The 53,088-nt window shown below is 64.7% G+C and carries 52 protein-coding genes, 2 tRNA genes and 1 pseudogene; 30 read left to right on the top strand and 25 right to left on the bottom strand.

The window, feature by feature from the left end:
• Positions 1-4: 4 nt before the first annotated feature.
• Positions 5-81: transfer RNA gene (locus tag NZ849_RS10960), tRNA-Val, on the bottom strand.
• 7 nt (positions 82-88) lie between these two features.
• A tRNA-Cys gene (locus NZ849_RS10955) sits at positions 89-163 on the bottom strand.
• A gap of 69 nt (positions 164-232) precedes the next feature.
• Between NZ849_RS10955 and NZ849_RS10950 the strand changes: the two genes are divergently transcribed.
• The 4 genes from NZ849_RS10950 (at position 233) to NZ849_RS10935 (ending at position 3,493) form a co-directional block, all read left to right on the top strand.
• On the top strand, positions 233-1,702 hold the full coding sequence (locus tag NZ849_RS10950; protein WP_295407271.1) for an ATP cone domain-containing protein: 1,470 nt from the start codon (positions 233-235) through the stop codon (positions 1,700-1,702).
• Between the two features lie 9 nt (positions 1,703-1,711).
• Positions 1,712-2,641 carry an aldo/keto reductase gene (locus tag NZ849_RS10945; protein WP_295407268.1) on the top strand — a complete coding sequence of 310 codons (930 nt, stop codon included), beginning with the start codon at positions 1,712-1,714 and terminating at the stop codon, positions 2,639-2,641.
• Between the two features lie 7 nt (positions 2,642-2,648).
• Positions 2,649-3,080: a Fe-S cluster assembly sulfur transfer protein SufU gene (gene sufU / locus NZ849_RS10940; RefSeq protein ID WP_295407265.1), complete on the top strand. Its 432-nt coding sequence runs from the start codon at positions 2,649-2,651 to the stop codon at positions 3,078-3,080.
• A gap of 215 nt (positions 3,081-3,295) precedes the next feature.
• Positions 3,296-3,493: a hypothetical protein gene (locus NZ849_RS10935; RefSeq protein WP_295407262.1), complete on the top strand. Its 198-nt coding sequence runs from the start codon at positions 3,296-3,298 to the stop codon at positions 3,491-3,493.
• Positions 3,494-3,505: 12 nt separating this feature from the next.
• Here the strand turns inward: NZ849_RS10935 and NZ849_RS10930 are convergent, their stop codons facing one another.
• Positions 3,506-4,333 (bottom strand): C40 family peptidase, encoded by an 828-nt coding sequence (locus NZ849_RS10930; protein ID WP_295407259.1) that lies wholly within the window; start codon positions 4,331-4,333, stop codon positions 3,506-3,508.
• Between the two features lie 209 nt (positions 4,334-4,542).
• Here NZ849_RS10930 and NZ849_RS10925 point away from each other — a divergent pair, with 209 nt between their 5' ends.
• Positions 4,543-5,805: an S-layer homology domain-containing protein gene (locus tag NZ849_RS10925; RefSeq protein ID WP_295407256.1), complete on the top strand. Its 1,263-nt coding sequence runs from the start codon at positions 4,543-4,545 to the stop codon at positions 5,803-5,805.
• Between the two features lie 73 nt (positions 5,806-5,878).
• Positions 5,879-6,940, top strand: a complete 1,062-nt coding sequence (locus tag NZ849_RS10920) for an MFS transporter (protein WP_295407253.1) — start codon at positions 5,879-5,881, stop codon at positions 6,938-6,940.
• Here the strand turns inward: NZ849_RS10920 and NZ849_RS10915 are convergent.
• On the bottom strand, positions 6,937-7,212 hold the full coding sequence (locus tag NZ849_RS10915; protein ID WP_295407250.1) for a hypothetical protein: 276 nt from the start codon (positions 7,210-7,212) through the stop codon (positions 6,937-6,939). The genes NZ849_RS10920 and NZ849_RS10915 overlap by 4 nt on opposite strands.
• Before the next feature lie 9 nt (positions 7,213-7,221).
• Positions 7,222-8,553: a glucose-6-phosphate isomerase gene (locus NZ849_RS10910; RefSeq protein ID WP_295407247.1), complete on the bottom strand. Its 1,332-nt coding sequence runs from the start codon at positions 8,551-8,553 to the stop codon at positions 7,222-7,224.
• A gap of 152 nt (positions 8,554-8,705) precedes the next feature.
• Between NZ849_RS10910 and topA the strand changes: the two genes are divergently transcribed.
• From topA to NZ849_RS10895, 3 genes are all read left to right on the top strand, one after another.
• Positions 8,706-11,189 (top strand): type I DNA topoisomerase, encoded by a 2,484-nt coding sequence (gene topA, locus NZ849_RS10905; RefSeq protein ID WP_295407244.1) that lies wholly within the window; start codon positions 8,706-8,708, stop codon positions 11,187-11,189.
• On the top strand, positions 11,190-11,453 hold the full coding sequence (locus NZ849_RS10900; RefSeq protein WP_295407241.1) for a hypothetical protein: 264 nt from the start codon (positions 11,190-11,192) through the stop codon (positions 11,451-11,453).
• A gap of 96 nt (positions 11,454-11,549) precedes the next feature.
• A complete protein-coding gene (locus NZ849_RS10895; RefSeq protein WP_295407238.1) occupies positions 11,550-12,095 on the top strand; it encodes an NYN domain-containing protein in 546 nt (181 codons plus the stop codon).
• On the opposite strand, the gene NZ849_RS10890 is transcribed toward NZ849_RS10895, so the two are convergent.
• Positions 12,092-13,195, bottom strand: a complete 1,104-nt coding sequence (locus NZ849_RS10890) for an FAD-binding oxidoreductase (protein WP_295407235.1) — start codon at positions 13,193-13,195, stop codon at positions 12,092-12,094. The genes NZ849_RS10895 and NZ849_RS10890 overlap by 4 nt on opposite strands.
• A 159-nt stretch (positions 13,196-13,354) precedes the next feature.
• Here NZ849_RS10890 and lipB point away from each other — a divergent pair, with 159 nt between their 5' ends.
• The 4 genes from lipB to NZ849_RS10870 all read left to right on the top strand — a co-directional run bounded on the left by lipB (position 13,355) and on the right by NZ849_RS10870 (position 15,875).
• Positions 13,355-14,032, top strand: a complete 678-nt coding sequence (gene lipB, locus NZ849_RS10885; RefSeq protein WP_295407233.1) for a lipoyl(octanoyl) transferase LipB — start codon at positions 13,355-13,357, stop codon at positions 14,030-14,032.
• The gene (gene lipA / locus NZ849_RS10880; protein ID WP_295407230.1) at positions 14,029-15,003 is read left to right on the top strand and encodes a lipoyl synthase; all 975 of its coding nucleotides are present in this window, start codon (positions 14,029-14,031) and stop codon (positions 15,001-15,003) included. The genes lipB and lipA overlap by 4 nt, the downstream gene beginning before the upstream one ends.
• A complete protein-coding gene (locus NZ849_RS10875; RefSeq protein ID WP_295407227.1) occupies positions 15,000-15,407 on the top strand; it encodes a DUF3054 domain-containing protein in 408 nt (135 codons plus the stop codon). The genes lipA and NZ849_RS10875 overlap by 4 nt, the downstream gene beginning before the upstream one ends.
• A 72-nt stretch (positions 15,408-15,479) precedes the next feature.
• Positions 15,480-15,875, top strand: a complete 396-nt coding sequence (locus tag NZ849_RS10870) for a Fur family transcriptional regulator (RefSeq protein WP_295407223.1) — start codon at positions 15,480-15,482, stop codon at positions 15,873-15,875.
• Here NZ849_RS10870 and NZ849_RS10865 read toward each other — a convergent pair.
• Genes NZ849_RS10865 through NZ849_RS10855 form a run of 3 tightly spaced genes read right to left on the bottom strand, consistent with a single transcriptional unit; the run spans position 15,872 to position 18,933 of the window.
• Positions 15,872-16,738, bottom strand: coding sequence for an alpha/beta hydrolase (locus tag NZ849_RS10865; RefSeq protein ID WP_295407220.1), 867 nt, complete (start codon positions 16,736-16,738; stop codon positions 15,872-15,874). The two genes, NZ849_RS10870 and NZ849_RS10865, sit on opposite strands and share 4 nt — an antisense overlap.
• The gene (locus NZ849_RS10860; protein WP_295407218.1) at positions 16,735-17,385 is read right to left on the bottom strand and encodes an FAD-binding oxidoreductase; all 651 of its coding nucleotides are present in this window, start codon (positions 17,383-17,385) and stop codon (positions 16,735-16,737) included. Before NZ849_RS10860 ends, NZ849_RS10865 begins: the two co-directional genes overlap by 4 nt.
• 18 nt (positions 17,386-17,403) lie before the next feature.
• Positions 17,404-18,933 (bottom strand): carboxylesterase family protein, encoded by a 1,530-nt coding sequence (locus NZ849_RS10855; protein ID WP_295407216.1) that lies wholly within the window; start codon positions 18,931-18,933, stop codon positions 17,404-17,406.
• A gap of 119 nt (positions 18,934-19,052) precedes the next feature.
• Between NZ849_RS10855 and NZ849_RS10850 the strand changes: the two genes are divergently transcribed.
• Positions 19,053-20,018: a type I phosphomannose isomerase catalytic subunit gene (locus tag NZ849_RS10850; RefSeq protein WP_295407213.1), complete on the top strand. Its 966-nt coding sequence runs from the start codon at positions 19,053-19,055 to the stop codon at positions 20,016-20,018.
• On the opposite strand, the gene lgt is transcribed toward NZ849_RS10850, so the two are convergent.
• From lgt to NZ849_RS10830, 4 genes are all read right to left on the bottom strand, one after another.
• Positions 20,008-20,874, bottom strand: a complete 867-nt coding sequence (gene lgt, locus NZ849_RS10845; RefSeq protein WP_295407280.1) for a prolipoprotein diacylglyceryl transferase — start codon at positions 20,872-20,874, stop codon at positions 20,008-20,010. The two genes, NZ849_RS10850 and lgt, sit on opposite strands and share 11 nt — an antisense overlap.
• Positions 20,867-21,109 (bottom strand): glutaredoxin family protein, encoded by a 243-nt coding sequence (locus tag NZ849_RS10840; protein WP_295407210.1) that lies wholly within the window; start codon positions 21,107-21,109, stop codon positions 20,867-20,869. The genes lgt and NZ849_RS10840 overlap by 8 nt, the downstream gene beginning before the upstream one ends.
• A gap of 48 nt (positions 21,110-21,157) precedes the next feature.
• On the bottom strand, positions 21,158-21,637 hold the full coding sequence (locus NZ849_RS10835) for a DUF456 domain-containing protein (RefSeq protein ID WP_295407208.1): 480 nt from the start codon (positions 21,635-21,637) through the stop codon (positions 21,158-21,160).
• A 122-nt stretch (positions 21,638-21,759) separates the two neighbouring features.
• Positions 21,760-23,919, bottom strand: coding sequence for an AAA family ATPase (locus tag NZ849_RS10830; protein ID WP_295407205.1), 2,160 nt, complete (start codon positions 23,917-23,919; stop codon positions 21,760-21,762).
• Between the two features lie 86 nt (positions 23,920-24,005).
• Between NZ849_RS10830 and glgC the strand changes: the two genes are divergently transcribed.
• Genes glgC through NZ849_RS10815 form a run of 3 tightly spaced genes read left to right on the top strand, consistent with a single transcriptional unit; the run spans position 24,006 to position 26,380 of the window.
• Positions 24,006-25,250, top strand: a complete 1,245-nt coding sequence (glgC, locus tag NZ849_RS10825) for a glucose-1-phosphate adenylyltransferase (RefSeq protein WP_295407276.1) — start codon at positions 24,006-24,008, stop codon at positions 25,248-25,250.
• Positions 25,251-25,280: 30 nt separating this feature from the next.
• Complete coding sequence (locus tag NZ849_RS10820) at positions 25,281-25,970, top strand: SagB/ThcOx family dehydrogenase (protein WP_295407202.1); 690 nt, start codon at positions 25,281-25,283, stop codon at positions 25,968-25,970.
• Positions 25,967-26,380, top strand: a complete 414-nt coding sequence (locus NZ849_RS10815; protein WP_295407199.1) for a gamma-glutamylcyclotransferase family protein — start codon at positions 25,967-25,969, stop codon at positions 26,378-26,380. The genes NZ849_RS10820 and NZ849_RS10815 overlap by 4 nt, the downstream gene beginning before the upstream one ends.
• 61 nt (positions 26,381-26,441) lie before the next feature.
• Here NZ849_RS10815 and NZ849_RS10810 read toward each other — a convergent pair whose 3' ends face one another.
• The 4 genes from NZ849_RS10810 to NZ849_RS10795 form a co-directional block, all read right to left on the bottom strand.
• Positions 26,442-26,762 (bottom strand): DUF3208 domain-containing protein, encoded by a 321-nt coding sequence (locus NZ849_RS10810; protein ID WP_295407196.1) that lies wholly within the window; start codon positions 26,760-26,762, stop codon positions 26,442-26,444.
• 77 nt (positions 26,763-26,839) lie between these two features.
• Positions 26,840-27,943 carry an alanine racemase gene (alr, locus tag NZ849_RS10805; RefSeq protein ID WP_295407195.1) on the bottom strand — a complete coding sequence of 368 codons (1,104 nt, stop codon included), beginning with the start codon at positions 27,941-27,943 and terminating at the stop codon, positions 26,840-26,842.
• Between the two features lie 46 nt (positions 27,944-27,989).
• Complete coding sequence (locus tag NZ849_RS10800; RefSeq protein WP_295407192.1) at positions 27,990-28,514, bottom strand: GNAT family protein; 525 nt, start codon at positions 28,512-28,514, stop codon at positions 27,990-27,992.
• Between the two features lie 57 nt (positions 28,515-28,571).
• The gene (locus NZ849_RS10795; protein ID WP_295407188.1) at positions 28,572-31,148 is read right to left on the bottom strand and encodes a S8 family serine peptidase; all 2,577 of its coding nucleotides are present in this window, start codon (positions 31,146-31,148) and stop codon (positions 28,572-28,574) included.
• A 229-nt stretch (positions 31,149-31,377) separates the two neighbouring features.
• Between NZ849_RS10795 and proS the strand changes: the two genes are divergently transcribed.
• Positions 31,378-32,811, top strand: a complete 1,434-nt coding sequence (gene proS / locus NZ849_RS10790) for a proline--tRNA ligase (protein ID WP_295407185.1) — start codon at positions 31,378-31,380, stop codon at positions 32,809-32,811.
• An 80-nt stretch (positions 32,812-32,891) separates the two neighbouring features.
• Complete coding sequence (gene nth / locus NZ849_RS10785) at positions 32,892-33,503, top strand: endonuclease III (protein ID WP_295407182.1); 612 nt, start codon at positions 32,892-32,894, stop codon at positions 33,501-33,503.
• 14 nt (positions 33,504-33,517) lie between these two features.
• On the opposite strand, the gene NZ849_RS10780 is transcribed toward nth, so the two are convergent.
• Positions 33,518-33,742 carry a hypothetical protein gene (locus NZ849_RS10780; protein ID WP_295407179.1) on the bottom strand — a complete coding sequence of 75 codons (225 nt, stop codon included), beginning with the start codon at positions 33,740-33,742 and terminating at the stop codon, positions 33,518-33,520.
• 40 nt (positions 33,743-33,782) lie between these two features.
• Positions 33,783-34,196, bottom strand: a complete 414-nt coding sequence (locus NZ849_RS10775; protein ID WP_295407177.1) for a bacteriohemerythrin — start codon at positions 34,194-34,196, stop codon at positions 33,783-33,785.
• 140 nt (positions 34,197-34,336) lie between these two features.
• Between NZ849_RS10775 and NZ849_RS10770 the strand changes: the two genes are divergently transcribed.
• The 11 genes from NZ849_RS10770 (at position 34,337) to NZ849_RS10720 (ending at position 47,843) form a co-directional block, all read left to right on the top strand.
• Complete coding sequence (locus NZ849_RS10770; RefSeq protein WP_295407174.1) at positions 34,337-35,359, top strand: LacI family DNA-binding transcriptional regulator; 1,023 nt, start codon at positions 34,337-34,339, stop codon at positions 35,357-35,359.
• Positions 35,360-35,634: 275 nt separating this feature from the next.
• Positions 35,635-37,206 (top strand): ABC transporter substrate-binding protein, encoded by a 1,572-nt coding sequence (locus tag NZ849_RS10765; protein ID WP_295407171.1) that lies wholly within the window; start codon positions 35,635-35,637, stop codon positions 37,204-37,206.
• A 103-nt stretch (positions 37,207-37,309) separates the two neighbouring features.
• Complete coding sequence (locus NZ849_RS10760; RefSeq protein ID WP_295407168.1) at positions 37,310-38,311, top strand: ABC transporter permease; 1,002 nt, start codon at positions 37,310-37,312, stop codon at positions 38,309-38,311.
• 41 nt (positions 38,312-38,352) lie between these two features.
• Positions 38,353-39,147, top strand: coding sequence for an ABC transporter permease (locus tag NZ849_RS10755; protein ID WP_295407165.1), 795 nt, complete (start codon positions 38,353-38,355; stop codon positions 39,145-39,147).
• Complete coding sequence (locus NZ849_RS10750; RefSeq protein ID WP_295407161.1) at positions 39,147-40,127, top strand: ABC transporter ATP-binding protein; 981 nt, start codon at positions 39,147-39,149, stop codon at positions 40,125-40,127. The genes NZ849_RS10755 and NZ849_RS10750 overlap by 1 nt, the downstream gene beginning before the upstream one ends.
• A complete protein-coding gene (locus NZ849_RS10745; RefSeq protein ID WP_295407158.1) occupies positions 40,124-40,888 on the top strand; it encodes an ABC transporter ATP-binding protein in 765 nt (254 codons plus the stop codon). Before NZ849_RS10750 ends, NZ849_RS10745 begins: the two co-directional genes overlap by 4 nt.
• Positions 40,889-40,956: 68 nt before the next feature.
• A complete protein-coding gene (locus NZ849_RS10740) occupies positions 40,957-42,168 on the top strand; it encodes a Bcr/CflA family multidrug efflux MFS transporter (protein WP_295407155.1) in 1,212 nt (403 codons plus the stop codon).
• A 2-nt stretch (positions 42,169-42,170) separates the two neighbouring features.
• Entirely contained in the window at positions 42,171-44,486 is a 2,316-nt protein-coding gene (locus tag NZ849_RS10735) for a glycoside hydrolase family 3 C-terminal domain-containing protein (RefSeq protein WP_295407152.1), read from the top strand.
• Positions 44,487-44,580: 94 nt separating this feature from the next.
• The gene (locus tag NZ849_RS10730; RefSeq protein ID WP_295407149.1) at positions 44,581-45,201 is read left to right on the top strand and encodes a lactate utilization protein; all 621 of its coding nucleotides are present in this window, start codon (positions 44,581-44,583) and stop codon (positions 45,199-45,201) included.
• Positions 45,198-46,616 (top strand): sigma 54-interacting transcriptional regulator, encoded by a 1,419-nt coding sequence (locus NZ849_RS10725; RefSeq protein WP_295407146.1) that lies wholly within the window; start codon positions 45,198-45,200, stop codon positions 46,614-46,616. The genes NZ849_RS10730 and NZ849_RS10725 overlap by 4 nt, the downstream gene beginning before the upstream one ends.
• Positions 46,617-46,685: 69 nt before the next feature.
• Positions 46,686-47,843 carry a hypothetical protein gene (locus NZ849_RS10720; protein WP_295407273.1) on the top strand — a complete coding sequence of 386 codons (1,158 nt, stop codon included), beginning with the start codon at positions 46,686-46,688 and terminating at the stop codon, positions 47,841-47,843.
• Here the strand turns inward: NZ849_RS10720 and NZ849_RS10715 are convergent.
• The 6 genes and pseudogenes from NZ849_RS10715 to NZ849_RS10690 form a co-directional block, all read right to left on the bottom strand.
• Positions 47,840-48,619, bottom strand: a complete 780-nt coding sequence (locus NZ849_RS10715; protein WP_295407143.1) for a fructosamine kinase family protein — start codon at positions 48,617-48,619, stop codon at positions 47,840-47,842. The genes NZ849_RS10720 and NZ849_RS10715 overlap by 4 nt on opposite strands.
• Positions 48,606-49,058: a low molecular weight protein-tyrosine-phosphatase gene (locus tag NZ849_RS10710; protein WP_295407140.1), complete on the bottom strand. Its 453-nt coding sequence runs from the start codon at positions 49,056-49,058 to the stop codon at positions 48,606-48,608. The genes NZ849_RS10715 and NZ849_RS10710 overlap by 14 nt, the downstream gene beginning before the upstream one ends.
• Entirely contained in the window at positions 49,055-50,641 is a 1,587-nt protein-coding gene (locus NZ849_RS10705; protein WP_295407137.1) for an alpha-amylase family glycosyl hydrolase, read from the bottom strand. The genes NZ849_RS10710 and NZ849_RS10705 overlap by 4 nt, the downstream gene beginning before the upstream one ends.
• A gap of 9 nt (positions 50,642-50,650) precedes the next feature.
• A complete protein-coding gene (locus tag NZ849_RS10700) occupies positions 50,651-52,558 on the bottom strand; it encodes an alpha-amylase family protein (RefSeq protein WP_295407135.1) in 1,908 nt (635 codons plus the stop codon).
• Positions 52,559-52,638: 80 nt separating this feature from the next.
• A complete protein-coding gene (locus NZ849_RS10695) occupies positions 52,639-52,851 on the bottom strand; it encodes a hypothetical protein (protein ID WP_295407131.1) in 213 nt (70 codons plus the stop codon).
• 5 nt (positions 52,852-52,856) lie between these two features.
• A pseudogene (locus NZ849_RS10690) lies at positions 52,857-53,088 on the bottom strand (hypothetical protein); the annotation flags it as partial.

Genomic DNA, 53,088 nt, shown 5'->3' with positions numbered 1-53,088 from the left:
GACCTGGTGGGCGCGATTGGACTTGAACCAACGACCCCTACCGTGTCAAGGTAGTGCTCTAGCCATCTGAGCTACGCGCCCTCGTTTCTGGAGGCGCTGACCGGATTCGAACCGGTGAATGGAGGTTTTGCAGACCTCTGCCTTACCACTTGGCTACAGCGCCACCCACGGCCCTGCCTCGGCCAGCAGAGTTAGGTTAGCACCTGCCGCGAGGGTGTGTCAAACTTGTGTCGTGCGCGAGGTGTTCATCAAGACGCCGGGGGGATTCCGCTGGCCTTTTTCCAAGGGGCTTCTGGTGGAGTCCATGATGATGGCCGGGATTGGGATGGAGGCCGCCCTCTCGGTGGCCCACACCATTGAGGAGCAGCTCAGGTCCAGAAAGAGGCCTGAAATCACTGCCCAAGCCCTAAAGAAAATGCTGGTTCGGGAGGTGGAGAGGAACTTTGGCCCCGACCTGGCCGAGCGTTTGCGGAGACAGACCCAGGCCTTTGAGGACATCGTGGTTCGGGAAGGGTACCGCAAGCGGCCCTTCTCCAAGGGAGTGCTGGCCCGCAGCCTGGAGGACGCGGGGTTCTCCATGCGCGAGGCGCACACCCTGGCTCGAGCGGTGGAGGCCCGCCTCCGCCGCAGCGGTGTCCGCTCAATTGATGCCGACGAACTGGAAAGGCGGATTGCGGCCGAGATAGAGGAGCTGTTTGGTCCGGCGGCAAAGGCCCGTTACGCTGGGCGGCAGGCGTTGGCAGGGGAGATTTTTGTGGAAGAAGCCGAGGGTGAGCCCAGGGTGCCCTTTTCCAAAGGGGTGCTGGCCCAGTCGGTCATGGCGGTTGGGCTGTCGCCGGACACGGCCTACCGGCTGGCTCGAGACGTGGAGCGGCGCCTGCGGGAGGCGGGCTCCACCGTGGTCAAGCGGGACTACCTGCGCCGCACGGTGGCAGAGGAGCTGATGGAGGTGGCGGGAGAGGAGGTGGCCCGGCGCTACCACCTTCTGCGCAACATTCGTAGGGCGGTAAAACCGGTGCACCTCCTGATTGGCGGGGTGGCGGGGGTGGGTAAGAGCGTGCTGGCGTCGGCCCTGGCCTACCGCCTGGGCATTACCCGCCTGATTTCCACCGACGCGGTGCGGGAAATTTTGCGGGCCACAATCCCCAAAGACCTGCTGCCCACCCTCCATACCAGTAGCTTTGACTCTTGGCGCGCCCTGACCACCCCTTACGACAGCGAGCCCAGCGCCGCTTTGGTGATGCAGGGTTTTTGGGACCAGGTTTCGCGGGTGGCGGTGGGCCTCAGGGCTATCCAGGAGCGCAGTGCTCGGGAGCGGACGTCGCTGGTGGTGGAGGGGGTCCACGTGGTGCCGGGCTACATGACCCACCAGTACCAAAGCGAGGTGATTCAGATTCCGATCATGCTGGTGCTGGAGGATGAGAACCTGCACCGGGATCGCTTTGCACTGCGGGAACGGGAGACCGGAGGGTCGCGCTTGAGCAGCGTCTACACCGAGCACTTCAGCGAGATACGCCTGATTCAGCAGCACCTGGTGGAGCTGGCCCGGGGGGCGGGGATACCCCTCATTCCGGCGGAGAACCTGGACCGGGCTATTGATAAAGGGATTGAGGTCATCGTAGACCGCCTACAGGAGGCCTATTTCGATGCCACCCAGCAGGAGGGGCAGGGGCCACAGACCGGACCTCGCCCAGCCTGGTAGGCTTTGCGCGTGGAGGCGATCCAGATTCCAGGCCTACCACCGGTCCCCCCCTTGGGCCTGGGTACCTGGCAGTGGGGGGACCGGCTCATCTGGGGCTACGGCGGGGGCTACCGCGAGGAGGATGTCCGGCTGGCCTACCGGGCGGCCCTGAAAGGTGGGGTGCGGTTGTTTGACAGCGCCGAGGTCTATGGGTTTGGCCTTTCCGAGCGGCTCCTGGGTGAGTGCTACCGCGCTTACGAACCCAAGCCCCTTCTGGTGAGCAAATTTTTCCCCTACCCCTGGCGTTTTTCCCGCAGGGCCCTCCTGTCGGCCCTGCGGGGGAGTCTGGCCCGCCTGGGGCTACCCCGCCTGGACCTCTACCTCCTGCACTGGCCCTGGAAGCCGGTGCCGCTGGAGCAGTGGGCCGAGTCGCTGGCGGAGGCATATGAGCAGGGGTTGGCTCGAGCGGTGGGGGTTTCCAACTGCAATCTGGGGCAGCTCGAGCGGGTGGCCGGGGTGCTCTCCCGCCATAGGGTGCCCCTGGCGGCCAACCAGGTGGAGTACCACCTCCTGGAGCGAGGGCCTGAGCGGAGCGGGCTCCTGGGGGCTATGCGCGCTGAGGGGGTGGTGCTCATGGCCTACAGCCCCTTGGCCATGGGCTGGCTCACCGGTAAGTACAGCCTGGAAAAACCCCCGCCCGGCCGTTACCGGGCCCAGCGCTACGCTCGTCACAAGGCCCGCATTCCCCACCTGCTCCACACCCTTCGCGCAATCGCCCAGAAGCACGGCGCCACCCCTGCCCAGGTGGCCCTGCGCTGGTGCATCGAGCAGGGAACCCTGCCCATTCCCGGGGCCAAGAGTGCTTTGCAGGCTGAGGCCAACGCCGGGGCCCTGCGCTTCCGCCTGGACGCGGAGGACCGGGCTCGCCTCGAGGAGGCCGCTCCATTGGAGGGCGCATAATAGGGGTATGGGTCTGCTCGAGGAGCTCTATCGGGAGATTATCCTGCGCCACTACAAAAGCCCCCAGAACCACGGCGAGCTGCCCGGGGCCCGGCTCAGGGTAAAAGGGGAGAACCCCTCCTGCGGCGATCAGGTGGAGCTGCAGATTGAAACCGATGGCCAGCGCATTACCGACCTGCGCTTCCTGGGTCAGGGTTGCGCCATCTCCCAGGCCTCGGCTTCGCTGATGACCGAGCTAGTGAAGGGGAAGACCTGGGAAGAAGCCCTGGCGTTGGAGCGGAAATTCAAGGCTATGGTGGTGGACGGGGCTCCGCCAGCCCCTGAGCTGGGCGACCTGGCGGCTTTGTCCGGCGTGCATAAGCTCCCGGCCCGGGTCAAGTGCGCCACCCTAGCCTGGAACGCCCTCGAGCAGGCCGCCCGCGAGGTGGCCGGGGGCTAGGTGCCCCGCCCGCTCCGACGACCTGCTGGGCGTGGGGCTGCGCCTTGGGTGGATTGGCAACAGCGTGAAGTTTACGCTGGGGGTTGCCGTGTGCGAAAAGGCATTCCCCCTGGCTCAACCACAGCGTGCTTTCCTGCCCCCTTAGAAACGCGTGACGGGGTTTTCCTGTCCAAATTCCCCCTTTTTCGTCTGGAGGAGGGGCTATTTTGGGGGGTATGCGCAGGATTGAGGACTACCTGCCCTGGGCCCAGGCCTTTGTCGAGGCCCGTCGGGTGGTGGCGGTGCAGATAAACCCGGAGAAAGGGGAGTACAAGGCCTTGAGCGAGAACGGCTCGAGCTACTTCCTGGAGAGGCTCGAGCAAGCCCAGGCTCTGCTGCTGGTTTTGGGCCAGCCGCAGATGGGGACGGACTGAGCTGCGCTTGGGTTAGGGTCCTGCGCCCTGCAGGGCCTCCACCCGCTTGGCTCCGCGGTAGACCCGCTTGTAGAAAGGGCTGTCCAGGCTCTCAACAACCACTCGGCTGCCGTAGCTGTTGGCATGGGCAAAGACCCCACGGCCTAGATAGATGCCCACGTGGTCAACGACCCTCCCTCCGAAGCTGAAGAACACCAGGTCGCCTTGGCGTAAAGCCCCCTGCACAGTGGGAAAGGCTGCCCACTGCTCCTGGCTGGTGCGGGGCAGCCGGATGCCGATTTCAGAGAAGACCTGCTGCACGAAGGCGGAACAGTCCACCGCCCGGTCAGAGCTGGCCCCGAACACATAGGGCAGCCCTAGGTACTTGAGCACCACCAAGACCAGGGGATGCTGAGGATTGTAGTCGGTGTCGCTAGGGAGGACAGGCTCCGAGGGCAGCGGGACAGGGTGGGTCGGGATGGCCGAAGCGCCCCCTGGGGGTGGGGCCGACGTCAAAGCCCCTTGGGGGACTCGGAGCACCTGGCCTGGGGCTATGGTGGTGCTGCTGAGATCGTTTTCCCTCTGGATGGCCTCCACGCTTGAGCCGTACCGGCGAGCGATGGAATAGAGGGTCTCCCCCCGCTGGACTGTGTGCAACACGGGCTTGGAGGGGAGCACCAGCACCTGTCCCACGCGCAGGGCAGAGCTCTGAAGCTGGTTGAGCTGCATTAGGGTTTCCACCGTGGTCTCGTGCCGTCGCGCGATGGAGTAGAGGGTGTCTCCCCGCTGAACCGTGTACGTCTGGGCACTTTGGGCCAGCGCCAAACCCAAGAGCCAAGGAGCGAGTGTGGCTTTGCGCATGCTGGGTGCCCTCCCGCCTTTAGGGCATTTTGCCCAGTATACGGGCAGGGGCCTTTAGAGGGCTTTATTCAACCTTCACTTGGCTGTGGTTGCGAATGTGAAGTGAGTGATGGGGCTCTAAATCCCCTTTAGAAAAGGCTCGTTTGACCTCTCACCCAAGCCAACTACCGTAGGGATGCGGGGTTGGAACCCCAAACGAGGAGGAAACTATGCAGAGAGGCCGATGGTTCACTGCCTTTGCGATGGCTACCTTTTTCGGCTTATTCGCCCAAGCCCAGACCCAGTTTCGCGATGTGCCGGCCGGGCACTGGGCCCAGGAAGCGGTGGCCTTTGCGGTACGCTGCGGTTTGATTGAGGGCTTTCCCGACGGGACATTCCGCGGCAACCAGAACCTGACCCGTTACCAGGCCGCGCTCATCTTCTTCCGCCTTTACCAGACCAACCGGCTGCAGGATGCCCAGCCTGAATGCCGCCTTGCGGTAGAGCGGGGGGCCCAGGAGGTGGCTCCGGAGATGGAGGAGCTCCGCCGGCGCTACCAGGAGCTGGAGCGGACCCAGCAGGACCAGGCAGCCCGGCTGGCGGCCTTGGAGGCTGAGGTGAAGCGGGCTATTGAGGTGGGCCAGCAGGCCCAGGCCCTGCAGGAGCGCCTGTCGGCTTTGGAGCAGCAGGTCCAGCGGCTGGCCCAGGCCCCTGCACCGCAGGCCCAGCCTGCCCCAGCAGTCCCAGCTGACCTGCAGGCTCGCATTGAGGCCCTAGAGCAGCAAGTCCAGCGGCTGGCCCAGGCCCCCCAAGCCCCCACTGCACCCCAGGAAGTCGCCGCCCTAGAGCGCCGGGTTGCTGAGCTGGAGGAACAGCTCCGCGCCCGCCCGGACGCCGCACGGGTGGCCGCGCTGGAGGAGCAGGTACGCACCCTGCAGGGCCAGGTTAGCACCCTCCAGAACCAGGTCGGCGCTCTGCAAAACCAAGTGGGTGAGCTGCGCCAACAGACCCAGCCGCCAGCCCCTACCCCTTCACCCCAGCCCGAGGTGCGCCCAGTTCCGCCGGTGCAGACCCCTGCCGTGCAAAACCGCAACTTCTACCTGGGGGCGTCCGCTTCGCTGGGCCTGGTTCCCCAGCCTTCGGGAGGCGTTTTCGACAGCAGCAACATCGCCGTGGGCGGCGTGGTGGGGGTGCGGGAGGCCTTTTTGGGCTTTGGCCTGCGCGCCGGTCTGGAGTACAACCTGGGTACCCAGGCCCTGGGAGCAGAGGCCTATCTGACCCGCCACTTTAGCAGCGGGCCCCTGGGCCTCTACCTCGGGGTGGGCGCCCGTTACCTACCGGCCTTGTCCAATCCCATCTACGGCTCGGCAGCGGTGGGGCTGGACGTCAACCCCCAAGGTCCGGTGGGCCTGTTCCTGGAGGCCAACCCCCGCTTCGAACCTGGCCTCAATTTCGGTCTGGGGGCCCGTGCTGGCCTGAAGCTTAACTTCTAACACCACTACCCATTGTCCCTGCGGGGGGCCCAGGCTTCCCGTGGGGCTCTCCTTTTGCGGGTATGCTGGGGGGGTGGCCTGGGCCCTTATCCCTGCGGGTGCGCTTACCTATGTGGCCCTGTATGCGGTGGTGCCGATGCTGCCCGGGCTTGAGCGCCTCTTTGGGAGCCCTGCGGGCAGCGCCCATCTGGGCATTGGACTCCCCTTCCTCTTCTTGGTCCTCCTCTCTCCCTTGGTGCCCCGCATTCCCCTACCGGTGGGCACCACCATAGGTCTGGGGCTTATGGGGGTAGGGCTCACCGGGATTTTGGCAGGGCTGTCCCCCAATCTGGCCCTATGGACGCTTTTCCGGGCTCTCCAAGGGATCTTTGCGGCCTTGATTCCGGGGCTCTCTTTGGCCTTGCTACCGCGGTTGTTCCCTACCCGCCACACCCAGATGGCCGGGCTTTGGGTGGCTGGGAATGTTTTGGGGGGCGGTCTTGGGCGGGGGCGGGGGGGGGTGCTGGCGGAGGTGCTGGGGGAGCGGATGGCTCTAGTGGCGCTTTCTCTGCCCGTCCTGCTGGTAGCTTTTTTCGCCCTGCGGGGCCGCGAGCGGCTTACCCTTCCACCCCCCCGTTACACCCTTTCGGCCTGGCCGCTGTATGTGCTGGGCTTCGTGTTGCTCTTCCTCAACTTTTTTGTGGCCAACCTGTTGCCCTACCGCCTGGAGGCCTTGGGCTTCTCTCAGGCCCAGATAGGTGGGGTCTTTTTTGCCTACCTGGCAGGTATCCCGGGGAGCGCCTTGGCTGGGTGGCTGGTGCGCCGGCTGGGTGAGGTGCGGGCCTTTCGGCTGGCCTTTGGAGGGGTGATCCTGGGCTTGCTGGTGCAGATACCTGGCCAACCCTCGCTAATTCTGGGGTTTACCCTAATGATGGCTGGAATATTCACCGCCCAGGCGGTAACGGGCGGAGCCTCGGGTCGGGGAGGAAGCGGGGTGAGCGGTACCTACATCGCGGCTTTCTACCTGGGGGGCACGGTAGCCGGGATGGTTTACCCTCCCTTTATCGGTAGAAGCCCCCTGTGGGGCCTCGAGCTGGCCCTTCTGATGGCCCTCCTAGCGGTGCTGCTGGCGCCGCGGGCGCTGCACCGAAATTAGGGGCCCAAAGCCCCGGCGAGGCGGGGGTATAGCAGGGCCCCAAGCCCGTAGAGCCCCATCCAGAACAGGTCCCCCACCCGCAGCCGCCTTTTGGACACCTGGATCACCCCCAGCCAGAAGACCGCCAGCGAAACCACAAGGCAGAGGAGGCTAAAGTAGGCCATGAACAGGGGGGCTGCCACGGTGCGGACCAGGAGCCAGGAGCCCCCGCTCATCACCAGGGGAAGCCATATGAGGGCGGAGGCGCAGATCAGGTAGCGACGGCCTGCCATCCCGGTCCCTCAGCCTACCCCTTCGGCTCGGAGCTCCTCGGCCAGCTTTTCATACCCCTTGCGTCCCATCAGGGCGTAGGTGTACTCCTTTCCGAGTTCAACCCCTGGCTGATCAAAAGCGTTGATGCCCCAAAGCTCGCCCAAGTATGCGGTCTGCCACATCAGGTGTTGCAGCAGCCATCCCAGGTGGTAGGCGTCCAGCCGCTCCAGGAGGAGGGTGTAGTTGGGCTGATGAGCCTTGGCTAGGGCGTGGGCGGTGGCCTTGGCCTCAGCGCTGAGCAGCTCGAAGAAGGTTCGGCCAAACAGATAGTCTAGCCCCTCCAAACCCTCCACGGCGGGGATCGGCAGGTCTTCGCTAGGGTTTTCCAGGCGCACGAAAACCACCAGCTTGTCATGGGGCCCTTCGCGGAAAAGCTGCACCTGGGCGTGTTGGTCGGTGGTGCCGATGGCCCGTACCGCTGTGGTTCCGCTCCGAACCTCCTTCCCTTCGCGGTCGTGCAGCTTGCCCAGCGACTCGTCGTGGAGCTGCACGAACCAGTCCGGCAGGTAGCGCAGCCGGGTGGAGTAGGGCATGAGCACCACGATGTTCAGCCCCTTTTGGGCAAAGAGGTGGTGAATCAGGGCAGTCTGTGCTGGAAGGTTGCGGGCTACCTCGAGCCGGGCTTGCTCGTTGGCCTTTCTAGCCCCAGCCAGCAGGTTCTCTAGCTCAACGCCTGCAAAGGCCAGCGGAAGGGTACCCACCGGGCTGAGCACGCTGAAGCGGCCCCCTACGGAAGGGGGGATGTCAAAGGCTGCAAGACCTTCTGCCGCAGCGTAGGGCCGCAGGATGCCCCGGGTAGGGTCGGTGGTGACCACCACATGCTGCCGCCAGTTCTCTGTTCGCTCCAGCCAGCGACGGAACACCAGGAAGGCAGCCATCGTTTCTGCGGTGGTGCCCGATTTGGAGATGACGTTGACCAGGGTTTTTTCCGGGTTCAGGGTGCGCAGAAGCTCGAGGACCGGTTCGGGCTCCACGTTATCCACGAAGTGGAGTCGTACCGGTCCCTTGCCCAAGGCCGCGCCCACCGCCTGGGCCCCCAGAGCCGAACCGCCAATCCCCAGCACCACCAGGTCTTCCACCCAAGGGTGGGCTTCCCGGTAGCGCCGCACCTGGCGCAGGGTTTCAGTGTCCTCGGGGAGGTCAATCCAGCCCAGAAAAGCCCCGGGGTCGGATTTGCGGCTCAGAATTGCCTCTAGGGCAGCCTCCAGGCGCTGGGCGTATGAGGTGAGGCTGGAGCCCCACTCCACCCCGTTTGGACCCACCCGTTCTACGGAGATGTTGCTTGGATCAAGCTTTAGCATGGGGCTAGTTTACCCCCTGCGCCTCTCCTGCCATCATGGTCGCCGGCAACCTGGGGAGCGCCAAAGGCCCTGTGGGGCCCCCGACTTTGAAGCTAGGCCAGAGACCTTTTGCCTTGACAAACCACCGGGTGCCCTTCTTTATACTGAGCCCTATGCCGGACCCGACGCTCGTTGTGGTGGAATCCCCGGCCAAGGCCAAAAGCATCCAGAAGATGCTGGGGCCCGGCTATGAGGTGCGGGCCAGCAAAGGCCACGTGGCCGACCTTCCCGAGCACGAGCTGGGGGTGGATGTAGAGGCCGATTTCACCCCGCACTACGAGGTCAAGAAGGACAAGCAGCCGGTGGTGCAGGAGCTCAAGCGGGCCGCCCAGGGCCGGCGGGTGCTGATCGCCACGGACCCCGACCGCGAGGGCGAGGCCATCGGCTGGCATGTGGCCCGGTTGCTCAACCTTGACCCTCGGGACCCCATGCGGGTGGAGTTCCACGAGATCACCCCCAGAGTGGTTCAGGCCGCCGTGCAGAGGCCCCGGCCGATTGATCAGAACCTGGTCAACGCCCAGCAGGCCCGGCGGGTACTGGACCGGCTGGTGGGCTACCAGCTTTCACCGGTTTTGAGCATGGAATTCCGGCGGCGGGCCCTCTCGGCGGGCCGGGTTCAGTCGGTGGCGCTGCGGCTTCTGGTGGAGCGGGAGGAGGAGATTGAGCGCTTCCAGCCCCAGGAGTACTGGACGCTGGAGGGGTGGTTTGAGTCGGAGGGCCAGCGCTTTGCGGCCGAGCTTCACAGCGTGCGGGGGGAGCGGGTGCAGGGAGGGGGCAGTTTCCTCATCACCAGCCAGGCTCAGGCCCAGGCCATCGCAGAGCAGGCCCGGGCGGTGGCGGTCTACCAGATTGGGGAGGTTGAGCGCCGGGAGCGGCGCCGCAACCCCCCACCTCCCTTCACCACCTCCACCCTGCAGCAGGCCGCCAGCACCCGGCTCGGTTGGACCGCCGGCCGCACCATGCGGGTGGCCCAAAGGCTTTACGAGGGGGTGGAGCTCCCTGAAGGGCCGGTGGGGCTCATCACCTACATGCGCACCGACTCCACCCGGGTGTCCCAGGAGGCCCTGGCGGAGGTGCGGCGGTTCATCCCGGAGCGGTTTGGCCCCGGCTACTTGCCGGAAAAACCCAACCAATTCGCCGGGAAGAAGGCGGCGAGCGCCCAGGATGCCCACGAAGCCATCCGCCCCACCGCTGTTGAGCGCACCCCGGAGGCGGTGCGCAGGTACCTCACAGAGGAGGAGTTCCGGCTCTATCAGCTCATATGGCAGCGTTTTGTGGCCTCCCAGATGACCCCCGCGGTCTACGACCAGACCACCGCGAGCGTGGTGGGAGGGGAGTTCGTGTTCCGCGCGGTGGGCTCGGTGCTCAAGTTTGACGGGTTCCTCAGGGTGTATGGCCGAGAGGAGGCAGAGGAGGCCGCCGGCCGTCCCTTAGAGGAAAGGCGGCTCCCTCCCCTGCGCGAGAAGGCCCCGGCCACCCTGGAGGAACTCGTCCCAGAGCAGCACTTTACCGAGCCGCCCCCCCGTTACACCGATGCCAGCCTGGTCAAGACCCTAGAGGAGATGGGCATTGGCCGCCCTTCCACGTACGCCCCCACCATCGAGACCCTCGAGCGGCGTAGCTACATTGAGCGGCAGGGCAAGGCCCTCAAGCCCACCCCCCTTGGCCGGGAGGTGACGCACTACCTGATTCGGATGTTCCCCGATGTGGTGGCCTACGACTTCACGGCCCAGCTCGAGGCCCGGCTGGACGAGATTGAGGAGGGCAAGGCCCACTGGCCCAAGGTGGTGCGGGAGTTCTATGAACCCTTCTTGGAGGACTTCCAGAAGGTTCCCAAGAAGCTTTGTCCGGAGTGTGGGCGGCCCCTGGAGCTCAAGGTTTCGCGCTTTGGGCAGTTCCTGGGTTGCACCGGCTATCCGGAGTGCCGCTATACCGAGCGGCTCGAGCCTAGAAAACCGCCTGAGCCTCTGGGGGAGGCCTGTCCCCAGTGCGGCCAAGGCCAGCTCGTTCGGCGCTTTGGTCGCTACGGCAGCTTCATTAGCTGCGACCGCTACCCGGCTTGCACCTACACCCGGGACGAAGCCCCCTCCACGGGTCTGGAGTGCCCCAAGTGCCGGGCAGGGGAGGTGGTCCGGAAGACCAGCAAGCGGGGCAGGCCCTACTACCGTTGCAACAACCCAGCCTGCGACTTCCTGGTCTTCGACCCCCCCCAGGCTGAGAAGTGCCCCTTGTGCGGGTGGAACGAGCTGGATAAGGGTAAGAGCCGGGCCTGTTCCAACCCCGCTTGCGAGCGCTACGGGGGTCCGCGAACGCAGGCCAAGGGCAGGCCTCGGGCTGAGAAGAAGACCTCTAAAAAGGAGGCCCCCCTCAAGGCCTCCTGGGCCGAGCTGGAGGCCTTTCTTCCCCTATCCGGTCTAACCCCGGAGCAGGCGGAGGTTGCCCGCCTCACCAAAGGGCAGCAGAAGGCCGTTCCCCAGGCCGCCTCTGCCCTAGGGAGGTCCGAGGCGGAAACCCTGAGGCTCTTCCGGCAGGCCATGTTTAGGTTGCGCATGGAGTACGGCAAGGCGCGGAAGGCCAAGGAGCCGGTGGGCACCTGAATGAAGCTCCATCTGATCCGCCTTGCCCGGGCCCAAGGTGAGGCCCGGTTCCCCGGTTTGAAGCCCTTCCGGGCCTACCTTCTGAGGGTGGCGGAGGAGGTTGAGCGGGGGCGGCTGTACGTCCTTTTGGAAGGCGAGTTGGTGATAGACCTGCCCGATGGCAGCTACCTGCACCTGCGCAGGGGAGAAGCCGCCTACCTGACGGAGCCCCACCGCCTCATTCCTGTAGACCCCAGCGTGCTTGCGGTGTGGGAGAGTGGCTGAAGCACCCTGGGGCCCCCACCCCCTGGTCTCGGCCTATAAAGATGGGCGGACCCCACTTTATGAGCCGGCACCCCCGCCTATCATGGAACCCAAGGTATGAACCGGGTGGCGGTATTCATAGACGGGAGCAACCTGTATAAAGGCCTGGTCACCACCCTGGGCCCCGACTACCGGCTGGACTTCGTGGCCTTCGTCTCGGCCTTGGCTGCTGGAAGACCCCTCCTCAGGGCCTACTACTACAACGCTCCTCTGCCCAGCGACGACCCTGCGGCCAAGGCCCATCAGGGGTTTCTCAACTACCTGCGGCGGGTGCCCTACGTGACGGTGCGCCTGGGGCGGTTGGAGCGGCGGGGCGAGGCCTTTGTGGAAAAAGGGGTGGACATCCAGATTGCCGTGGACATGTTGAAGCTGGCCTATGCTGGCGCCTACGACGTGGCCGTTTTAGTCTCAGGGGACAGCGATTTCGCGGAGGTCTTCAAGGTTCTTCAGGACATGGGCAAGCAGGTGGAGAACACCACCTTCCAGACCCTGTCCTCCCACCGCCTGGCCCAGCAGGCTGACCGGTACTACCCCTTGGATGGGCTGCCCTGGGAGGAGCTCAGGGCCAAGACCTTTGAGGCCGAGGAGCTGCCGCTCGACTAGGCAAAGAAGACCGCTCCTGGTCTGCGCTCGCCGCACAAAGCCCAGGCCGCCTCCCGGCCCAAAAGTGTTCCCAGCACGTTTCCAGTGCCGCAGTAACCCCCGATAGCCCAGACCCCAGGCCGTACCTCCTCGGCAATGGGCAGCCCTGTGGGGGTGTAGCCCACCGAGGCTGCCCAGCGATGGGTGATGGGAGCCCGCACGCCCAGCTCTGCCAGCAGCCCTTCCAGGCCCTGCTGGATCTGGAGGGTGGGCTCGCTCGAGAGGGTCCACTCGGCCTCGCCCCCCAGGTCGCGCAGCCCCCCCAGGGCCAGCCGCCCATCGGGAAGCTGTTGCCAGTAGTCGTAACCCCAGCGCCGGTAGACCGGCCGGGGAAAGCGGGGGGGTATGGGTGCGGTGGCCAGCATCTGCAGCCGAGCGGTGCGTACCCTTCCCAGAAGCTCCGGAAAAACCCGCTCGAGCCCCCCGTCTACCGCTACCAGCACCCCTGAGCAGCGCACCCGCCCCTCTGGGGTCCGCACCTCCCTCCCGCCTATTTCCAGCGCTGGGCTGTGCTCAAACAGTAGCGCCCCAGCCTCCTGGGCTTGCCGTGCCAGGGTGCGACAGCGCAGCAGGGGGTTCATGACCGCGTCGTCCGGCAAGAGGATGCCCTGGCCTTCCGGTCCCTCATAGGGCAGGGCCTGGAAGCCGTCGGTCCGCAGCGCCTCCAGGTGGGCCCAGCAGTCCTGGAGCTCCTCTTCTGAAGCGGCAATCCGGAGCGATCCCACCCTGCGAATGGCCCCCGGGGTCTCGCGGGCCATCTGGTCTATTTGGTCCAGGGTGGCTCTGTAGACCCGCTGGGCGAAGTCGCGGCCATGCGCCCGCACGGTCTGGTGGTAGAACTTGGCCAGACCAGCCAGCAAAAACCCCCCATTGCGACCCGCTGCCCCACCCGCTACCCCTCCCGCGTCAATCCCCACGACACGCCGTCCCAGCCGCAGTAGCTCGTGCACCGCAGCAAGGCCCGAGCCCCCTAGGCCCACCACGCAGAAATCAGCCTTCAGGGTGCCCTCGAGCCTCGGAAGGCCCCTCCACCCTCCGTCCTCCCAGACGGGCGTGTTCATCGGCTCCAGCATACATCGCCCTCTGGGGCCGCCCATCTACGGGGCAGGGTCAGCTGCGCGGGGTTCTTGGCTTTGCGGTTTCCGCCCAGAGCCCCTTTCTGGGCGCCCAGTGTGAGCCCGTGCGGTTGTCGGGTCTCTGAACCGGCGTATGCTTTAGGCATGACCGCTTTTGCGGTGGAGAAACTGGGGCGGGTTCCCTACCAACAGGCCTGGGACTACCAGAAGCAGGTGCACGCCGAGGTGGTGGCAGGCTCTCGACCGCCCACCCTGTTGCTGCTGGAGCATCCCCGGACCATCACCCTGGGGCGGGCTGCCAAGCCTGAGCACCTCCTGCTGTCCGAAGCCCAGTACCGGGCCATGGGCATTGAGCTGTTTCAGGTTGAGCGGGGTGGGGATGTTACTTACCATGGCCCAGGGCAGCTGGTGGGCTACCCCATCTTTCCGGTAGGGAGGCAGGTGCGGGGGTTTTTGCGGCGGCTCGAGCAGGCCATCCTGCTGGTGGCGGCCAGCTACGGTATCCCGGCCTACCCCAGCCCGGGCTACGCTGGGGTGTGGGTGCGGCGAAAGGCCCCCGTGGAGGGCTGGCCTGACCTGGAGGAAAAGCTCTGCGCCTTTGGGGTGGCCGTACGGCAGGACGTGGCCCTGCACGGCTTCGCCCTGAACGTGAACACTCACCTGGACGACTTCAACCTGATCGTCCCCTGCGGCATAAAGGACAAGGGCGTGACCTCCCTTCAGAGGATTCTGGGCCACCCGCTTAGCATGGAGGAGGTCATGGAGCGGGTGGTGGTGGCCTTCGCCCAGGTTTTTCCCACCTTCGCCAAGGAGCTGGTATGAGCAACCTCAAGACCATCGAACTCCCCGACTTTGAGCACGGGGGTCTCATTGAGCTTAGGGTCGTCCCGGGTGGCCTCATGCAGTCCCGTCCGGAGCCGGTGGACCGGAACAAGCCGGCCTGGTTGCGGGCCACCGCCCCCACCGGGCCCAACTACCATCGCCTGAAGGAGCTGACCCAGCGGCTGCGCCTTTCCACGGTCTGCCAGGAGGCCAGGTGCCCCAACATCGGCGAGTGCTGGGGCCACGGCACCATGACCATCATGGTGTTGGGCAGCGTTTGCACCCGGGCCTGCAAGTTCTGCGCAGTGGACACTGGGAACCCCCGCGGCTGGATCGACCCGTTTGAACCCCTCCACGTGGCCCAGGCGGTGGCCGAGCTGGGCCTCAGGTACGTGGTGCTGACCTCGGTGGACCGCGATGACCTACCCGATGGTGGGGCTGCCCACTTCGCGGAGTGCGTGCGCCAGATTAAGCGGCTGGACCCTAGCGTCAAGGTGGAGACCCTGACCCCCGACTTTCAGGGTGACCTGGCCTGCGTGGAAGCGGTGCTGCAGGGAGGCCAGGAGGTCTTTGCCCACAACCTCGAGACCGTCCGGCGCCTCACCCCCAAGGTGCGTGACCCCAGGGCTGGCTACGACCAGAGCCTAAGCGTCCTGGCCCATGCCAAGAGGGTTCGACCGGAGGTGCTGACCAAGTCCAGCCTGATGCTGGGCCTGGGGGAGAGCGAGGAGGAAATCCGGCAGGCTATGCGCGACCTGCGGTCTGTGGGGGTAGACATCCTCACCCTGGGCCAGTACCTGCGCCCTACCCAGCACCACCTCCCCGTGGCCCGCTACGTAACCCCCGAGGAGTTCACCCGGTACCGCGACTGGGGTTATGAGGAGGGCTTTCTGGAGGTTTTCAGCGGTCCCCTGGTGCGCAGTTCCTACCGCGCAGAAAGGGTTTTCTTCGAGGCTACCGACGCTGTATGAGCACCGCTCGCCTCAAAACCCACCCCTCGAGTCGGCTGTTGGCCTGGGGCGATGCTCTGTGCATCGTCCTGTTCGCCCTTTTGGGGCTAAAAAGCCACGGGGAGCCGATAACCCTTGCGGGTCTCCTGCGCAACGCCCTGCCCATCCTGCTGGTCTGGTTCCTCCTGGCGCCCTTCCTGCGCACCTACACCCGCCCCACCTGGCGCAACCTGCTCTACACGTGGGCCCTTGCGGTGAGCGCAGGGGTCTGGTTGCGTGCCATGGTGCTGCAAAGACCCTTTGACCTGGGCTACCTGGTTTTCTGGGCGGTGAGTCTGGGGGCTACCCTGGTGTTGCTCCTGGCCTGGCGTGGGCTGGCCCTGGCGGTTCTCTCCCGGAGATGGCCTGGGGGTGGTTCCGCCTAGGGTTCGGCTGGCGCTTAGACCCAAATCCTGATATACTTAGTTGGGATTATGGCCTGATGCCGGAGTTGCAAGATGGGGATGAAACGCTTGACCAAGCAGCGCAAGGCGGTGCTCGAGGTGGTGCAAAGCGCTAGGGGCCACCACCCTGATGCAGCCTGGGTCTACGCAGAGGTTCGCAAAAAGGTACCCAGCATCAGCCTGGGCACGGTCTACCGGACCCTCGAGGCCCTCACCAAGGAGGGCTACCTGGTGCCCCTTTCCCGTCCTGGGGAGGCGGTGCGTTACGAGGCCAATCCAGATGGGCACCTGCACCTGGTTTGTCGGAAGTGCAACCGCTTTTTTGACATCGTGCACCCCCTACCCGACCTGTTGAGCGAGGTGCGGGCCAAGTACCCTGGCTTCGAGATAGACCACGTGCAGGTGGAGTACGAGGGGCTCTGCCCAACCTGCCGCGAAAATCCCGCCTAGCCTTGCGAGATCAGCCGGACCAGCTCCTCGGGCTGCTCTTGATGGGGCAGATGGCCCGACCCTGGGATGGTCTGAAAACGGGCGCCGGGGATGGACCGGGCCAGCCTGCGTCCTGCTTCTGGAGGGATTATCCTGTCCTGCTCTCCCCACACCACCTGGGTAGGCTGCCTGAGGGAGGCCAGCTGGCCTAGAGGCTTCCAGAGCCCCTCCAGGGCCATCCAGCGGAGGGCAGAGAAGAAGGCCCGGCGCTGCTCATCGCTCCAGACCCGGTCCCAGACCCGCTCCCGCAGAAAGGCCTGTTCCTCGGCGGGTAGAGCCTCTAGGTCGGCGTAGTAGGGCCGTAGGCTTGCGTAGGCGGCCTCCTGGGAGAGGCGAAGCCGGTTGTAAAGCTGTTCCCCCTGACCCGGAATCAGGAACAGAAGCTGCAGCTTGCTGGGCCTACTGCCCGTCGGGGGCCCCCCTACCAGGGCCAGCCGAGCCACCCGCTCGGGCCAGCGTAGGGCCATCCGTAAGGCCACCGCCGCCCCCATGGAGCTGCCCACCAGCACTGCTTGGGGCACCTCGAGCCGTTCCAGCAACGCGGTGAGGGTTTCGGCAAAGAAGCCCAGGGTGTAGGCCCGCCGGGGGTGATCCGAGCGGCCAAAACCGGGCAGGTCTGGGGCGATGACCCGGCTTCGCTGCACGAGCAAGGGAAAGACCCTCCGCCAGCTATCCGCATCATCGCCCAGCCCGTGGATGAGCAAAAAGGGGGGTTCTTTGGTTGGGGTGGGGCCGGAGTCATGCAAAAAAAGGCCCACGCTGTTGGCCTGCACCCTGCGCAGATAGGGTTTCAGAGCCTCAGGAACGGCAAACCTAGGTTTCATAGGGCCTCCACAAGGCGCTTGAAGACTTCCGGCACCTCGGGGAGCCTTCCCCCGTCGGCCCAGCCGAACCGCAGGTCTGCCAGGGGGCCTGGCCCTATCCCCATACCCCGGGGGAACCACCCCCTGTAGTCCAGGCTCCCGGCCACCTCCTGTCCCCCGAAGGCCTCCCGGAAGCGGCGCACCTCCAGCGGGTGGCCGAAGTGAAAGGCGTAGATGTGGGCCTTTTCCTGCCAAAGGAAGCGGGGTCGGTGAGGGAGGTCGTGCAGCTCTCCAAAGCGGCGTAGGAAAACCCTGGCCCGGCCCGGCCGCAGGCGCAGGGTGGCCTCCAGCACCTCTCCCAGGGACCCAAAACTCCCCACGAAGGGCCGCACCAGGTCGTAGCCCTGGACGTTCTTGACCGTAAGCCCACCGGCCCGCACCACCCGCCCCTTGGGGGTGCGGAAGCGCAGGCCCAGCACCTCGGCCCCGAAGAAAAAGGTCTGACCAAAGCCGCCCCGTTGCAGAAGCCCACCCAGCCCGCCTGGCAGCTCCACGGGGGGAAAGGGAGGGAAGAGGCCTTGCGGCAACGCGGCCCAGACCTCCATCAGGGGGGTGTCGCCCGTGGCTACCAGGTACTGGTCGGCGACGGAAACCTCGAGCACCGGCACCCCTCTATGCTATCGGGTCTAGCGGAACAATTCGCAACGCTCGGCGTAGGGGCTAGGTATGAGCCCGGAGCGTTCATCAAAGGCCATGGCGTAGCCGCTTTTCACCTCGGGCCAGCCCTTTAGGTAAGGGGCGCCGGTGGCCGCAAAGTTGACCCACTGCGACCGGAGGGTCTGGGCCAGCTGCCTCGAGCCCTCCAAGGCTCCTTGGGTCAGGAAGAGGGCCTGGGCCGGCCAGGTGTTCTCGGTGCCGAAGAGCAGGGGTAGCTCGATGCCGTGGAAGCTCCCCAGAACCCCCAGCACCGGCGAGGCCCAGCGCACCAGGTAGGCGTAGGCAGGGGCATGGGGGGCCTGGACCTCCGCGGCTTCCAGGCTGGGGCAGAGCAGGATGCGGTCGGTTTGGAAGTAGGCCCAGGCCTCGGCGGGGCTTGCCGAGCGGGCGCGGTAGAGCTCCACCGCCCGGCGGCCTTGGCCGGGGAGCTTTTCCTCCACCCGCTGGGCGAACCCCTCCCAGCTCGAGGGTCCCACAAAGCGTTCGCCCCAGGCCTCCTGGTCGGTGGCCCCGGCGATTAGGGGAATCTCCGAGGCTGTGCCCTCCCGGAGGGCCTGGAGGGGGGGCTTAGCCAGGACTACTCCGTCCAGGTGGGGTTTCCAGGGCACCTGAGCAAACTCTCCCGCCTCCACCCGCTGCAACAGCGCCCCGATACTCCGGTCCTCGGGAGGAAAGATGCGCTCCAGGGGTAGGTTGCGCAGGCAGGCCAGGTCGTCGGGGCTGCAGCCCATCTGGGCTGCCCAGCGCCGCCCCGCCTCAAAGCCCTCCTCCAGCGTGCGCACATAGCCGCAGCCTCCCGATTGGACGATGGCCTTGTGGAAAAGGCCCCGGGCTGCGGGAACGGCCATCAGGGTGCAAACCGCCATCCCTCCAGCGGAGTGCCCGAAGAGGGTCACGTTCTCGGGGTTGCCGCCAAAGGCCCGTATGTTGCGCTGCACCCAGCGTAGGGCCAGGATCATGTCCAGCAACCCGTAGTTGCCGGTGGTGCCCTGGGGGGACTCCCGCTGGAGGGCGGGCAGGGCCAGCCAGCCCAGGGGCCCCAGCCGGTAGTTGAAGCTCACCAGCACCACCCCCTGGGCTGCCAGGGCGGTTCCGTCGTAGAGAGGCTCTGCCCAGCCCCCTCCGGTGTAGCTCCCCCCGTGGATGAAGACCATGACCGGATGGCCCTCGGGGGGCGGCGGCCGCAGGGGCGCCCAGACCGCCAGGTTCAGGCAGTCCTCGCCCTGAGGGGGGAGATACCCCCCCAGTCGGGTGGTGAAGACGCCCCGCTGGGGGCAGGCCGGGCCCGGTGCGGTGGCCCGAAAGATTCCCTCGAGCCCCAGCACGGGCTCCGGAGCCTTCCAGCGCTCTGCCCGCGCGTAGGGGAGGCCCAGAAAGTAGGCCACTTGCTCCTTCTCGTTGACACCTCCTTGGATGCGGCCCTGGGGGGTGAACACCCAGACCGGGTGGGCCCATCCCAGGCCCCAAAGGGCGCAGATTAGGGGAGCCAACCAGCGCACACCGGAATTCTAGCCTTCAAAAGCTGTGGGGTGTTGTTGGGGCCTCCTGCGCCCCTTTGGCTTCCCGGACTTTGCCGTTCCGGTTGGCAGGACCAAGGGGCTCCCCTTAGCATCGGGGTGTGAGCGACCAGGTGTCTGCGCTGTGCTTGGAGGCCCGGCCGGTGCCCCGGGTCTGGGGGGGGAGGCTTCTTGCCCAAAGGCTTGGCCTGGCCTCCCCAGAGCCCGTGGGTGAGCTGTGGCTGGCCTACGATAAGAATCCCATCCGCTCGGGGCCAGCAGCGGGCCGGAGCCTGAGCGAGGTTTTGCGGGAGCTGGGGCCTGGTTTTTTGGGGGAGGTGCCCTATGGGCGGTACGGCCTCGAGCTGCCCCTTTTGGTGAAGTTCCTCAACACCGCCGAGTGGCTTTCGGTGCAGGTGCATCCCGACGATGCCTACGCCCACACGGTGGAGGCCGGGAGCGGCTTCCACGGCAAGACCGAGGCCTGGTATGTCCTGGAGGGAGAGGGAGAGGTGGTCTATGGGCTGCGGACACCTTTGGACCGGGAGGACCTGCGCCGGGCGGCGATGGACGGAAGCCTTTGGGGCCTGCTGAACCGGGAGCGGGTAGGCCCTGGGCAGACGATTGGAGTGCCCGCTGGGACCATACACGCCCTGGGTCCTGGGCTGCTGCTCTACGAGGTTCAGCAGCGCTCGGACCTGACCTACCGCCTCTACGACCATGGGCGGCCCCGCGAGCTGCACCTGGAGAAGGCCCTGGACGTGGCCCGTCTGGAGCCCGCCTCCTGCCCCCAGCGAAAGCCCCTCCCCGCCCACCAAAAGGAGGTGCTGCTGGCCTGTGAGGCCTTTGTGCTCGAACGCCACTTTTTGCGAGGGCGCCGAGTCCTCCTGGCCCCTGAGGAGAGTTTTCTCCTCCTGACCCTTACCAGGGGAAGGGCCGAGTGGCCGGGGGGGCCGCTGGGTTGGGGCGACACCCTGGTCCTGGGGGCCCGAAGGGGCCTCGAGCTGGTGGGCGAAGCCGAGTTCCTGGGTGCCTTCGTGCCTTCCCAAGAACGGCTAGCCTGGTACCCTCAGGCGGTCAGGATGTAGCGCTCGGCTTTGCAGCCAGGGCTGAGCGGGGCTTGTTGAAGCGGGGGAGGAAGAAGAGGGCTAGGAGGATGAGGGGGATGGAGACGAGCTGGGTGGCCGTGAAAAGGCCCACCCCGGCCTGCTCGTTCAGGTAGACCTTGAGCCACAGGGGGTTGAGGCGGAAGGTTTCCTCAAAGACCGAGCGCAGCAGGCTGTACCAGAGCACGAACTGCCAGAACACGTAGCCGAAGGCCCGGTTCTGGCGCAGCCAGTGAAGGGAGAGCAGGAGCAGGGCAAGGCCGATGAGAACCCCGTAGAGCTGGGTGAAGTGCACCGGGCCCCGCACCAGGGCTTCAGGGGCGCAGCGCACCACCTCGCTGATGTCTTGGATACCGGGGCAGACCCCGGGGAACCCCCGGGCCCACTCCGGCCAGGTGAACCCGATGGGCCACTGGGTGAGTCTGCCAACCGTGTCCGAGCCGTTCATGATGTTGCCAAGCCGCCCCGCCGCTACCCCGATGGCGATGCCCGGTACGGCAGCGTCCAGGTAGGCCCATATGGGAATCCTGTGGCGGTAGTAGTGGTAGACGAAGGGCACCAGCCCCCCAAGGATGGCCCCGTGGAAGGAGAGCCCTCCTTGCCAGATGTAGAGGGCCGCGATGGGGTTGGCGCTGAACTCGGAGGGGCTGGTGAGCACGTACCCCACCCGGGCCCCCACCACCCCCCAGATAACCGCCCAGAAGGCGATACCCTCAAACCGTTCGGGGTCAAAGCCCCAGCCCCTGAGGAGCCGTTTGGCAACCTCAAAGGCGGCGAAGATGGCCAGCACCAGAAAAACGCCGTACCAGCGGACTTGCAACGATCCGATCTCAACCAGGATGGGGTCCACGTAAGGCCTCCAGTTTTTTCTCCAGGCGCTCCGGGGTGAACTTGCCCTCGAGCAGCACCGCTCTCCCCAGCAGGAGCACCGGTACCCGGAAGGTGTAGAGCTTCCTCAGCTCCGCGTCGGCGTCCACGTCCACCCACCGGTAGGCCAGCCCTCGGGCTTTCAAGAGGGCTTCAGCCTCCTCGCAGAGGTGGCAGCCTTTGCGGCTGATGAGCACCAGCTCCATCGGGACGAGTATACCTTGCCGTCCGTTCGGGGAATGCTGGCTCGGTTTTTAGAAGATCGCCCGGATGACCAGAAGGCCCATCAGGAGGTGGATCAGAAACTTACCCAGGATTCCCCCCAAAAGCCCCAGAACGGCCCCTTTGGTGCCCTTTAGGGCCTCGTCCAGGTTCCGTCCAGCCAGCCTCTCGCCCAGAAAAGCCCCCACCAAAGGCAGCAGCAAAAGCCCCCAGGGCGGCAGCACGAACACCCCGGCGATGCCGCCAATGAAGGCCCCCCACACCCCGTAGCGGCTTCCGCCGTAGCGCCTGGCCCCAATTGCCGCAGCGATGTTGTCCACCAGGGAGGAGAGCAGGGTGAGGACCCCCAGGGCCACCCAGGTGGGCAGGGAAATCTCGGAGAAGCTGGTGAAGAGCTCGTGCAGGAAGGCCGCCCCTAGGATGATGAACCCAGCGGGAACTATGGGGATGAAGGTCGCCAGCAGCGCGGCTACCCAGACCACCACGAAGAGCCAGTCGAGAAAGACCTCCACCGGCCCGAGTGTACCACCCGCGGCCCCCCCTGCTCAGAAGGGGGCCAGCGGTCTCCCGGCCCCAGCACCTCCTGGGGGTTGGCCCCAGTGGCAAAACCCATCCCTGAACCCGGCCCAGGCGGCTAGCTCCCCTCCTTCTCGTTGCGGCCCTCCTCGAGCCGGGCGAATTCGGCCAGGGCAGCCCGGATGCGGCTGTGCAGGCCCCGGTAGCCCTCCACCCGGCTCCCGCTCAGCAGCTCCAGCGCCTCCTCCACCGTCTCCACCGCGTAGATGTGGAACTCTCCCTTTCGCACCGCCTCCAGCACCTCGGCGCGCAGGGTCAGGTTTGGTAGGTTGGCCTTGGGTAGAACAACCCCTTGGGTACCGGTTGTTCCCAGGACCTGGCAGACTCGGAAAAAGCCCTCCACCTTGGCGTTGATGGACCCCACCGCCAGCACCTTTCCCGTCTGGTCCACCGCCCCGGTTACCGCCAGGTCCTGCCGGAGCGGAAAGTTGCCGAGGGCGGAGAGGGCTGCCACCAGTTCAGCAAGCCCCGCCGAGTCGCCGTCTATGGAGACGTAGTTCTGTTCGAAGGCCAGGCTTATGGTGGCGGGCAAGGGCCCCGCATCGGCGTAGCGGCCCCGCAGGTAGCCGGCCAGCGTGAGCACCGCCTTGTGGAATATCTGCCCCCCAAGGCCAGCCTCGCGGTCGATGGAGATTAGGTGGTCGTGGCCTGGAGCGGCGCGGGCAGTGAGTCGGGCCGGCCGGCCCCAGTAGGGGGGAGACTCAACGATCACCAGGCTGTTGACCTCGCCTACCCCCAGGCCTTGGGTCTTCAGGCTCCAAACCCCTTCCTGGACCGCCCTGAGGAACTCCTCCTCGGAGAGGAAAAAACGTTCCTCCCGTGCTGCTACTGCCTTTTCCACTGCCTCAGCGGTGAGGAGCCCCCCGCCCAGCACTGCGGCTTCCTCGGCCAAGGCCCGCAGTTCCACCAACCTAGCGTCCATGCGGTTTTTCTGCTCGGCCATTCGTCGGGCCTCGTCAAAAAGCCGCACCAGGCCACCTTGGGTTAGCCGGAACCCCTGGGCTTGGAGCCATCCCCCTAGGGCGTACATGTTCTCTGGGGTGGCCGCCAGGGTAGGGGAGAACTCCACCCGGATGCGGAAAAGCTCGCCGAAGGCCGGGTCCTCCTCCAGCCACTCAAAGGCCTCAGCGGTGCCCACCAGCATGACCTGCATCTGGATGGGGAAGGGTTCTACCTCGAGGCTTGCCGGGGCCTGGGGCTCGGTTACGGGTTCCACCTGGCCGTTGCGCAAGGCCCGCTTGAAGGCCTCCCAGGTGCCCTCCCGCTTTAGGCTTATGGCGTCCAAGATCAGGTAGCCTCCCTGGGCGCGGTGCACAGCCCCTGGGCGGATCAGGCTCACGTTGGTGCTCCACACCCCCTGCTCCACCACGTGGTCAAGCCGGCCGAAGAGGCGGGGGGCGGTGGCGTAGGGCTCGTAGACGATGGGGGGCGGCGTGCCGCTGCTGGTGGAGGTGAGCAGGTTGGGCCGCCACTGGGCGGGGTCCAGGTTCTCGCCGGTTTCGGCGTAGCGGGCCAGGCGGTTTTTTAGGGCTTCCAGGTAGGCCCGGGCCTGGGGAAAGCGCTGAAACAGGGGTTCAAATCGGTTGTTCAGGTACTGCGAGGCCCACTCCCGACGCAGCCTCCGGAGGGCCACCTCGAGCGCGGCCCGCGCGGCCAGCTGGCCCAGGCTCACCTCCTCCAGCCTCGCGCTGAGGTCGGCGGGGACGGGACCCGGCCCGCTCAGCTCGAGCCGCTCCCCGCTTTCCAAGAGGGCAAACCCCGCGGCTTGGGCCTCCTGCCGCAGTAGGGCGAGCTGGGCCTCTAGTTGTTCGGCAAACTTGGCCTCTAGCCGGTTCTTCTCCCGCAAAAACGAGGCCTGCCGGAACAGCTCGTCCAGATGGCCCACCTCCAGGAGCAGGCTGTCCACCGCCTCAGCCAGCTCAACCTCTTGCCCGCTGGGCAGGGTGAGCACCGCTACCTTCCGCTCCGAGAGGGGTACGTAGAGCAGGTCGGGAGGGGTTTCCACCCGCTGGTTGCTAAGGTAGGCCAGCAGGGCCTCGTGCTTGCCCAGGCCGGCGGGGCCCACCAGGTAGGCGTGGAACCCCCCCTTCACAGCTAGCTCCAGGGCTGCTTTGGCCCGCTCCTGACCGAAAAAGGGAGGGGGGGGAGGAAGGTCCAGCACCTGGTCCTGCTCAGGTAGGGGGGTACGCCACTCCAGGGCCTCGTAGGAAAGCTCCATGGCGGGAAAAGTATACCCGGGCCACCCGGGGCGCCCTTTCGGAGGGAAACCACACCTGCTATCTTGGAGCCAAAGGAGGCAACTTTATCATGGCGATGCGAGTTCTCGGGATGATTCTCGCGGGTGGGCAGGGTTCTAGGCTCTACCCGCTCACAGCCAAACGGGCCAAGCCGGCGGTTCCCTTCGGCGCCCGCTACCGCATCATCGATTTTGTGCTCAACAACTTCCTCAACTCGGGGATTTACGGCATCTACGTGCTTACCCAGTTCAAGGCCCAGTCCCTGACCGAGCACGTGCAGCGCCACTGGCGGTTTGGGGGCTTCTTGGAGGATGCCTTCATCCTGCTGGTACCAGCCCAGATGTACCGCTACGAGGAGCTGGGCCCGGTCTGGTACCGGGGCACCGCCGACGCCATCTACCAGAACCTCCACCTCATCAACAACCACAAGCCTGAAAACGTGGCAATATTCGGCGGCGACCACATCTTCAAGATGAACATTGCCCACATGGTCGAGTACCACAACGACCACAAGGCTGACCTAACCATTGCCGCCTACCCGGTGCCCATTGAGCAGGCCAGCCGCTTCGGGGTGCTGCAGGTGGACGACCAGTGGCGCATGGTGGGCTTTCAGGAGAAGCCCAAAAACCCCACCCCCATCCCGGGCAGGCCCGATATGGCCCTGGTCTCCATGGGCAACTACGTCTTCCGCACCGAGGCCTTGGTGGAAAAGCTCGAGCACGATGCCAAAGACCCCAACTCCTCGCACGACTTTGGCAAGGACGTGATTCCCCGGGCCCTGCAGGAGGGCTACCGCATCCAGGTCTACGACTTCAAGCGCAACCCGATCCCCGGCCAGCAGGGCCCCAACACCTACTGGCGCGATGTGGGCACCATCAGCGCTTACTTTGAGGCCAGCATGGACCTGATCCAGGTAACCCCCGAGTTCGACCTGTTCAACCCCGAGTGGCCCTTGCGGGCGGCCAATTTCAACTCGCCGCCGGCCAAGTTCGTGCACGAGGCCGGGGCCCGCACCGGCCAGGCCTTCAACAGCCTGATCGCGGGGGGGTGTATCATCTCCGGGGGGACCATCCGCGAGTCGGTGGTCTTCCGGCGTTGCCGCATCAACTCCTACGCCCTGGTTGAGCGCAGCGTGCTCTTTGACGAGGTGGAGGTGGGCCGCTACTGCAAGATCAGGAACACCATCGTGGACAAAAACGTCAAGATTCCACCCCATACCGAAATCGGCTACGACCTCGAGGCCGACCGCGCCCGGGGGTTCACTGTGACCCCCGAGGGTATCGTGGTGGTGCCCAAGAGCTACACCTTCTAACCCACCGGGCAGCTGGCTGCCACAGGGCCTATGGACAAGCACCCCGGCAAGGTTTTCTACCGCCTGACCCGCCTTTTCCCGGGCGATGTGCTGCCCATGGGGCGGGCCCCGGCGGCCAAGGTCTACGCCAACCCCTTGGAGTCGGTGGAGCTTTCAGAACCTGTGCGGGAGGGGGGGCCGTCGGTCTGGCGGGTGCTCTCCCGGGTGGCTGCCGCGGCGCCTAGGGTGGGCGCCTCGTTGACCCATGCGGAAATCTCGCAGGTGTTGGCGCCTTTGGCGGTGCGCCGGGAGGGACGGGGCTACCCCTCGGCGGGGGGGGCCTACCCCCTCGAGGTCTACCTGGCGGTACAGCGCCTGCAGGACACCTTCCCAGGCATCTACCACTACGCCGCCAAGCAGCACCAGCTCGAGCAGCTCTCCAGCCAGTTTGAGCTTGCCCGCTGGAGGGCTGCCCTGATGGACATGGAGGCGGTGGAGGCCTCGGCCGCCTTGGTGGTGTTCAGTGCGGTACCCGAGCGCTCCGAGGCGGTCTTTGGCCTTCGGGGCTTTCGCTATGCGCTGCTCGAGGTAGGCTACGCGGTGGGTGAGGTGCTGGTAGCGGCCACCGCCTTGGGGCTGCGGGCCTACCCAGCCGCCACCTTCTACGACGAAGAGGTGCGCAGGCTTCTGGCCTTACCGGAGGGCGAGCACCCGGTGGTGGTGCTCCTGCTGGGCAGATGATGGAGCCCGAAGCGGTCTTTGTGTACGGCACCCTCAAGCAGGGCCAGCGCAACTTTGAGGTGGCCCGGCGGGCGGGCTGGTTGTGCTCGGAAGCCGCCTATGTTGAGGGTTTTCAGCTCTACCACCTGCCCCGGGGGAGCGGCCGGTCCTACGGATACCCGGCGGCGGTCTACGGCGAGGGGCGGGTTTGGGGCGAGGTGCAGTGGTTCGCCGAGCTGGCCCGGGCCCTCTTGCTTCTGGACCGCCTTGAAGATGAGGGGCAGGAGTACCGGCGCGTTGCCGCCTGGGCTCACACCGAAGGGAAGGGGCGGGTGTGGGTCTGGCTCTACGTCTACCCAAGCCTGGCCCGGGTGCAGGAGGCCCAAGGGCGCTGGCTTCCCCAGGGGTTCTGGCCGCCCCACCCTGGATAGCCGCCTTCCACCCCCGAGGCCCCGGGCAACCCGTAGGGCCTCCTTTGGGGACAGAAGGCGCTCAGATGGGCCGCAGGTCTTCCAGGAGCTGCCAACCCACCTCCTTGGGGGTGGCCCGCAGGTAGGGGTCCAGCTCGCGGCTGGCCCATTCGGCCAGGGGTTTGAGCTCCGCGGGCTCCTTTTCGGTGCGCACCAGGAGAGTCACCTGGTAGAACTGCTGGGTCTCAGCGGGTGTGCCGTCCTCAAAGGTGGCGATGGGAGGGGGGACCCTGTCCACCAGGATGTGCACCTCTCCCAGCCGGCGGGGGAGCTGGGTCCTTGGGTCAAAGGCCAGCCCCTTGGGATGCCACAGGTAGCCCTGGAAAAGCCGGATGGCCCTCATCGTTCCTAATTCTGGGGCGGGTCTTAGGGTAGATTGGCCTCTGGCCCCCTTTTTCCTTCTGAGGGCGCGGGAAATGCTCAGCCTACCCGGGCCACCTCCACACCTCCCCGCAGGTACACCCTGTTCAGGCGGCGGGAGAGCCGCACCGCAGGCTCGTAACTGACCGTTCCGGTGAGCTCGGCCCAGCCCCAGAGGCTGCTGGTGGGGTTGTGGTCGGCGGTGGCGACCTCAAAGACCTGGTCCAACCCGACCTCTTCGGGCAAACGCACGGTGATCTGGTCCATGGAGACCCTTCCCACCACTGGGCAGGCTAAGGGTTCGGCACCGCTGGGAGGGTGGTAGCGCACGGTGGCGCGGTTGAAGACCAGCCGGGGTATCCCGTCGGCGTAGCCCACCGGTAGGGTGGCAATCCACTCCTCGCCCTGGGTGGTGTACAGGCCCCCGTAGCCAATCCTTCGGCCGGCGGGGAGCTTTCTCACCTGGGTGGGTTTGGCCAGGAGGCGGGCGATGGGCCGTAGGCCCCAGCCCGGCAGCAGGCCGTAGAGCCCGATTCCAGGGCGCACCGCGCTCAAGCCGCACCCGCCAAAGCCCAGCGTCCCGGCGGTGTTGCAGAGGTGGTAGAAGTAGCCCGGCCCGAAGACCCGCCGCACCTCCATAAAGCGCCCGATCTGCTCCCTGGTCCGGTGCGCGTCCTCCTCGGCGTCGGCGAAGTGGGAGTAGATGCCTTGGATGAGGAGGTTTTCGTAGCGGCCAAACCGCTCCTGCACCAGGTGGGCCTCCTCCACCGGAAAGCCCGACCGACCCAGGCCCGTGTCGAACTCCAGGTGCACTGGGATGGGTTTGCCAAGGGCGTTGAGCGCCTCGGCGCTTTCCAAAGTGGAGATGGAGGGGATGAGCTCGAGCTCAACCACCGCCTGGGCCTGCTCGGGATGTAGGCTGCCCAGGAGCAGGATGCGCCCCACTACCCCTGCCTCCCGCAGCTCCCGGGCCTCCTGGGGGGTGGCCACCGCCAGGCCCCAGGCGCCCAGCCGCAGGAGTTCCTTGCCCACCTCTACCGCGCCGTGTCCGTAGGCGTTGGCCTTGACCACGCCGATTATCTGGGCGCCGCCGGCCCTTTCCTTCAGCAGGTGGAAGTTGTGCGCGAGGACATCGAGGTTGACCTCCAGCCAGGCCGGCCGCATGGAAGACAGTTTAGGCTCGAGCCGCCTGCCCGAGAAGCCGCCCGGCTCAGGGGGCGGGCCGGCAGCTCAACCACTCCTCGGGCAGCAGGCTGTACATGTAGAAGTCCCAGGGCTCTCCGCGAATCCACCGCCAGCGGCGCAGAAGGCCTTCGCGTCTGAAACCCAGTTTTTCCAAGGCCCGCTGCGACCGCAGGTTTTGCGTGTGGGCGATGGCCTGAACACGGCGCAAATCCCAGGGGCCAAACGCAAAGTCCAGAAGCACCACCTTGGCCTCGGTGTTGAGCCCCCGTCCCCAGTAGGGCCGGCCCAGCCAGGTTTCCGTTTCGCCCAGCTTGTTGGGCCAGTCCAGATGCAGCCCGACAACCCCTATGGGCTGGCCCTCGAACTCCACGATGAAAAAGCCCTCCTTGTGGCGGAGGCTCTCCAGATAGGTGTAGGTCGGGTGGGGGTTTTGGGGAGGAGACCAGTAGACCCAAGGCGCGAGCGCCGGGTCGGACATCAGGGCGAAAAGGGGCAGGGTGTCCTCGGGGTGGGGAGGGCGAAGCCGGACGCGGGGGCCGCGGAGTTCCATTTCTTCTAAGCATAGGAAAAGCCCCCTCCCCAGGGGAGGGGGCGGAGGGGCCTGCCGTCAGGGCCGGGCCAGGGTGATGGTGGGCGAGGTCCAGGTCTCCCAATCGGCGGGATTACGCTCGTTGCCGTGGGGTTTCAGAACGCGGATCTGCAGCCGGTACTGCCCGTTGGGCACCGGCTGGAACTCGGCTGGAATGCGCACATTGCTGCCGTAGACGTCCTCCTTCTTGTACTTGCTGATGCGGGTGCCATCCCAGGGAATGGCGAAGAAGCCGTTGGCGCTGGTGTTGCGGATGGTGTACTCGGCGTAGTCGGCTAGGCTGTGCTTGGGGTGGATGGGGGCGCCGGTGGCCGCGTTCAGAATGGCCAGTTCGTAGACCCGGGCGCCGTGCTCGAAGTGGGCCAGGATGACCGGGATGTCGTTGCCCTGAAGGGTGAAGGTGCCCCCCGTGGGCAGGGGGTCATAGCCGGTGCCTGCGGCGTTGGGCCGGGCCAGCAAGGGGAGGCCAAGGCTGGTGGGGGTTAGGATTTGGATGGCCTGGTAGCCGCCCTGCATACCCACGTAGGGCACGTTCATCTTGATTCCCGCGCCCACGGGCTCGAGCAGCACATACCCGCCGTATAGGCCCCTGTTGGGCAGGCCTGGAGGCGGGGTGATGGTCACGGTCAGGGTGGCCTCGCCCCGGGCCGGAACGGTGATCTGGGTGTGGCTGAAGCTCACCGCGGCCACCGCGGTGGTAAAGCTGGGCGCGTAGATGCTTCCCTGGGCCGAGGGACCCGGCAGGTGCACTGGTCGGTAGATGAGGGGTACGTTGCTGCGGTTCTTGAGGACCAGCCGCTCGGTGTGGGGCCCGGCCTTGGCCGCAAAGGAGATGACCGAGGGGGTTACGGTCACCCGGTTCTGCACCGCCGCCACGATGTCAATCATTCCCGCGCCCCCGCGGTAACTGGTCTCGGGAAAGCCGCTGGCGGGGGCCAGGGCAAAGGGCTTGGGCATGGCGGTGTTCTGCAGGTACTTGCGCACCTCGCTGGGGCGCTGATGCCGCCAGAAGGCCGGATTTCCCTCCAACAGCAGGGCCACCGCGCCGGCTACGTGGGGCGCCGACATGGAGGTGCCGCTCAGAATGGCGTAACCGCCCTGCTCCAAGGGCACTGCAGAGCGGATCAGGCCGCCGGGGGCCCCCAGGTCGGGTTTGAGCTCGAGGTCTTGGCTCAGACCCCAGGAGCTGAAGCTGGAGATGAGGTTGCCGGTGGGGTTGGCGACCAAAGTGGTGTCGGGCGTCCAGGTCAGGGTGGTGGGGGCGGTGAGGGCCCGCAGGGCCAGGCCATCCTCCCGGGAGATGCTGATGCCAAAGACACCCCCCACGCCCGCCACGCCGCCCCCGGCGAAGAGGCCCGCAACGTTGTTGTGGATAATGACCCCAACCGCTCCAGCGGCCACCGCCCGTTGGTACTTCTCGTTGAAGGTGCAAGCCCCTCGCTCAATCAGGGCTACCTTGCCTGTTGGGTTGGCCAGGAGGGCATCGGCGTTGCAGGCTCGGCCGATCCAGACCACCTCGGCGCTGGTGCCGCTGGTGGGGGGCGCTTCGGCTCCGCCCAGCACCAGGTAGCCCAGTGGGTTGCCGGTGGCGTTCACGATGGCCTTCTGTGCGTTGACGCTGATGTTGTCAAACGAGGCTACGCTGATGACCCCTTCGGTGGCCGCTGGGTCGCCGGTGGCAAAGAGGCCCAGGTTACCGTTGTTGCCGGCAGAGGCCACCACCACAGTGCCACGCTTGACCATCTTGGTAACGGCCTTGCCCAGCACGGTCCAGCCGAAGGGCGAGCCCAGGCTCATGTTGACCACATCCATGCCGGCCCGCTCAGCTCGCTCGAGGGCGGCCAGGACTACGTCGTCGCTGGTGGAGCCTTCGCAGCCGAACACTTTGTAGGCGCCAAACCTAACCCCAGGGGCCACCCCGGTAATCTGGCTGTCCTTGCCCCCTACAATCCCCGCCACATGGGTGCCGTGGCCGTTGCAGTCGTCGGGGTTGGGGTCCGGGACGGGGGTGGACCTGGCCGGGTTAGAGGCGTCGTAGTCATCGCCCACAAAGTCGTAGCCGTCCACGATGCGGCCCGCGAAAGCTGGGTGCTCTAGGTCAATCCCCGAGTCGATGATGCCCACCTTTATCCCCCGGCCGGTAAGGCCCAGGTCGTTTTGTGCAATGTCGGCTCCCGTCTGGGTGAGGGCGCTGGCCAGGTTGGGATTGGCGGGCTCCCGGGGGGGCAGCTTGAAGGTGCCCACCGGGTAGACTCCCTCCACCCCGGGCAGGGTGTAGAGCATCTTCCGGTTGTTGGCCGGCACCTCCACCGAGAAGCCGTTGAAGAGTTCGCTGTAGGCAAAAAGAATCCTAACCCCAGCGGCCTCGGCAGCCTGCCGGAAGGCGGTGTGCTGCGCCTGAATGCTCTGCAGGCTAACCCCGTCGCTGAGCGCTCCGCCCTCTAGCTCCACGAACCAACGGGTGGGGGTCTCGTCCACCATCTGCCCCCCGCCCTGTCCAGGCAAGCTGGCTATGACCTCTGGGCTGGGCTGGCCGCTTTTGAGGCTGCAGGCCGCCAGCAAGATGAGCAAACCCACCAAAGCCAACCTTTGCATACTGCTCTTTTCTAGCCTCCGATGAGGTGCCTTTCAGCCCAACTTGACCGCGGGCGTCTTCCCTGGCTCCTCCGCTAGATGTGAAGGCACCAAGAATCATAGGTCAGCCTATGGGGCCGCAGGGTTAATGAGGAAAGTTACCCATGCGTTTCTTAGACTCCCATTTCGTTACGAAAAGGGCTTGGGCGGCCGGACCCGCGCCGCAGCCCATCCGCTATGATGGGTCGGTATGGCGAAGGAGAAGGGCATCACCCCTCAGTCGGTGGACTTCAACGAGTGGTACAACGAGGTGGTCCTGAGGGCCGACCTGGTGGACTATGGACCGGTGCGCGGGACGATGGTCATCAGGCCCTACGGCTACGCCATCTGGGAGAATTTGCAGCGTGAGCTGGACCGGCTTTTCAAGGAAACCGGCCACCAAAACGCCTACTTTCCCCTCTTTATCCCCATAAGTTTCCTACAGAAGGAGGCCCAGCACGTAGAGGGCTTTGCCCCCGAGCTGGCCGTGGTGACCCAGGCCGGAGGTGAAGCCTTGGAGGAGCCCCTGGCGGTGCGCCCTACTTCCGAGACCATCATTGGCTACATGTGGGCCAAGTGGATTCGCACCTACCGCGACCTGCCGCAGCTTCTGAACCAGTGGAACAGCGTGGTGCGTTGGGAGCTGCGCACCAAGCCTTTCCTGCGCACCACCGAATTTTTGTGGCAGGAGGGCCATACCGCCCACGCTACTCGGGAAGAGGCCGAGGAGGAGGCGCGGCGTATGGCTGGGATTTACGCCAGGGTGCTGAGGGAGTGGTGTGCCATTCCCGGCTGGGAGGGCCTCAAGACCGAGTCGGAGAAGTTTGCCGGTGCGGTGTATACCTTGAGCTACGAGGCCATGATGCGCGATGGGAAAGCCCTCCAGTCCTGTACCTCCCACTACCTGGGTCAGAACTTTGCCCGGGCCTTTGACATCCAGTTTCAGGACAAGGACCAGCAGAACAAGTATGTTCACACCACCTCCTGGGGCTTCTCTACCCGGGTGATCGGGGCTATCGTAATGACCCACGGCGACGACAGAGGCCTCATCCTGCCGCCTAGGCTGGCCCCCATCCAGGTGGTGGTGGTTCCCATCTACAGGGGCGAGACCCGGGAGCGGGTGCTCTCAGCTGCCGAGGCGCTGGTCCGGGAGCTGAAAGGCAGTGGAATTCGGGTTCACCTTGACGATCGCGACCAGTACAGCCCGGGTTACAAGTTCAACGAGTGGGAACTCAAGGGGGTGCCGCTCCGCCTCGAGCTGGGTCCCCGGGATGTGGAGGAGGGCACGGTGGTGCTGGCCAGTCGCCTGGGGGGCAAGGAGACGTTGAGGCAGGAGGGGTTGGCTGAACGCCTCAAGGAGCGGCTCGAGCAGTTCCAGCAAGACCTTTACCGCCGGGCCTTGGAGTTTCGCGAAGCGCACACCTGGACGGTGGACAGCTACGGGGAGTTCAGGGAGAGGGTTGAGCGAGGCTTTGTGAGGGCTTTTCACTGCGGCGATGCGGATTGCGAGAAGCAGATTAAGACCGAGACCACCGCTACCACCCGCTGCATCCCCTTTGATGAGCCCGAAGCGGAGGGGTTCTGCATCCGCTGTGGCCGGCCCAGCGCCTACGGCAAGCGCGTTTTGTTCGCCAAGGCGTACTGAAGATGGCCCGGGCAGCTAAGGGGAGCAAGGGGCCGCGGAACGACCCGGGTAGCTCGCTGGAGGCCAGGAGGGCGCGGGCCATGAGGGTTTTGGCGGTGATGGAGCGGCTTTATCCCCAGGCCGCCACCGAGCTGGTTCACCGCAACCCCTTTGAACTGCTGGTGGCCACAGTGCTCTCAGCCCAGGCCACCGATGCCTCGGTGAATAAGGCCACCCCGGCCCTCTTCCAGCGCTACCCCGACGCCTTTGCCTTGGCCCAGGCCCGCCCAGAGGAGGTGGAGCCCTACATCAAAACCATCGGCCTGTACCGCTCCAAGGCCAGGAACCTGGTCCGTCTGGCCCAGAGGCTGGTGGAAAAGTACGGTGGGCAGGTCCCAAAGGACAAGGCCAGCCTTCAAGAGTTGCCCGGGGTGGGCTGGAAGACCGCCACGGTGGTGCTGGGGGCGGCCTTTGGGGTGCCGGGGATTGCAGTGGACACCCATCTGACCCGGCTAGCCCGGCGGCTGGGGTTGTCCGAGGCCAGAACGCCAGAGAGAATTGGGGCCGAGCTGGAGCAGCTATTCCCCATGGACAAGTGGGTCTACGTGCACCACGCCCTGATCCTCTTCGGTCGCTACCGCTGCACGGCCCGCAAGCCAAAATGCCAGGAGTGCCCCCTTTATGCCGATTGCCTGAGCCGAGGGGCTTGGTAGCTGGGCTGGGGTGCTCATTCCCAGCGGCGCAGCCGCACGGGTAGGCGCCGCCAGCGGCGGGGCCGGAGCCGGGCCTCCAGGCGGCGCCAGCTGTAGGCCAGGGCCCCTACCAGCCCGGCCCCCAGGGCCAGCACCCAGAAGGTGGCGAGGAGCCAAAGGACCAGGAAAAACCCCACCGACCCCGCTAAGAGCAGGACCAACAGCCCCAGCGGACCCCTGGGGAGATAAAAGCCTCTCATGCCCATAGGGTAGGCCCCCTGGGGATGAGGAGGCTAAGCCTCAGGCTGGGGGTGGAGCCTTCCGCAGACCCACGTCGACTTTGCAGATGTGCTGGGTGAGCCAGCCAGAGAGGGCGGCGTGAAGCCGCTCCAGGGCCTGGGGGTCCACAGTTTTTGGGCTGTGTTTGCGGCTGAAGTCGGTCCAGAAGTCCAGGAACCTTTCGTGGGCCTCTTTGTTCCTCTGAGCTACCGGGCAGCCCCTTAGGGCCATACACAGTTCCTCGTAGGCGAAGTGGGTGTGGACGTAGGCCTCGAGGAAGGCGAATACGTTCTCCACCTCCTCTTGGTCCAGGGGCTGGCTTTGGGCCTCCTCTACCAGCCGCTCGAGCCGGTTGATGTACTCAAACAACTTCTGGTGCTGGCGATCCACGCGGGCCTCACCCACGGCGTACCGCTCGCTCCACTCTATGGGCATACTCCCTCCACGGGCTGGATTTTAGGTGCTGAAGGGTGTGAAGAATGTCCTGGTCCGGTTTTTCAGGAGTGGACTTGACAAGGGCAGATTAATCGCTTAACTTACCGCTTAATCAAAAAGCAGCTACTAAGCCAAGTCGCATGAAGAGGGTTCGCAAAGCCACATTGAAAGACGTAGCGCATCTTGCCGGGGTCTCCACTGTCACAGTCTCTAATGTGATTAACCAACGCCCCAATGTTTCGGAGAAGACCCGGGCTCGAGTCGAACAGGCCATTCGCGAACTCGGCTATACCGCCAACCTGGCGGCCCGCAGCCTGGCTGGAGGACGCACACAAACCGTAGGGATGTTGGTACCCGACCTCACCACTCAGTTTGTGGGGGAAATTGTGCGCGGCACCAGCGATGAGCTGAGGGCGGTGGGGATGGAGATGCTGATTTCCACCGCCTCGGATATTGCCCGTGAGCAGCAGCAGGTGGCTTTTTTGCAAAGTCTGACGGATGGCCTTTTGCTGATTCTGCCCCAAACCCCAGACCGGATGCTCTTGGCGGTGGAGCAAGCGGGGGTTCCAGTGGTGGTAATAGACCACCGGGGTCAGCAAATCCTGTTGCCCTCTGTGGACGTGGATAACTACACAGGGGCCCGCCAGGCCATGGCTCACCTCCTGGAGCTGGGCCACCGGCGGATTGGCTACGTGGCTGGGCCGAAAGGCTTTGGAGCTTCAGCGGCTCGGTTAAAGGGCTATAAGGAGGCCCTGGCAACCGCTGGTCTGCCCTTTGATAAGTCCTTGGTGGTCCAAGGTACCTTTCAGCAGCCCAGCGGTTTTGCGGCGGGTCAACATTTGTTCTCTTTGCCCCAGCCGCCCACCGCAGTCTTTGCTGCCAACGACCTGATGGCCTTTGGCGTGATGGAGGCGGCCAAACAAATGGGCCTGCGCATCCCAGAGGATGTCTCTATCGTTGGATTCGACGACATTCCCCAGGCCAGCCAGGTTTATCCACCCCTTACCACCATCCGCCAGCCGCTCTACCAGATGGGGGTAGCGGCGGCGCGCCTTTTGGTGGCCATGCTGCGTGGGGTCCGACCCCCTACCAGCCGGATCACCCTTTCTACCGAGCTGGTGGTGCGTTCTACCACCGCAAGGGCAAAGGAGGTGATGGCGTAGCCCTGGGCAGGGCTTGGGTGAGGAAGGTCTTTTAGAGAAGGTATTGGGCGCTCAGGCACGTTGGCCGACCATCCGCAGATGGGCAGGTGTTGTTTTGCACCTTGAAGTCTACCGAGGTCCTTTGTGCAAGGAGGTGAACCGTGGGTAAAGTTTGGCTTTTTGTTCTCAGCTTTCTGGCTTTTTTGGGAGGGGCTCAGGCTCAGCCGCTGCCCCGTAAGGAAACGCTGTATGTAGGGGGGTTACAGTGGGGGCCTCCATCAAACTTCAACCCCTTGATGGCTCAAGCTGGGGCGGCTTGGCCGAACACTGCTCCCACTGCCTTTGGCAGCCAGCTTCTTTACGAAACCCTTTTTGTCTACAACATGTTGAGTGGGGCTTTAGAGCCTCAGCTTGCGGCGCGCCTGGAAACCCCTAACCCCACCACTTTTCGCGTTACCCTGCGCAACGGCACCCGCTGGCAGGATGGGAGGCCCCTCACCAGCCGGGATGTGGTCTATACCTTTGAGCTAGCCAAACGCCATTCCGTGGGGTACAGGACCTTTTGGGACTACGTGAGTTCGGTAAGCGCAAGCAGCCCTACGGTGGTAACCATTCAGCTCAACCCCCGCAAGCCGAACCCTGGTTTGGTGCGCCACTATCTGGCCAGTGTAGCCATTTTGCCAGAGCACATTTGGTCGGAGGTGGAGAAGACTGAGCGCTCCATTTTGCAATTTGCTAACCTACGCCCGGTGGGCTCAGGGCCGTACAAGCTCAAGGAGTACAACAACGAGCGTATCGTGTTGGAGCGAGATCCCAACTACTGGGGTCGCTCGGTTTGGGGCTTGCCCGCGCCCCGCTACATTGTACACCCCATCTTCAAGTCCAATGAGGCCGGCAACCTGGCGCTGGAGCAAGGCCAGCTTGACCTTTCACAGCAGTTTGTACCTGAGATTTGGAAGATGTGGCAGCAAAAGCGTCTGCCGGTTTCCACATGGCTCAAACAGCCCCCTTATCATCTCCCTGGTCATCTTCCCATCATCTTCATAAACGTTAACAAAAAAGGGCTTGACAACCCCTTGGTGCGCCGGGCCATTGCCTATGCTATCAACTATCCCCTTATTGCCCAGACCGCAATGTCCAACTACTCGGTGCCAGTGAACTCGAGCCTTATCTTGCCCGAGGGCAGTGAGAAAAAGTTCTTTGATGCCGAGCGGGTTCGGCAGAACGGCTGGAGCTTTAACCCCAGAAGGGCAGTGGAAATTTTGGAGAAGGAGCTTGGAGCGAAGAAGGGCTCAGATGGTATTTATGTGCTCCCTGACGGCACCCGGCTTGGTCCTTGGAAAGTGCAATGTCCCTTTGGATGGACCGATTGGAACCAGGCTTTGGAGATCGTAGCATCCAATGTTCGCGCAGTGGGGATTGACCTTCGTACCGAGTTTCCGGAATATCCGGTGGCCAACCAGAATATGGCCAATGGCACTTTTGACCTAGGGCTTTGGTTCGTGAGTGGGGTAGGACCAGCCAGCCCGTGGCAGCGCTTCCGTGATGTGCTGGACGGACGGGACGTGCCTCCAGTGGGACAAACTGCTTTCTGGGGCTACAACCGCTACAACAACCCTAAGGTAGGGGAACTTTTGGACAAGGCCGCTGCTACCACCAACGAAGCAGAGCTTAAGCAGCTTTATGGCGAGCTGGACAAGATCTTCATGGCCGACGTGCCGGTCATTCCACTGATGTATCGGCCGCTCGAGTTCTTCCAATACAACGAAACGGTTTGGACCGGTTTCCCCAATGCCAACAATCCCTACGCACCGCCCATGCACAGCGGGGCCGGTGTGCGGATTCTTTACAAAATAAAGAACCGCTGAATTAGGTAGGGATGCGCTAGGTGAGGCATTTTTGTTGGGGGTGCCCTAAACCCGATAAGGTCTGGGGCACCTCCAAAAAAGGAGGTGAAGGATAAACCCGTTTTTGCGCTACGCCTTGAGCAAGGCCGCCTGGTACTTCATGGCTTTTCTGGCTGCGGTGGTGCTTAACTACTTCCTGCCGCGATTGATACCAGGGAATCCGGTGGACACCATTGTGGCCCGCATGGCCCAAGGGGGTGGGAGTGAAGGGGAGGCCCGTCAGCAGATGTACCAAACCTTTCTGAGGGAATTTGGCTTGGACCGCCCTCCCTTGGAGCAGTTCCTAAACTACCTGGGCAATCTCTTGCAGGGAGACTTGGGGACCTCCTTTGGCAACTATCCCGCTAAGGTAGCCGACCTGATTGCGGCCTCATTACCCTGGACAGTGGCCTTGCAGCTCCCAGCCATTCTGCTGGGCTGGATTTTGGGCAATTGGTTAGGAGTTCTGGCCGCTTATCGAGGAGGCTGGGTGGACCGTTGGGCCTTTTTGGGTTTTTTGACCCTTTCAAATATTCCCTACTATTGCTTGGCCATTCTGCTTCTTTATGCCTTTTCGGTAGCCCTGCCGCTTTTCCCTTCCTTTGGTGGTTATGCTCCCGGCACCACTCCTCACCTAAGTTTGGACTTTATCCTCAATGTCTTACACCACTACACGCTGCCCTTTTTGTCCTTGGTGTTGGTCCTGATTGGGGGACAGGCGGTGGGGATGCGTTCCATGGCCATCTATGAGCTTAGCGCTGATTATGTTCATTACCTCCGTAGCTTAGGCGTAAGTGACCGTCGGATTGTTTGGAGTATTTTTCGCAACGCTATGCTGCCACAGGTCACCGGACTAGCCCTAGCCATTGGTTCGTTGGTGGGCGGTGCACTGTTGACCGAGGTGGTCTTTTCCTACCCTGGCATTGGAAGCCTTCTTTTTACCGCTATCCGTCAAAACGATTACCCCCTCATCCAAGGAATCACCCTCTTGGTCACGGTGGCCGTTCTGGCAGCGAATTTCATCATAGACCTAACCTATGGCCTGATTGATCCCCGAATCCGCTCGGCGCAGGTAGGTGAGCGATGAATTCACTTTTGGCTCAGCTTTTATCCAAGGGGCGCTTTCGTGTGAGCGTGGCAGTGCTCCTTTTGGTGGTGGCCTTTGCGGTGTTGGGGCCAATGCTGGACACCCGCAACCCACTCTTTGCGGTAGGGGGTCGCTATGACCCACCCTCGGCTAACGCCATTTTGGGTACCGACGTCATTGGCAACGATGTCTTTTTGCAGCTCATGCATGGGCTGGGTACCTCCCTAAAGATAGGGCTGATTGCGGGTTTGGTGGCTACCGCAATTGGTGTGTTCATTGGCACCTTGGCAGGGTTTTTGGGGGGTGTGGTGGATGAGCTGTTGATGGGCTTTACCAACGTGGTCATCACCATCCCGACCATTGTGATTCTAATCCTGCTGTCGGTAGCGCTGGAGTCACGCACCTTGGTTTCGCTAGCTCTGATCATCGGCGTTACGAGCTGGCCTTGGACAGCTCGAGCTGTCCGAGCCCAAACCGCATCTTTGCGTGTTCGCGAACACGTAGACATAGCCCGCCTTTCAGGAGCTAGCGTTTTTTCTATCATTCTTTGGGAGATTCTGCCCTACATGTTCAGCTACATCTTCATGGCTTTTGTGCTTCAACTAGCCAGCGCTATCCTAAGCGAGGCTGCATTGAGCTTGTTGGGTTTGGGGCCGGATAACACCATTAGCTTAGGCAAAATGCTGCAGCTCGCCATTCAAGGTGAGGCCATTCGCACCGGGGCTTACTGGGCCTTTTTGCCTCCTACACTGCTTCTCACAGCAATATCGTTTTCGCTTTTGCTGCTTCAGTCGAGTCTGGATGAAGTGTTCAATCCTCGTCTACGGAGGGCCTGATGGAGACTCTGCTGAGCGTGAAGAACCTTTGTGCCGCCTATGTTCAAGGTGGACAAAGGGTTCGGGTAGTGGATGGCGTTTCGTTGGAACTACGCCGTGGGGAGGTTCTGGGGATTGCGGGAGAGTCGGGTTGTGGAAAGTCTACTTTGGCCCAGGTGTTGGCCCTTTTGGCCCGCCCTCCCCTTTGGGTAGAACAGGGGGAGTTTTGGTTGGACGGAACGATTTATCACCTTGCACAGGAGCATCGCTTGTCCCGTGAGTTGCGCGGTTGCAAGGTGGCGATGCTCCCCCAAGGTGCCTTAAATGCCTTGAACCCCACAGCTCGGATCCGCGAAATTGCTCTGGAGGTCATTCGGGCCCATCAGCCTAAAACCACTCCCCAAGAAGCCTATGCGCGCACCCAGGAGCGTCTTGAGCGGCTTGGATTGCCTGTCCGTGTGCTCGAGGCTTACCCCCATCAGCTCTCAGGAGGCATGCGCCAGCGGGTGGTCACGGTGATTTCCACTTTGCTCAATCCCAAAGTGTTGATTGCCGATGAGCCTACCTCAGCTTTGGACGTCTCGAGCCAGAAAGCGGTGGTCAAGCTGCTTAGAGAGCTTCTAGAACAGAGGGTGATTGAAGGGGTTATCTTCATTGCTCACGACCTGCCCTTGTTGCGCAATGTTGCGGATCGCATTGCCATCATGTATGCCGGAAAGGTGGTGGAGTTAGGACCGAGCCGGGAGATGGTAGAGGCATCACGCCACCCTTACACCAAAGCCCTGGTGGAGGCTGTGCTGGTACCCGAACCCTACATTCGCCAAAGGCGTGTGGAGGGGATTGAAGGGACCCCGCCCGACCTGCGAGCCCCCCCGCCAGGGTGCCGCTTTGCGCCCCGTTGTAGATATGCCTGGGCCCGCTGTAGGGAGCTGGAGCCACCTCCGTTCGGTGATAAAGAGCGTTTTGCAGCTTGCTGGTTGTTGGAGGGGATGTCGGCGTGAAGAGCCTTCTGCAAGTAAGAGCCCTCAGTCGCACCTTTGGGAGTGGCAAGCGGGCTTTGCAGGCGGTAAAAGGGGTGAGCTTTGACTTGGCTCCGGGAGAAATCGTGGCGGTGGTAGGCGAGAGCGGCTCGGGCAAGTCTACTCTAGCCCGCTTAATTCTGCGGCTTCTTTCGCCCACTGAAGGCCAGATGCTTCTGGAGGGTCAGGATGTGCAGCGCATACCTCTGCGGACGTATTGGCGTAGCGTCCAGGCGGTTTTTCAGGACCCCTATGCCGCGTTCAACCAGTTTTACAGTGTACAGCGTCTATTGCAAAAAGCCCTGACCCTTTTTGGACCTCTTCCTACTCAGGAGCGCAAAGCGCGTATGCATTTGGCCCTGCAAAGTGTGGGGCTCGAGCCGGAGAGGATTTTGGGAAAGTATCCCCACCAGCTCTCAGGAGGACAGCGCCAGCGGGTCATGGTCGCTCGGGCAATTATGCTTCGCCCTCGGCTGTTGGTTGCTGATGAGCCTACCTCTGCCCTGGACGCAAGCCTTCGGGCTACCGTGCTCAATTTGCTCAAGGATGTGCGCCAAAAGCATGGAATGAGCATTATTTTCATCACTCACGACATTGGCCAGGCCTACTACTTGAGCGACCGCATTTTGGTGATGTACCGAGGAGAGGTAGTAGAGGAAGGACCGGTGGAGCAAGTGGTAGAGCAAAGCCAGCACCCCTACACCAAGCGCCTTTTATCCGACGTGCCCAGGTTCCACGGATGACATTGTGCCCGGCCCAGCCATGGTATACCCGGCATCAGCGCTCGTGCGCTCTGCTTCGGGGTAATTCTGTGGAATCTGCCTCCAAAACCCCTTCTTTGGGCCTAATCTTCATCCTTGGCACCCTGGCTGCCTACGGCCCCCTTTCCACCGACCTCTACATGCCGGCCCTGCCCACCATTGCCCAGGAGTTCCAAAGCCCTCAAGCACACCAGACCATGGCCGTCTACTTTCTGGGGCTCGCCCTGGGTCAACTCTTCTACGGCCCCTTGAGCGACCGGGTGGGGCGGCGGCGGCCCTTGCTGGTGGGTTCCGGCCTTTTCGCGCTGGCCTCGCTGGGTTGCGCGCTGGCCCCCTCCATGCCCCTATTGGTCTTCTTCCGCTTTTTGCAGGCGCTCGGGGGTTCGGTGGGGATGGTCACCACCCTGGCCATCGTGCGCGACCTTTTCCGGGGCCGCCAGGCTGCCCAGGTCATCTCCTACCTGACCCTGGTGATGGGGGTGGCCCCCATTCTGGCGCCTTTGGTGGGGGGGCAGGTCCTCCTCTACTTTGACTGGCGCGCGATCTTTGTGCTGCTGGCCCTGTTTGGCTTTTTGTGCTTGGGCTTGGTGGGGCTGGCCCTTCCCGAAACCCACCCCCCAGCCCGACGTACCCAGAGCCCCTTCTGGGCTGCCCTAGGCGACTACCTCCGGTTGGTGCGCGAGCGGGCCTTTCTGGCCTATGCCCTGCCCAACAGCCTGATGGGGGCAGGCTTCTTCACCTACCTGAGCGCGGCCTCGCCAGTGTTTATCGGGGTGTATGGGGTTTCGCCGCAGCACTTTGGCTTTATCTTTGGCCTGAACGCCCTTGGCCTGATTCTCAGCTCCCAGCTCAACGCCCTTCTGCTCCGGCGCCGCTCGAGCCGCCGCATCCTGGTCGGGGCCATGGTTCTGATGGTGGGAGCAGCCCTGGGTTTGGTTTTGGTCGCGGCCAGCGGGGCTGGGGGAATGCTGGGGGTTTGGGCAGCCCTCTTCGTTTGCGTGGGGGGGATGGGCCTGGTGCGGCCCAACGCCCAGGCTCTGGCCATGGAGCCCTACCCCGAGCGGGCTGGACTGGCCTCCTCCCTTTTGGGGGCGATGGGTTCGGGCACCGGGGCCTTGGCCGGGAGCCTGCTGGGGCTCTTCCCTGAGGCTTCGGCCCTGCCCATGGCCCTCACCATTGCGGCCTGTTATGGCCTGGCCTTGGGGTTTTTCTGGATGTTTCAGGTTTTGTTGCGCACGAGCCAAAACCTTCTCAGGAGTTGACCATGCTTGAAGTAGAGGAAATTCTCCGTCAGATGACCTTGGAGGAAAAAGCCGCCCTTTGCACCGGGGCCAGCGCCTGGACCACCCTGGCCATTCCCCGACTGGGGGTCCCTGAGATGGTGGTTTCCGACGGGCCCCACGGGCTCCGGCGGGTGGCCGATGTGCATGCGGTGGGAACCAAGAGCCTTCCTGCCACAGCTTTTCCCACCGCCTCCTGCCTCTCCGCCACCTGGGACCGCGAGCTTTTGCGGGAGGTAGGGGCGGCCATCGCCCGGGAGGCCATTGCCCTGGGGGTAGACGTGGTGCTGGGCCCAGGCAACAACATGAAGCGAAGCCCGCTGTGCGGTCGCAACTTCGAGTACTTTTCCGAAGACCCCTACCTCGCTGGAGAGCTGGCCGCCAGCTACATCCAGGGGGTTCAGTCCCAGGGGGTGGGCACCTCCCTCAAGCACTACGCGGCCAACAACCAGGAGTACCAGCGGTTGCGGATTGATGTGCGGGTGGATGAGCGCACCCTGCGCGAGATTTACCTGACCGGCTTTGAGATTGCGGTCAAAAAAGGCCGCCCCTGGACGGTGATGTGCGCTTACAACAAGGTAAACGGCACCTACGCCTCCGAGCACCGCTACCTCCTGCAGCAGGTGCTCAAGGACGAGTGGGGCTTTGAGGGGCTGGTGGTCTCCGACTGGGGGGCGGTGGTGGACCGGGTGGCGGCCCTGGAGGCGGGCCTTGACCTGGCCATGCCTGGCCCCAAGGCCCGCTTCACCCAGGCCCTGGTGGAGGCGGTGCGCTCGGGCCGCCTGGAGGAGGCCCGGTTGGACGAGGCGGTGCGCCGCATCCTGCGGGTGGTCTTCCGGGCCAAGGCCACCCCCAAGGGGGGCCAGTTTGACGCCGAGGCCCACCATGCCCTGGCCCGAAGGGCTGCCGCGGAGGGAATGGTGCTCTTGAAGAACGAGGGCCTGCTGCCCTTGAAGAACCCCCTGCGGATCGCGGTGATTGGTCGCTCGGCCCTGCATCCCCAGTTCCAAGGTGGGGGTAGCTCCAACGTGAACCCCACCCGGGTGGACATCCCTCTAGAGGAGCTGCGCAGGGTGGCTGGGGAGGCCCAGGTTACCTACGCCGAGGGATACCCTGAGGGCCTCGCCGAAGACCCCAGGCTCATTGAGGAAGCGGTGGCCCAGGCCCGGGCGGCCGAGGTGGCCCTGGTCTTCGTAGCCCTGCCCCCCGCGGTGGAGTCGGAGGGCTACGACCGCCCTTTTCTGGGGCTTACCCCGCAGCAGGAGGCGCTTATCCAGGCGGTGAGCCAGGCCCAACCCCGCACGGTGGTGGTCTTGAACACCGGCTCGGCGGTGGACATGCGGTCGTGGATCGGGGGGGTGGGGGCGGTTCTGCAGGGCTGGCTGATGGGCCAGGCAGGGGCTGGGGCTATCGCCGACATCCTCTTTGGCCGGATCAATCCCTCCGGCAAGCTGGCGGAGACCTTCCCGATGCGCTTGCAGGACACCCCGGCCTACCTCAACTTTCCCGGCGAGAACGGGGAGGTGCGCTACGGCGAGGGAATTTACATCGGCTACCGCTACTACGAGGCCAAGGAGCTGCCTGTCCTGTTTCCCTTCGGCCACGGCCTCTCGTACACCACCTTCCGCTACGCCAACCTGCGCTGCCCTTCCCGCTTCAAGGATACCGAGGGCCTGCGCGTTGCCTTTGAGGTGACCAATACCGGCCAGGTGGCTGGGAAGGAAGTGGTCCAGGTGTACGTGCGCGACCCCCAATCGAGCCTACCGAGGCCGCCCAAGGAGCTCAAGGGTTTTGCGAAGGTGGCCCTCGAGCCCGGCGAGACCAAGACCGTAGAGGTAGAGCTTGACTACCGGGCCTTTGCCTACTACCACCCTGGCCTGAAGGACTGGGTGGCCGAGGAAGGGGAGTACGAGATCCTGGTAGGGGCCTCCTCCGCCGACATCCGGCTGCGCCAAACGGTGGTGCTTGAGGCCACCCGGGACTGGCCTTCCCTGCTCAACGAGGAGTCTACCCTGCGCGAGTGGCTTCAGGACAAGCGGGGCCGGAAGGTCATGGAGCCTTTTTTGGAGGAGATGCTGCCCCAAATTCGCGCCGCTTTCGGCCTGGAGGAAGGGGAGACCTTTATTGGGATGGACCTGATGGGCTTCCTTCTGGACATGCCCCTGCGCAGCCTGCTGGACTTCCAGTCCGAAAGGCTGCCCACCTCGCCCGAGGTAATGGTGCGGGATCTGCTCCGCCGGGTGCGGGATGGGGTTTTGGTGGATGGGGAGGCTTCGGGCGAAGGGCGCCGGGCCCTCTAGTTGACCTGCCTCCGGGTCGGAGGCGTAAAGGGTGTGGCGCCTTCCGGCCGAAGGTGGGGTGGCGGCGGTTGGCCTGTTCCACTAGACTGCGGCTATGCGCGAGCGCATCCTAATGCGAATTCGCCGGGCGCTTGAGCACCGCCCCCAGCTCGAGCTGCCTCCCCCTCTGAACCCCGCCACTCTGGGCCCGGCCGAAGCCCGCGCCCTCCTGCTGAGGCGGCTGGAGGAGAATGGGGCCGAGGCGGTGGTGCTGGAGGACCTCGAGGCCGCACGGGCTTGGTTGGCGGTCTTCACCCAGACTTTTGATGGGGTAGCCCTGGGGGACGGCCTCCCCGCTGCGCTTCGCCCTGCCCTCCCGCTGCGCCCACCAGAGGAGGCCCCCCTCGGGGTCTCCTGGGCCCTGGGGGCAGTGGCCGAGACGGGTACAGTGGTTTTGAGCAGCCGCGAGGGGCGTCGCGTTCAGCTTCTGCCCCCTACCCATCTGGTCTTTGTCCCCGGAGATAGGGTCTACGCCACGCTTTACGAGGCGCTTTCATCCTTGTCCCACCTGCCTTCGGTCTTGGGGCTCCACTCGGGACCCAGCAAGTCTGCGGACATCGGGCAGATCATGGTCAGGGGGGTGCACGGGCCGGGGCGCTTGGTGGTGGCCTTGGTGGACCAATCCCAATCTGATTTACAGACGCCCGAGGCCCCCCAGGCTAAACTGAAACAATGAACAAGGCCCGGACCCTAGGCGAGCTGAGGCGCACCTACCCCCTGGAAAAGCTTCGCCGCAGCGTCAAGGACGAGGCACGGGAGAATCTCATCGCCAAGCTCCGCTCCGGTGAGCGGGTTTTCCCCGGTATTCACGGCTACGACGACACGGTCATCCCCGCTTTGGTCAACGCCATCCTGGCCCGGCACAACTTCATCCTGCTGGGCCTCAGAGGCCAGGCCAAAAGCCGCATCCTGCGCCAGCTCACCGAGCTTCTGGACGAGGAGATCCCGGCTTTGCCCACTGAACTGCGCGACAACCCCCTCTTCCCCCTCTCGGCGGAGGCCAAGCGGCTTCTGGAGGAGGCCGGCGAGGAAGCCCCCATTGTTTGGATTCCCCGTTCGGAGCGCTACGTGGAGAAGTTGGCCACCCCCGATACCACCGTGGCCGACATCCTGGGCGATATAGACCCCATCAAGGCGGCCCGGCGAGGCAGCGGGCTTTCCGATTTAGAGGCTGTTCACTACGGGCTTCTGCCCAGGGCCAACCGGGGTATCTTTGCCATGAACGAGGTGGCCGACCTGGCCCCCAAGGTTCAGGTGGCGCTTTTCAACATCCTCCAGGAGGGGGATGTGCAGATCCGGGGCTACCCCGTGCGGCTTGCCCTGGACGTCTGGCTTACCTTCACCGCCAACCCCCAGGACTACACCGCTCGCGGCAAGATCGTCACCCCCCTCAAGGACCGCATCGGCTCGGAGATCCGCACCCACTACCCGCGCACCCTGGAGGAGGGCCTGGCCATCACCCGTCAGGAGGCCTGGGTGGCCCGCGAGGAGGGCATCTACGTGCCGGCCTATGTGGCCGAGGCGGCTGAGGCAGTGGCCTTTGTGGCGCGGGAGGATAAGCGGGTGGACAAGACCTCTGGGGTCTCCCAGCGGCTTTCCATAAGCCTTTTGGAGCTGGTGGTCTCCAACGCCGAGCGGCGAGCCTTGCGCTTCGGCGAGCGCCCGGTGGCCAGGCCGCTTGACCTCTACGCGGCTCTCCCGGCCATCACCGGCAAGATTGAGCTGGAGTACGAAGGGGAGCTGCAAGGAGCAGAGCGGGTAGCTAAGGACCTGCTGCAGAAGGCCTTTGCCATGGCCTACGGCGAGCGGGCCCGGGGGCTTCCCACCGACGAGGTGGTGCAGTACTTCGCCGAGGGCCACCTGCTCACCCTGCCCGAGGCTGGGGCTAGGGCGGTGCTGAGGGAGATGGAGAAGGTTCCGGGGTTGCTGGCCGTAGCCCGGAGGCTGGAGCCACAGGCCACCCCCGAGGCCCTGGTGGCGGCGGCCGAGTTTGTCCTGGAAGGCCTGGCCGGCCGGCGCAAGATTGCCCGGGGAGAGGAAAGCTACAGCGCCCCATTGGAGCGAGGCGAGCGATGGGGCAGCGGGAATTAGGGAGGAGCCGTGCGCGTCCGTTACTCCAAGTACGAGCCTGGCTTTGATGACCTCACCGGGGCCGACCTGATGGAGATGATCCAGGACTTCCTCATGGACTCGGGCTTTTCCGACCCCTACAACCGCTACCAGCCCGACCCCAGCCGTGTTCCCACCCTGGAAGACCTCTACGACGCGTTGCTGCAGGCCCTCTTACAGCAGGACCGCATCCCCGAGGAGTGGCTCAGGGAGGCCCGCTTTGCCAACCGTAAGGAGGAGACCCGGCTTTATCGGGAGATCCAAAAGCTCATTCAGCGGCTGCAGGATGAGGGGTACATCCGGCTGCCCGAGGGCGAGCCGCCCGGGGCGGGGCAAGGTTTCCAGGGGGAAGCCCAGGAGGTCCGCATTGAGCTCACCAACAAATCGGTGGACTTCCTGGGCCTGAGGAGCCTGCGGGCCCTGCTTGGCGCTTTGGGGAAGAATGCCCCCGGCGCCCATCCCACCCGGCACTACGCCCCGGGGGTGGAGTCCAGCGGCGAGACCAAGCCCTACGAGTTTGGCGACCAGCCCAACCTACAGGTTGGGGAGACCCTGAAAAACCTGGTGATGAAGGGTCTGGACAACCTAGAGCCGGAAGACTTGGTGGTTGAGCTTTCCGAGTACACCGCGGCCATGAACACGGTGGTGCTCTTGGATTGCTCCCACTCCATGATCCTCTACGGCGAGGACCGCTTTACCCCGGCCAAGCGGGTGGCCCTGGGCCTCGCCCACCTTATCCGCACCCAGTATCCGGGCGACCAGGTGCGTTTTGGTATCTTCCACGACAGCGCCGAGGAGGTGCCCCTGGGCCGGCTGCCCACCGTGCAGGTGGGGCCCTACCACACCAACACCGCCGAGGGCCTGCGCCTGGCGCGCAAGATGCTCCGCAAGATGAGCGGGGAGATGAAGCAGATCATCATGATTACCGACGGGAAGCCCTCCGCCCTTACCCTTCCCTCAGGGCAGATCTACAAGAACGCCTGGGGGCTGGACCCCGTCATCCTGGCTGAGACCCTCAAGGAGGCTACCCTGGCCCGCAAGGAGGGCATCCCCATCCACACCTTCATGCTGGCCCGGGAGCCCGAGCTTTTGGCCTTTGTCAAAAAGATCACCCAGATCACCCGGGGCAAGGCCTACCTGACCACCCCGGCCAACATCGGCAAGTACGTGCTGATGGACTTTTTGAACCGTAAGGTGAGCCGCAACTAGGCGATGCGGGCGATAGCCGGCAAGTAGCTAGGGCCAAAGAAGTGGAGGTGGAGCAGGAGGTAGTAAAGCTGGTAGCGGGGCAGTGCGGCCTCCACCTCTGGGGGAATGGGGTAGTGGGCTTGGTAGTGCCGCCAGAATTCCTGGGGGAAGCCGCCAAAGAGGCGCATCATGGCCAGGTCAACCCCCCGCTCCCCCCACCAGGCTGAAGGGTCGAGCAGAACAGGGCCCCCTCGGGCGTGCAGCACGTTGCCGTGCCAGAGATCGCCGTGGATGAGCACTGGGCCCTCCTGCGGGAGGGGGGCTTCCAGGGCTGCTTCCACCCTGGCCGCGAGGTTCCCGAGTTTCTTCCAGGTGGCCTCGAGCAGGGGCTTTATGCGTTTGTCCACCCAGAAGCGAGCCCAGCTGTCCGAGGTGCCTTCTGGAAGGGCGAACCGGCCCAGGTAGACCGGGGCCGGACTGCCGTAGGTGGGGGCCTTGTGGCGGTGCAGGCGGGCCAGCATCTCGGCCAGGGCAGGCCAGCAAGGCCTCCCTTGGGGCAGGTACTCCAGCACCAGCCCCTCCTCGCCCACCCAGAAGACCCGGGGGGTTCGCACCCCGGCACCCTGGAGTGCCTGTAGACCGCGGGCCTCGGTCGGAAAAAGGCCTGCAGGCGGATCCGGGTGGGTTTTGACCACGTAGGGGCCAGCCCGCCAAACCTGGCCTGTGTCCCCCCCGGGGAGGGGCTGGGCGGGGTGCTGTGGGAGCTGGGCCCGACGCAGGATTTCAGCGGGGTGCATGGGCGTTCAGAAAGGCCTCAATGGCCTCGTCCAACATCTGGTAAACTCGCTCGAATCCTTCCAGACCGCCGTAGTAGGGGTCGGGCACCTCGCCGCCGCCGTTTAGCTCGAGGATCAGCCGGGCTTTTCCCTTGTGCTCAGGGAACATGCGCTCGAGGGTGTGTAGGTTGTCGTAGTCCATGACGAAGACGTGGTCAAAGTAGCTCAGGTCCTCGGCCCGAACCCGACGGGCGGTGTGGGGAAAGAGGGCGTTGTGCTTGGCCAGGACCCACTCGGTGCGCGGGTCGGCGGGTTCGCCTTCGTGCCAGCCGCCGGTGCCGCAGGAGTCCACCTCGAACTGCCCCTCCAAGCCGCGCTCCTTGAGCTTGCGCCGCAGAATGCCCTCAGCCATGGGGCTGCGGCAGATGTTGCCCATGCAGACGAAGAGCACCCGGGTCATAGCTTTACGATAACGCCTTCGTGGGGCCGGAGCTCCAGCACCCCTTCCACCTTCTCATAGCGGTCGAGGTGGGTCGAGAGCAGGATTTCCCCGCCTGGGGTGGAAAGCTGCCGGGCCTCGCCGGTGAAGTTCAGGGCCACCAGCACCTCGCCCCCGCGCAGATAGGCGAAGACCCCCGGCGGAGCCTTGTAGCTCTGGTAGTCGCCATGCAGGAGGGCAGGGGTCTCCTTGCGCACCACCAGCAGGGTGCGCACCAGGGTCAGCATGGAGAAGGGGTCGGCGTCCTGCACCTCCACGTTGCGCTCCACGTAGTCGGGGTTCACCGGCAGCCAGGGCTCTACCGTGCTGAAGCCAGCGTAGGCGAAGCCGCTCCACTGCATAGGGGTACGCTCGGGGTCGCGGCCCGGGTCGAGGCCGTGCTCACCGGCGGCCCCCCGCTGGCGCAGGGCGGCGGGGTCCTGCACCTTTTCGGGGGGAATCTGCCCGTTCACCATGCCAATTTCGTCCCCGTAGTACCAGGTGGGCGAGCCCCGCAGGGTGAAGAGTAGCATCGCGGCTACGCGGGCCTGGTCGTGCCCAATGCGGCTTGCCAGGCGGGGCTGGTCGTGGTTGCCCAGCACCCAGTTGGGGGTGGCAAAGGGCGGCAGGCTCCGCTCGTACTCCTCCACAATGGCGCGGATGTTCTCGGCGGTCCAGTGGGAGAGGCCCCTAAAAATCAGGTGGAAGTTGAAGGGCAGGTGGCAGCCGGGGCGCTCGGCGGTGCCGTAGTAGGGTATCAGCTTCTCGTAGGGCAGGTAAATCTCCCCTACCATTACCCGGTGCCCTGGATACTCGTCCAGCACGGCCCGCATCTCCTGCACGATCTCGCGGGTCTCGGGCTGGTCTTCCTGGTAGATGTGCAGGTGGCGGAAGCGGTCTATCTGGCCGGGCTGGTAGGCGGGGTTGTCGGGCTCGTCGCGGAAGAGGGCATCCTCCACCAGCAGCCAGAGCACATCCACGCGGAAGCCGTCCACGCCCTTGTCCAGCCAGAAGCGCATTACATCGTACATTGCCTTCCGCACCTCGGGGTTGCGCCAGTTGAGGTCGGGCTGCTCGGGCAGGAACTGGTGTAGGTAGTACTGGCCGGTCCTTTCGTCGAAGCTCCAGGAAGGCCCGCCAAAGAAGGACATCCAGTTGTTGGGGGGGCCGCCGTCTGGGGCCGGGTCGCGCCAGACGTACCAGTCGCGCTTGGGGTTGTCGCGGGACGAGCGCGACTCCAAAAACCAGGGGTGTTGGTCGGAGGTGTGGTTGGGCACGAAGTCTATCAGCACCTTGAGGCCCAGCCGGTGGGCTTCGGCCAGCAGCTCGTCAAAGTCTTTTAGGGTGCCGAAGATGGGGTCCACGTCGCAGTAGTCGGCCACATCGTAGCCGAAGTCCTTCATGGGGCTTTTGTAGAAGGGCGAGAGCCAGATGGCGTCGAAGCCCAGGTCGCGGATGTAGCCCAGCCGCCGGCGGATGCCCGGCAGGTCGCCGATGCCGTCGCCGTTGGAGTCCTGGAAGCTGCGGGGGTAGATCTGGTAGATGCTTGCGGTTTTCCACCACATAGGTATCCCTCAAGGGCGTTGGATGAGCCAGAGCCTTTCGTAGGGCCGCAGGTAGGCCGGAGCGGGAGCCTCGGTAATCCGGTCAAAGGGCTGGACCAGGCCCTCTCGACGCAGGGCCTCAAAGGGAAAGGGCTGTTCCTCCTCGCTGAAGTTGTAGACCTGTACCAGGGGGCCTAGGGGGTGTTCTCGCTTCAGGAGCAGGAGGTGGGGGTTGGCCTGCCAAAGGGGCCGGGTAGGGAAGGCCGCGTGCATCTGAGGAATGCGGGCACGGGCTTCCAGAAGCCCCTTGATGCCGTGAAAGAGGCGGTGTTCAATCGTGCCTTCTTGGTGGCGCCTTTCTGCTTTGGCCCAGTCCATCTGGGGTCGGTGCAGCCAGCGGTTGTCGTCCTTATGGGTTGGTTCTTCTGTATAGCTGTAGTCGTTGAGCAGGCCCAGCTCGTCGCCCATGTAGATAAGCGGAATGCCCTCGCCGTAGCCGATAAAAACCGCGTGGGCCAGCAGAAGGCGCTCTATGGCCAGGTTAACCAGGCGGGGGTTGCCCGATTCCAGCGCGGCCTCGAGCCCCGCCAGGCTGGCCGCCATCCCCGAGGTGCGCCGGTCGCCGGTCTGGGGGTTCTCCTGGAAGGGCAGGCCCCGGGCAAAGGAACCGGGAAAGTCGCCCTGGTAGAAGTCGGCCAGAAAGCGCCGGTGGGCCGCCCCGTCAAGCCCCACCGCGGCGGCGTCGGTGTCGGAGATGGCCCAGCCGATGTCGTCGTGGCAGCGCAGGTAGGTGGCCCAGGCGGTGGAGGGGGGCTTCTCCGGGAAGCGCTGCAGGGCCTGGGTGAAAAGGCGGGTGTCGCGGCTGGCCAGGCTGCTCCAGATCTGCACCATCAGGGTGTTGTGGTAGGCCAGCTCCGAGACCTTGCCGTAGTGCTTCCCGGTGCCCAGGTAGGCGATCAGGTCTTCGGGGGCCACGATGGCCTCGGCCTTGAAGGCCACCGCCGGGGCCCCGATGCGCACCGCCGCCCTGAGGGCCTGGGTGAGGGCGTGTACCTCGGGCTGGTTCTGGCAGTTCGTACCCAGGCGCTTCCAGGTGAAGGCGATGGCGTCTAGCCGGAAGACCTCCACCCCCTTGTTGGCCAGCCACAAAATCAGGTCGAGGTACTCCAGAAACACCTCGGGGTTGCTCCAGTTCACGTCCCACTGCCAGCGGTTGAAGGTGGTCCAGACCCAGCCCTCCAGTTCGTCGTCCCAGGTGAAGTTGCCGGGGGCGAAGTCGGGGAAGACCTCGGGCAGGGTGCGCTCGAAAGCGTCGGGCTGGGTGCGGTCGGGGTAGATGTAGAAGTAGGCGCGGTAGCGGGGGTCGCCCCTTCGGGCGGCCAGGGCCCAGGGGTGCTCGCGGGCCACGTGGTTGAGCACCAGGTCCAAGCAGAGGCTGATGCCCTCCTGGCGGAGCCGGGTGCAGAGGGCCTCGAGGTCGTCCATGGTCCCCAGGTCGGGGCGCACCTGCCGGTAGTCGGCCACCGCGTAGCCCCCGTCGTTCTCGCCTTCGCGGGGGAGCAAAAGGGGCATCAGGTGCAGGTAGCGGACGCCCAGCTCCTTCAGGTAGGGGATGCGCTCGGCCACCCCCCGCAGGTTCCCGGCGAAGCGCTCGGTGTAGGCGATGTAGCCGCACATCTCGGGTTTTTGGAACCAGTCCGGGGTGTGAATGCGTCGCAGGTCCAGGGCCTGCAAATCCGGCGGGCGCTCGGCCAGGTTTCGCCCCAGCACCTCAGCGGCCCGCAGGGCCACCTCTTCGGCCTCTGGGTAGACCGCCTGCAGCCCCTCGAGCAGGTCGGGGAGGTGGCGGTGCACCCGGGCTTCCAGCTCGGCGGCGCGGTAGACCTCGAGGTCTGGAAGCCTTTCCAAAAGGCGGGCCAGGAAAGTCCCTCTCTCCATTCGCGTCTACATTCTAAGCCAGCCCCTGCTTTGGGGGGGTGCCTTCCCCGCCTGGGGATGGGGTCCGGTGGGGGTTGGGGCTAGCCCAGGAGCAGCACCTTTACCGCTCGCTCCCGCTGCAAGGCCAGAGCGAAGGCCGCATGGGCCTCCCTCAGGGGAAAGCGGTGGGTGATGAGGGGCTCCACCCGCACCTGGCCCTGGGCCAGCAGGCGCAGGGCCTCTGGGTAGTCGTGGGCGGTCCACGAAGCTCGAGGTTGCCCACCGCAAAGGGCCCTTGGGAGCTGCTTGTGCAAAGCCGCTACCAGGCCTGCAAGCGCCCAGGGCAGATACTGTCGGGCCAGCAGGTCGCGCAGCCCCAGGCCGCTGCGGGGGTCAGGAACTCGGTGAAGTGGCGGTTCCAGCGGGAGAAGGAGCGGCCAAAGTCCAGCAGCACGCTGCCCTCGGGGGCCTCGAGGACAATCTGATTGCCGCCAATCTCGCCCCAGCCCCCGTGAACCGCTACCTTCAGGCCATCCAGCCGGAACATCCAA

Source organism: Meiothermus sp. (genome assembly GCF_025060375.1).
GTDB lineage: Bacteria > Deinococcota > Deinococci > Deinococcales > Thermaceae > Meiothermus.
The sequence above is the reverse complement of the archived record's forward strand: the minus strand, read 5'-3'. Positions and strand labels throughout refer to the sequence as shown.

Excerpts from the sequence above, each read along its gene's own strand:
- NZ849_RS10930 (WP_295407259.1), bottom strand. The coding sequence starts at position 4,333 with ATGCGCAAAGCCACACTCGCTCCTTGGCTCTTGGGTTTGGCGCTGGCC.
- NZ849_RS10915 (WP_295407250.1), bottom strand. The coding sequence starts at position 7,212 with ATGGCAGGCCGTCGCTACCTGATCTGCGCCTCCGCCCTCATATGGCTT.
- NZ849_RS10870 (WP_295407223.1), top strand. The coding sequence starts at position 15,480 with ATGGGGATGAAACGCTTGACCAAGCAGCGCAAGGCGGTGCTCGAGGTG.
- NZ849_RS10840 (WP_295407210.1), bottom strand. The coding sequence starts at position 21,109 with ATGGAGCTGGTGCTCATCAGCCGCAAAGGCTGCCACCTCTGCGAGGAG.
- NZ849_RS10795 (WP_295407188.1), bottom strand. The coding sequence starts at position 31,148 with ATGCAAAGGTTGGCTTTGGTGGGTTTGCTCATCTTGCTGGCGGCCTGC.
- NZ849_RS10800 (WP_295407192.1), bottom strand. The coding sequence starts at position 28,514 with ATGGAACTCCGCGGCCCCCGCGTCCGGCTTCGCCCTCCCCACCCCGAG.
- NZ849_RS10900 (WP_295407241.1), top strand. The coding sequence starts at position 11,190 with ATGAAGCTCCATCTGATCCGCCTTGCCCGGGCCCAAGGTGAGGCCCGG.
- sufU (WP_295407265.1), top strand. The coding sequence starts at position 2,649 with ATGGGTCTGCTCGAGGAGCTCTATCGGGAGATTATCCTGCGCCACTAC.
- NZ849_RS10720 (WP_295407273.1), top strand. The coding sequence starts at position 46,686 with ATGGAGATGATCCAGGACTTCCTCATGGACTCGGGCTTTTCCGACCCC.
- NZ849_RS10935 (WP_295407262.1), top strand. The coding sequence starts at position 3,296 with ATGCGCAGGATTGAGGACTACCTGCCCTGGGCCCAGGCCTTTGTCGAG.
- NZ849_RS10750 (WP_295407161.1), top strand. The coding sequence starts at position 39,147 with ATGGAGACTCTGCTGAGCGTGAAGAACCTTTGTGCCGCCTATGTTCAA.
- NZ849_RS10815 (WP_295407199.1), top strand. The coding sequence starts at position 25,967 with ATGATGGAGCCCGAAGCGGTCTTTGTGTACGGCACCCTCAAGCAGGGC.
- NZ849_RS10890 (WP_295407235.1), bottom strand. The coding sequence starts at position 13,195 with ATGAACACGCCCGTCTGGGAGGACGGAGGGTGGAGGGGCCTTCCGAGG.
- NZ849_RS10700 (WP_295407135.1), bottom strand. The coding sequence starts at position 52,558 with ATGGAGAGAGGGACTTTCCTGGCCCGCCTTTTGGAAAGGCTTCCAGAC.
- NZ849_RS10775 (WP_295407177.1), bottom strand. The coding sequence starts at position 34,196 with ATGCCCATAGAGTGGAGCGAGCGGTACGCCGTGGGTGAGGCCCGCGTG.
- lipB (WP_295407233.1), top strand. The coding sequence starts at position 13,355 with ATGACCGCTTTTGCGGTGGAGAAACTGGGGCGGGTTCCCTACCAACAG.
- proS (WP_295407185.1), top strand. The coding sequence starts at position 31,378 with ATGGCGAAGGAGAAGGGCATCACCCCTCAGTCGGTGGACTTCAACGAG.
- NZ849_RS10810 (WP_295407196.1), bottom strand. The coding sequence starts at position 26,762 with ATGAGGGCCATCCGGCTTTTCCAGGGCTACCTGTGGCATCCCAAGGGG.
- NZ849_RS10735 (WP_295407152.1), top strand. The coding sequence starts at position 42,171 with ATGCTTGAAGTAGAGGAAATTCTCCGTCAGATGACCTTGGAGGAAAAA.
- lipA (WP_295407230.1), top strand. The coding sequence starts at position 14,029 with ATGAGCAACCTCAAGACCATCGAACTCCCCGACTTTGAGCACGGGGGT.
- NZ849_RS10895 (WP_295407238.1), top strand. The coding sequence starts at position 11,550 with ATGAACCGGGTGGCGGTATTCATAGACGGGAGCAACCTGTATAAAGGC.
- NZ849_RS10875 (WP_295407227.1), top strand. The coding sequence starts at position 15,000 with ATGAGCACCGCTCGCCTCAAAACCCACCCCTCGAGTCGGCTGTTGGCC.
- NZ849_RS10830 (WP_295407205.1), bottom strand. The coding sequence starts at position 23,919 with ATGGAGCTTTCCTACGAGGCCCTGGAGTGGCGTACCCCCCTACCTGAG.
- NZ849_RS10730 (WP_295407149.1), top strand. The coding sequence starts at position 44,581 with ATGCGCGAGCGCATCCTAATGCGAATTCGCCGGGCGCTTGAGCACCGC.
- NZ849_RS10770 (WP_295407174.1), top strand. The coding sequence starts at position 34,337 with ATGAAGAGGGTTCGCAAAGCCACATTGAAAGACGTAGCGCATCTTGCC.
- NZ849_RS10865 (WP_295407220.1), bottom strand. The coding sequence starts at position 16,738 with ATGAAACCTAGGTTTGCCGTTCCTGAGGCTCTGAAACCCTATCTGCGC.
- NZ849_RS10925 (WP_295407256.1), top strand. The coding sequence starts at position 4,543 with ATGCAGAGAGGCCGATGGTTCACTGCCTTTGCGATGGCTACCTTTTTC.
- NZ849_RS10710 (WP_295407140.1), bottom strand. The coding sequence starts at position 49,058 with ATGACCCGGGTGCTCTTCGTCTGCATGGGCAACATCTGCCGCAGCCCC.
- NZ849_RS10910 (WP_295407247.1), bottom strand. The coding sequence starts at position 8,553 with ATGCTAAAGCTTGATCCAAGCAACATCTCCGTAGAACGGGTGGGTCCA.
- NZ849_RS10715 (WP_295407143.1), bottom strand. The coding sequence starts at position 48,619 with ATGCACCCCGCTGAAATCCTGCGTCGGGCCCAGCTCCCACAGCACCCC.
- NZ849_RS10725 (WP_295407146.1), top strand. The coding sequence starts at position 45,198 with ATGAACAAGGCCCGGACCCTAGGCGAGCTGAGGCGCACCTACCCCCTG.
- topA (WP_295407244.1), top strand. The coding sequence starts at position 8,706 with ATGCCGGACCCGACGCTCGTTGTGGTGGAATCCCCGGCCAAGGCCAAA.
- NZ849_RS10780 (WP_295407179.1), bottom strand. The coding sequence starts at position 33,742 with ATGAGAGGCTTTTATCTCCCCAGGGGTCCGCTGGGGCTGTTGGTCCTG.
- alr (WP_295407195.1), bottom strand. The coding sequence starts at position 27,943 with ATGCGGCCGGCCTGGCTGGAGGTCAACCTCGATGTCCTCGCGCACAAC.
- NZ849_RS10705 (WP_295407137.1), bottom strand. The coding sequence starts at position 50,641 with ATGTGGTGGAAAACCGCAAGCATCTACCAGATCTACCCCCGCAGCTTC.
- NZ849_RS10820 (WP_295407202.1), top strand. The coding sequence starts at position 25,281 with ATGGACAAGCACCCCGGCAAGGTTTTCTACCGCCTGACCCGCCTTTTC.
- nth (WP_295407182.1), top strand. The coding sequence starts at position 32,892 with ATGAGGGTTTTGGCGGTGATGGAGCGGCTTTATCCCCAGGCCGCCACC.
- NZ849_RS10765 (WP_295407171.1), top strand. The coding sequence starts at position 35,635 with ATGGCTCAAGCTGGGGCGGCTTGGCCGAACACTGCTCCCACTGCCTTT.